Raw genomic sequence first — 47,504 nt, 5'->3', positions numbered from 1 at the left:
GTTCACCCATCGTGTTGTGGGTTCCGTACCCTTCACACGGGTCAGGAACCCACAACACCGTGGGTGAACCCACCGTGTGGGAACGCGCGGGGCGTCCAGCGCCATCCAGCGCCATCCAGCGCGGTCCAGCGCGGTCCAGCGAGGTCGGGCGAGGTCCAGCGCGGTTCAGCGTGGTTCAGCGTGGTCGGGCGCGGTCCAGCGCGGTCCAGCGCGGTCCAGCGCGGTCCAGCGTGGTCCAGCGCGGTCCAGCGGGGGCGGCGACTCGGTCACCCGGGCCACCCACGGATCGGTCACAAGAGCCGGTTTCCTGTCCTTTCTCGGACAGGACGCATATGTGCCAGCCGATAGCGCAGTGAATCCCTTGACTTAGTCAAGGCCGTGAAGAGTACTTGTGGCGGGCCGGTTCAACTGGGAGGGGCTTGCTGTGTTGGCGATGGCTGATCAGTCGGGAGTTGGCAGGTCGGAAGCTGACAGGTCCGGGGCGGGTACCGCAGCGGAGAAAGCGTCCGAGGCGTCCCTGATCATCGGCGTGGCCGCAACCCGGGCCGAGCGCGTCCAGCTGGCCCGTCTGCTCGGTGAGGCCGACGCGCTGCTGCTGGTGTCCAACGCCGAGCAGGCACGGGCGTTCCTGGAGCTCACCGGTGTCTCGGTGGCTCCCAGCGCTGCCGTGTCGGTGCCGACGGCACTGACTGCCCAGCGCCGCATGCAGGCGGTCAAAGAGCCGGAGCCGGTCGACGGACTGGCGTTGGACGGCCACCGCCGCGTTGTCCGGTGGAAGGACCGTGAAATGCCGTTGACCCGGCTGGAGCACGACTTCCTGCGTTGTCTCGTTGCGGAGCCCGGCCGGGTCTGGACGTACCAGCGGCTGCACCACGCGGTCTGGGGCAACGAACACCTCGGTCACGGCTCGCACATCCACTCGGTGGTCAAGCGCCTCCGCCAGAAGCTGGCCAGCCTGGGAGCCACCGTCACCATCCACGCCGTCCGCGGCGTCGGCTTCCACCTCCTCCCGACGCCCTGACAGCTGCTACAGCTGCTACGGCCGCTACAGGTGCTACAGCCGCTGTAGCAGCCGTAGCAGTAGCTGTACGACCACGCCGTACCAACAGCTCACACAAAGCGACCGGCCCCGGACTCTCGTCCGGGGCCGGCCTTTTGCCACCTACTGCTTACTTGTCCTTACTCGAGGGACGTCACTTGATGGACTTCAGTGCGAAGTCCTCGGTGACGGGCTCACCGTTCAGCAGCCTCGTGGTGCGCGTCTGAGGCTTGTAGCCGTCCTTCGCGGCGATCAGGGTGAGCGGGTTGTTGCGGCGGTCCAGCCAGTAGGCGTAGCCGCCGTCCTTGTCGGTGATGAAGGTGTAGGACTGCGCCCACGAGTCCACCTGCACGATCGCACCCGGGAGGGCGGCGGAGGCGCCGGACGAGCTGACGCCCGTGACGGTGCCCTGCAGCTTGCTCCAGGTGTTGGGCGGCGTGACGGTCATCGTCACGGCGACCGGAGCGACCGAGTAGGGGGTGTTCTCGCCGATCGTGACGCCACCGTTGTAGGTGCCGGGCTGGTCGACGTTCGCGGTCAGCGTGACCTTGACGGTCGTCGACTGTCCCGGGGCCAGCGTGGCCTCGGTCTTGTCGATCGACAGCCAGCTCACGTCGGCCGACGACTCGGAGCAGTCCTCGAGACCCGGCAGGGCCTCGCTGTCCACCGTGGCGGTGAAGCCACCGGACGAACCACCGATCTTGTAGAAGCCGCACGCCGCACCACCGCGGTACCGCGGCAGGTTGGCGTTCGGCAGCGCCGACCAGGTCTCCGCCGACGGGTCGTAGGAGAACCCGGCGTTGGTGACCGCACCGGCCTGGACACCGCCGACGATCAGCAGCTTGCCGCCGGCGACGGCGTACGACGCCGCCCAGTGGTCCGCCGGAGCGTCCGCGATGGCCGTCCACGAGTCCGCACCCGGGTCGTAGACGTATGCCGACTTCAGCGAGTTCACGCTGTCGTTACCGCCGGCGCAGTACAGCTTGCCGTCGATGGCGCCGCAGGACGCGAACGCGACTGACTGCGGGTAGTTCGCCAGCGTCTCCCAGGCGTCGGCCGTCGGGTCGTACCGCACCACGGTGTTGCTCATCGGGGTGCAGCCCGAGGTGGTGCAGCCGCCGACGGCGTACAGCTTGCCGTCGAGCACGGCCTGTCCGGCAGCGGCCCGCGGGGCCGGGTTGGCGGCCACGGCGGTCCAGGCGTTGGCGGCCGGGTCGTACGACCAGGTCTCCGGCGCCGGGCCGGACGATCCCCAGCCGGAGCTGGCGATGATCTTGCCGTCGATCACACCGACCGTGATGGCGTTACGAGCGCCCGGCAGCGGGGCGATCGCGGTCCAGGCGAGCGAGGCCGGGTCGTACACGTAGCTGTTCCCGGTCGACGCGGAGCCGTTGCCGCCGGCGATCGAGTAGATCTTGCCGTCGACGTTGACCACTCGGTTGTCCATCACGGTCGCCGGGTAGTCGGCGATGTCGGCCCACGGAGCCGCCATCGGCTTCGCGGCGACCGGCGCGGTGCCGGTCTTGCCCGACAGCATCCGGGCGAACGAGGTGTTCACGGCGATCCGCTGCAGCGGGGCGCCGGGCCCGTGCTCCACCTGGGCCTTGGTGGTGGTGCTGCCGTTCGCGTTCTGCAGGACGAAGCCGTTGTCCTTCTCGCCGAACTTGACGTCCACCGGCGCGCCACCGGTGTTCTTGACGGTGAACGACTTGGTGACCTTGCCGGTCGGCAGCTTCAGGCTGCCGCTGACCGCGCCCGGGGTGACGGTCAGCTGACCGGCCTGCAGGCTGAAGTCGGCGGTGCTGGTCCAGTCGGCCTCGACCCCGACGGTGGCGGTCGCGTCGACGTAGTTGCCGGCCTTGGCGGTGAAGCCCTGGTCGCCGTCGGCCGACGAGTACAGCCAGTAGAAGCCGTCCGCGAGGGCGGTGTCCTCCGGCGTCGCCGCGGTGGTCGCGGACTCGGTGCTGCCGTCACGGGTGACGACCGCGCCGTTCACGAACCCGTTGGCGTTGGCGTCCTTGACGTTGCCGACGACGATGCCGCCGCCGGTCGGCTCACAGGTGACCTCCGAACCGATCAGGACGTTGTCGACCTGCCACCACCACTCGTACGAGGCGTCGTAGTAGTGGAACCGGACCTTGACCGCGGACTTGCCGGCCGCCTCCGGAATGGCGATCTCCTTGACGCCACGGACGTCCGTGGCCTGGTTGAGCACGGTGGTCCAGGTCTCGCCGCCGTCGATCGACAGGTCGACGTCGGCCTTCTCACCGCTCAGGTAGTTCAGGTCCTGGTTGAACCGGATCACCGGGGCGGTGACCGAGCTCAGGTCCACGACCGGGCTGACGAGCGAGGAGTCCTGCTGGCCCGCGCCGCCGTAGCGGTCGCTGTCGATGATCGCGAAGTTGCCGCTGCCACCGGCCAGGTTGGCCCGGTTGCCCGGGTTGTCGAACACCCAGACCTGCCCGTTGCCCTTGTTGTCCTCCACGGTCCAGCCTGCCGGCGCGGACGTGGTGTCGAAGGTCTCGTAGACGCCGTCCGAGCCCCACTTGTAACCGGGCGCGGTGGTGCAGGAGGTGGCGTCGGCCGGGACCGCGATGTTCTTGGTCAGGTTGCCGCTGCCGACCGTGATCGGCTGGCTGACCGTCTGGTAACCCGGGTACTTGGCCTCGACCTTGAGCGTGTACGCCGCCCCGGACGGGACCTTCAGGCTGTACCGGCCGTTGCTCGGGGTGGTGTAGTCGAACACACCGCCCGGGCCCTCCACCGACACCTTCGCGTACAGCGGCCAGCCGTGGCCGGAGCCGTCCGTGACGGTGCCACCGACGCTCACCTGCGGAGTGCTCTCCAGGGCGAAGCTCTTGGTGGTGGTGTCGCCGGTGGTGATGGTGACGGTGGCGGTCTGGGTCTTGTACCCGAAGGACGCGACCGTCAGGTTGTAGTCGCCGGCCTGCAGCACCGACGAGAATGTGCCGTTGCTGCCGGTGGTCAGCGTCTTGTCGGGCTGACCCTCGGCCGTGACGGTCACGCTGGCACCGGCCAGCGGGGCGCCGTCGGCGGCGGAGGTGACGGTGCCGGACAGCGTGCCGGTCTCACCGACCGGCGCCGCGTCCAGCAGCGCGAGCGCGTCCAGGCGACCCTCACCGAACACGTTGTTGTTCGCGTCGGTGCCGCCGCACTGGCTGTTCGGCGTGTCGATCGCGGTCGTGTTCAGCAGCGCCCGCGTCGCCGTGACGTCGTCCTTGAGCGACGGTGAGGCGGACCACAGCAGCGCGATGGCGGCAGCCAGGTGCGGCGTGGCCATCGACGTACCGTTGAACGCGCCGTAGGTGCTGCCCGGCAGGCTGGAGCGGACGTTGACACCCGGGGCCGAGATGTTCGGCTTGATGGTGCCGTTCTGACCCGCACCGCGGCCGGAGAACGACGCGATGTTGTTGTTGATGTCGTAGGCGCCCGCCGAGTAGTTGCTCGTCAGGCTGCCCGGCGAGCCGCTGGTCTGGCAGGCCGAGCCGCTGTTGCCGTTGGCGAACGCACCGAAGATCCCGGACGCGGTCCAGGCCAGGGTGATGTCCTCCATGAACGGGTCGTTCGACGGCAGCGTCGAACCCCACGAGTTGTTGATGATGTTCGGCCGCTTCGACGCGTCCGGGTTCTGCCCGTTCAGGTCGGTCGGCTCGAGCATCCACTCGCCGGATTCGATCAGCGCGGCGTCACTCGGGCAGCAGCCGTTCGCTGCGATCCACTTCGTGCCCGGGGCGACACCGATCTGGTTGCCCGCGCCGTCGTCGCCGACCATGGTGCCCATCGTGTGGGTGCCGTGGCCGTTGTTGTCGGACGGCTGGGTCGGCGAGGTGCCGGCCGCGTCGAACCAGTTGTAGTTGTGGTCGAAGGTGCCGTCACCGTTGTTGCCGCGGTACTGGTTCACCAGCGCCGGGTGGTCGTACTGCACACCGGTGTCGATGTTCGCGATGACGATGCCCTCGCCCTTGTCGCCGTACTGCGACCAGACCTGGTTCGCCTTGATGTTCGCGATACCCCACTCGACCGCCTGGACAGCTTTCTCCTGCTGGCCGGGCGTGACCTTCGGTATCTCGACCTGGGCGGGGGCGTAGAGGCCCTCGACCTCGGTGTGGTTGGCGAGGCTCTGGGCGAGCTTGAGCGAACCGCTCTCGATGCGGATCGCGTTGGTGCCCCAGAAGGTCTTGTACTTCACCTTCTGCGCGTCCAGTTCGGCGCGGACCTTCGCCTGGCTGGCCGCGGCCGTCTTCTTCAGCGCGGCGGCGACCGCCGTACCGCGCTCGTTCCAGTCGGTGATCTTGCCGGCGGCGCTCAGATCGGCCTTGTCGGCGAACCGGACCCAGTAGTCGGTCGCGGACTTGGCGTTCTTGCCGTTGAGTTTGTCCAGCAGTTCCGGCTTGATCTTGGCGGCCGGCGTGGCCTCCGGTTTCGTGGGCGGTGACGCTTGGGCCTGGCCGGCGGCGGCCATCCCTGTGGCCAGTACGGCCACCGTCGCCAGGGCACCCACCAGAGATCTGGCGAGTCCCTTTCGTTGATGTGACATCTCTGCAGCCCCTCACTTGAAAGACCCCGAGTCGACTCCCCCGAGTCATCTGCTGCAGGAGGGCTCACCGTGCGTGCCCCCCAGGTCGCGGCATGTGACACCGCAAGCCTGACGAGGAATCTATGTGTCAGAACAACGTGGTAACAAGCACACTTCGTGAGCAAGATGTGACTAGCTGTCGTACGAATCTGGGCAAGCTGGGCAAACCTTGGCGGTCCGTTGACGATCCCAGGCAGATGTTGACATCGTGACTAGATGGTCACCGCCCGTGAACCCGCCCCAACGGACGCCGATCTGCCAGAGACCTTCCCGCTGCTGATCGCGGTCGCCGCCTCGCCGGAACAGCGCGTCCGGCTCGCCGAACTCGTCGACGACGTCGCACCGCTGCTGCTGGTCTCCACGCTGGACGAACTCCGCCGGCTACTCGTTCCCGCCCACCAGCCGCCACCCGCAGTCCCGGACCGGCCCGAGCCCCCGGAGCCTGAGGCCGTCGACACCGACGCCGCCGCCCGGGCGGCCGGTGCCGATCCCGACGCCGAGGTTCTCACGATCGACCGGGGCCGTTCGGTGGCGCGTTTCCGCGACCGCGAGATCCCGCTGACCGACCTCGAGCAGGAGCTGCTGGGCCGGTTGATGTCGACGCCGCTGCGGGTCTGGTCGTACGACGCTCTGCACCAGACGGTGTGGCGCGATCGCGAGGTCCGTGGCACCGCCGACGTGCACTCGGTGGTCAAGCGCCTGCGCCGCAAGCTCGAAGAGCTCGGCACCACGGTGACGATCGACGCCGTCCGGGGGATCGGGTTCCGGCTGTCCGATCGGCGGCGCCCGCTGATCACCGATCTGCGCGCGGGGTAGCTTTCCGGATGTGACCTTCTCTGCGCTGAGCCACCTCGATTGTCCCCGCTGCGGCGCCACCCACGACGCCGACCAGATCATCGGCCTCTGCCCCTGCGGCTCGCCGCTGCTCGCGCGGTACGACGTACCCGCTGTGGGCCCGGGGGAGCTGGCGTCGCGCGCGCCGGACCTGTGGCGCTACCACGAGCTGCTGCCGGTGCGGTCGCCGGAGAACGTGGTGACGCTGGGGGAGGGGATGACGCCGCTGCTGCCGCTGTCCCGGTACGGCGCCGAGCTCGGGCTGGATCGCCTGCTGATGAAGGACGAGGGGCTCATCCCGACCGGCAGCTTCAAGGCACGCGGTGCGGCCGTCGGCGTATCGCGCGCCTACGAGGTCGGCGTACGGAAGATCGCGATGCCGACCAACGGGAACGCCGGGTCCGCGTGGGCGACGTACGCCGCCCGCGCCGGGATGGAGGCGCTGATCGCGATGCCGCTCGCCGCGCCGGAGATCTGCCGGCGGGAGGTGACCGCGGTCGGCGCGCGGTTGCAGTTGATCGACGGGTTGATCGGGGACGCGGCGGCGTACGTGCGCGAGCAGCCCGGGTACTTCGACGCGTCGACGCTGAAGGAGCCCTATCGGATCGAAGGCAAGAAGACGATGGGGCTGGAGATCGCGGAGCAGCTCGGGTGGAAGCTGCCGGACGTGATCCTGTACCCGACAGGTGGCGGGGTGGGGATCATCGGGATCTGGAAGGCGCTGACCGAGCTGCTCGCCTGGGGCTGGATCACGGGGCCGCTGCCTCGGTTGGTCGCCGTGCAGTCGACCGGATGCGCGCCGATCGTGCGGGCCTGGGAGAAGGGCCTGCCGGAGAGCGAGCCCTGGCCCGACGCCCAGACCGTTGCCTTCGGCATCACCGTGCCCAAGGCCCTCGGGGACTTCCTCGTGCTGGAGGCCTTGGCGGACACCGGCGGGTGCGCGGTGGCCGTGGACGACGCGGACATTCTGGCCGAGCAGCACCTGGTCGCCCGCCTCGAAGGTACCTTCATCTGCCCCGAAGGCGCCGCCAACTTCGCCGCCCTCCGCCGGCTCCGCGAGTCCGGCTGGGTCCGCCCCGACGAGCAGGTCGTCGCGTTGAACACCGGCGCCGGCCTGAAGTACCCGGAAACCGTCCCCCTCTGACCTCTCCTCGCAAGCCGCGGGGCCGCGCGACGCCCCCGCCCGGGCGACTTTGTGCACCAGATCCGTACTTCGACGCCGCAAAAGTACGGATCTGGTGCACAAAGTCAGCGGTGCACCGCACGGCAAGAGCCGCCACCTGCCGCGCGGCAGGCGGCGGCTCGGGCGCCTGGCGTGGGTCAGGCCTGGCCGCGGCGGACGGCCAGGACGTGGGCGGGGTCGCCGTTGGGGTCCAGGCGGACGTAGTTGCTCTGGCCCCAGCGCCACGTCTGACCGGTGATCTCGTCGTACACGGTGAAGGTGTCCTCGGGGCGCATGCCGAGCGCGGGCATGTCGAGGTGGACCATCGACTCGCGGACCGAATGCGGGTCGGTGTTGACGACGACGATGACGGTGTCGCTGTGCCCGTCGGGGGCAGTGGCGCGCTTGGAGTAGCACATGATCGCGTCGTCCTCGACGTTGTGCAGCGTGAGGTTGCGCAGTTGCTGCAGCGCCGGGTGCCGGCGGCGGATGTTGTTGAGCAGCGTCAGGTACGGCGCCAGCGTGCGGCCCTCACGCTCGGCCGCCTCCCAGTCGCGCGGGCGGAACTGGAACTTCTCGGTGTCCAGGTACTCCTCCGAGCCGGGCCGCAGCGCGACGTGCTCGAACAGCTCGTACCCGGCGTACACGCCCCACGACGGCGACGACGTGGACGCGATCGCGGCGCGGATCTTGAACGCGCCCGGTCCGCCGTACTGCAGGTACGCGGTCAGGATGTCCGGCGTGTTGACGAAGAAGTTCGGCCGCAGGAAGTGCGCGGTCTCCTTCGTGAGCTCCTCCAGGTACTCCTCGAGCTCCCACTTCTCGTTGCGCCAGGTGAAGTACGTGTACGACTGGTGGAACCCGACCTTCGCCAGCTCCCGCATCATCGGCCGCCGGGTGAACGCCTCGGACAGGAACACCACGTCCGGGTCGGTCTTGCGGATCTCGCCGAGCAGGTACTCCCAGAAGTTGACCGGCTTGGTGTGCGGGTTGTCGACGCGGAACACCGTGACGCCCTTGGAGATCCACAGCTTCACGATCCGCAGTACCTCGGCGTAGATGCCTTCAGGGTCGTTGTCGAAGTTGATCGGGTAGATGTCCTGGTACTTCTTCGGCGGGTTCTCGGCGTACGCGATCGAGCCGTCGGCGCGGACCGAGAACCACTTCGGGTGCTCCTTCACCCACGGGTGGTCCGGCGAGGCCTGCAGGGCGAGGTCGATCGCGACCTCGAGGCCGAGCTCGCGGGCGCGGCCGACGAAGTACTCGAAGTCCTCGAAGGTGCCGAGCTCGGGGTGGATCGCGTCGTGGCCGCCCTCCTCGGAGCCGATCGCCCAGGGCGAGCCGGGGTCGCCCGGCTTCGGGTCGAGGGTGTTGTTCGGGCCCTTGCGGAACGAGTGACCGATCGGATGGATCGGCGGCAGGTACAGGATGTCGAAGCCCATCTTCGCGACCGCCTCGAGCCGTTGCGCCGCGGTCCGGAAGGTGCCGGACGTCCACGTCCCGGTCTCTTCGTCGTACTTCGCGCCCTCGGAGCGCGGGAAGAACTCGTACCAGCTGCCGTACAGCGCACGGCTGCGGTCGACCCACACCGGGTACGTCTCCGAGGACGTGATCAGCTCCCGCACCGGGTACCGGCCGAGGGCGGCGCGGACCTGCGGGGAGATGCCCGCGGCCAGCCGTGCCTCCGGCGGCAGGGCGGAGTTCGCCAGCGCCCGCGCCGCGTCGCTCAACGTACTGCGGTCCGCACGCACCGCAGGCGGCACGCCGGCCGCCGCGCGGTCGAAGAAGGCTGCGCCCTCGGCGAACATCAGGTCGACGTCGATCCCGGCCGGAATCTTGATCTCGGCGTTGTGCCGCCACGTCCCGTACGGGTCGCTCCAGCCCTCGATCGCGAACGTCCACGCGCCCTGCTCCTGCAGCGTCACGTCGACGGTCCAGCGGTCGGTGCCCTGACCGACCGGGGTCATCAGCATCCGCCTGGTCTGTCCCGACGGGGAGGTCAGTACGACGTTTGCGTTCACCGCGTCATGACCTTCCCGGAAGACCGTGGCCGCGATGGTGAACGTCTCGCCGACCGCGGCCTTGGCCGGATACGCTCCGGCGTCGACGGTCGGGCTGACGTCGGTGATCGGGATGCGCCCAGTCATGGCGTGGATGAACTCCCTGGTCGAATGGCGAGAACTACAGGTCTGACGTTATCGGTTCCCACCACCTGTCCGTGGCACACGGCGCTGCAAAATCTTGCTCGCGTTGCAAGATCGATGCATCCCGGGGGTGTCTGGCGCCCTCAGGGCTTGTACGGTGTCCCGGTGCGAGCGATACGACGATTCTCCGTCCGCCCTGTCCTGCCCGAGCCGCTGACCGGCCTGGGCACCCTGGTGAACAACCTCCGCTGGGCCTGGCACCCGGAGACGCAGGACGTCTTCGAGGCCGTCGACCCGCAGCTGTGGCGGAGCACCGGCGGTGACCCGGTCAAGCTGCTCGGCGAGGTACCGGCGGCCCGGCTCGACGAGCTGGCCAACGACCACGCTTTCCGGCGCCGGCTCGAACTCGCGGTAGCCGACCTGGACAGCTACGTGACCGAAGACCGGTGGTTCCAGACCGCGGGTGGTTCGCCGCTCGACGCGGTCGCCTACTTCTCCCCGGAGTTCGGCATCACCCACGTGCTGCCGCAGTACTCCGGCGGTCTCGGCATCCTCGCCGGTGACCACCTGAAGGCGGCCAGCGACCTCGGCGTACCGCTGATCGGCGTCGGCCTGCTGTACCGCCACGGGTACTTCTCGCAGTCGCTGAACGCCGAGGGCTGGCAGCAGGAGCGGTACCCGCTGGTGGACCCGGACGGCCTGCCGATCAGCCTGCTCCGCGAGGAAGGCGGCGCGCCGGCGACCGTGACGCTGAACCTGCCCGGCAACCGGGAGCTGCGCGCGCAGATCTGGGTCGCCCAGGTCGGCCGCGTGCCGCTGCTGATGCTCGACTCCGACATGGAGGAGAACGAGCCCTCCGAGCGCGAGGTCACCGACCGGCTGTACGGCGGGTCGACCGAGCACCGCCTGCTCCAGGAGCTGCTGCTCGGCGTCGGCGGTGTCCGCGCGGTCCGTACGTACTGCCGGATCACCGGCCACGCGGCGCCCGAGGTCTTCCACACCAATGAGGGCCACGCGGGATTCCTCGGCATCGAGCGGATCCGCGAACTCGCCGCGGAGAAGGACCTCGACTTCGACACCGCGCTCGAGGTCAACCGCGGCGGCACCGTGTTCACCACGCACACCCCGGTGCCCGCCGGTATCGACCGGTTCCCGGTCGAGCTGATCCAGCAGCACTTCTCGCCCGACGTGTTCGGTCCCGAGGTGCCGGTCGACCGGATCCTGTCGCTGGGTGCCGAGGACTTCGAGGGCGGCGACCCGGCGCTGTTCAACATGGCGATCATGGGCCTGCGGCTCGCCCAGCGCGCGAACGGCGTGTCGAAGCTGCACGGTGTCGTCAGCCGCGGCATGTTCGCCGGTCTGTGGCCGAGCTTCGACCCGGTGGACGTGCCGATCACCTCGATCACCAACGGTGTGCACGCGCCGACCTGGGTGGCGCGGGAGATCCACGACCTCACCTACGCCAACTACACGACCGAGGGTGACGAGGTCTTCGAGGGTCTGGACAAGACCACCGACGCGCAGATCTGGGAGACCAAGCGGCTGCTCCGGCAGCGGTTCATCGACGACACCCGCGCCCGGGTGCGCCAGTCCTGGCTGAACCGCGGTGCCAGCGAGGCCGAGCTCGGCTGGGTCGACTCGATCCTCGACCCGGACGTGCTCACGATGGGCTTCGCTCGGCGCGTCCCGTCGTACAAGCGGCTGACGCTGATGCTGCGCGACCCGGAGCGGCTCAAGGCGCTGCTGCTGCACCCGGAGCGTCCGGTGCAGATCGTCATCGCCGGCAAGGCGCACCCGCACGACGAGGGTGGCAAGAAGCTCATCCAGGAGATGGTCCGGTTCGCCGACGACCCCGAGGTGCGGCACCGGATCGTGTTCGTCCCCGACTACGACATCGCGCTCGCGCAGCCGATGTACCCCGGATGCGACGTCTGGCTGAACAACCCGCTGCGTCCGTACGAGGCGTGCGGCACGTCCGGTATGAAGGCGGCGCTGAACGGTGCGCTCAACCTGTCCATCCGCGACGGGTGGTGGGACGAGTGGTACGACGACGAGTTCGGCTGGGCGATCCCGTCCGCCGAAGGCATCGAGGACACCGACCGGCGCGACGACCTCGAGGCGCACGCGCTCTACGACCTGATCGAGAAGCAGGTCGCGCCGCGCTTCTACGACGGTGACGTCCCGACCCGCTGGATCGAGATGCTGCGGCACACGATCAAGGAGCTCGGGCCGAAGGTGCTCGCGACCCGGATGGTGCGCGACTACGTCGAGCAGTTGTACGTGCCCGCCGCGCAGTCGTCGCGCGCGCTCAACTCGACGTACGACGGTGCGCGCGATTTGGCCGCTTGGAAGGCGAAGGTTCGGGCGGCCTGGCCGCAGATCCGCGTCGACCACGTGGAGCTGCAGGGCCTCGGCGACGTACCGCAGCTCGGCACGACCGTCGGTATTCGTGCGTTCGCCGCACTGGGCGACCTGGATCCGTCGGACATCTGTGTCGAGGTCCTGCACGGCCGCGTCGACGCCAACGACGAGATCACCGACCCGGCACGGACGGCGCTGACCCAGGCCGAGACGTACGAGGGCAACCGGCACCGGTACGAGGGCGAACTCAAACTCGACCGCACCGGCCCGTTCGGTTACACGGTCCGCGTCGTTCCGAACCACGCCGGCCTCGCCAGCCCCGCCGAACTCGGCCTCGCCGCCGGTCCGTCGGACCCCGAGGACCCGGAAACCCCGGACCTTCCCGCCGGCTCGGAGTTCTGAGCCCCACCCACAAAAGACACACCCCCGCCTGCCTCACCAGGCGGGGGTGTTTTGTGCTGTGTTGCTGGGTGCAACGGACACCGGACGGCGCGCAACGGCGACGCTGTGGTTGCCTGGTGCAACGATGCGTTGCGGGAATCTCCTGCAAGGACAGGGGTTTCGGGTGCGGACGGCGAGCAGATTCGAACAGGCAGTGATAGTTGCGGTGGAGACGTGGACAGTCGGCGTACGGCATGCATGATGGGGGGAACGCGCAGGGGGGAACTTGCGCGATCTGCTCATTGGGGGGCCGATGTCTGTTCAGCATGCGGTGCAAGTCGCCGTCAATCGGGCGTTGCGGCCGACGGGTTTTCAGGTCGTGCGCGGCCACAGCACGGACCCGGCGATCAGCCCGTTCCTGCCGGCCCGCAGGACCATCAAGCAGGCCGCGAAGGCCGGTAAGTCCGTCGGCGACTTCCTCGACAGCTACAGCGCGGAGCCGGGTGCCACCGCCGCGACCGTGGATGCCTTGCTGGAGATCGGCCACCTCACGCCCGACACCGTCGACAGGGTCTGCGAGATCGGCCCCGGATCCGGGCGCTACACGGCGCGCGTCCAGGCCGCCGTCCAGCCGAGCTGGTACGAGGTGTACGAGACCGCGAGCGACTGGATCCGCTACCTTCGTGGTGAACTGCCGACGCTGACGTTCCGGCCGACCGACGGCCATACGCTCGCGCCGACACCGTCCGCCTCGGTGGATCTCGTTCACACGCACAAACTGCTCGGCTACATTCCGTTCGTGACCGCGCTCGGGTACGTCGACGAGATGGCGCGCGTGGTGCGGCCGGGCGGCGTGGTGGCGTTCGACCTGATCACCGACGACTGCCTGGACGATTCCACCACCAAGGTCTGGCTGACCGAACCGCACCGGATGTCGATCTACTCCGTCGCCCCGCGCGCCTGGCTGACCGACTTCCTCGCGCAACGCAACCTCGAACTCGAAGGCAGCCGCTTCGTCCCCCTCAGCGGCGGCCGCACCGAACTCCTGGTCTACCGCCGCAGGTGACGTCAGGTCGCCGCCGGCCTCCGAGGCGCTAGTACAGGTCGTGCCAGGCGTACGGGCCTCCGGCGGGGGAGGTGACGTAGGAGCGGCCGGTGAAGGTCAGGGCGGGGTCGGTGCGGTAGCGGTCGTTGACCTGTTCGGTGGCGGTCTCGTCACCGTTGTCGGAGGCAATCATCAGGTCGGCGATCTGGTCGGTGAGGTCGAGGTCGGCGCCGTCCAGGGTGTCGGTCATCGCGCCCCAGTTGTCCCACAGCAGCAGTTCGTCGCCGTTCAGGTGGGCGAGCTGGTAATGCACGTAGTTGCGGATGAACCAGCCGCCGTGCAGCTTCAGCGGCAGGTCCGGGTTCGGGTCGGCGCCGAAACTGTCGCCGTCGAGTTCGCCGGCCCGGAACCCGCGCCAGACCTCGGCGGCGGACAGGAACGGGCCGCGCGGCAGGTCGGTGACGTCGAAGTCCCACTGCGGGTCGCCGGGCTCGAGCTCTGGGTCGATCATCCGCCAGCGGTCGCCGTCGAGGTACTCCGCGACCACGTGGTCGTGGTTGAACTCCGCGGCGAAGTAGCGCGCGAACCCGACCCGGCTGCGCGCCGGAATCCCCTTGTGCCGCAGGATCGACACGAACGTCAGTGTGTGGTCCCGGCAGCAGCCCGCAACCCGGTCGACGGGTTCGCGCGGCGCGGTGAGCGGGGTGCCGTTGCGTTTCTGGTCGGTGGCGAGAATCGCCGACACCCAGCGGTTGTCGATCTCCGCGAGGTGCTCATCGGTGAGCTGGATCCCGCCGGCGCGGTAGTGGACGATCAGGTTCCGGACCGCGGCAGCGATCTCGTCGACGTCGTCCGGCAGTGCGTCGTACAGCTCGGCGTACGGGCCGGGGTCGCTGAAGCGGGTCTGCAGCGCGTAGTTCATCAGGTGTTCCTCTCGAGCAGGGGCAGTGCGATGTCGACGGCCGGTTCGTCGCGGGGGAGGAGCTGGCAGTCCGAGCGGTAGACCTCGCGCGGCGGGCCCGCGTCGGGCAGGCCGGCGGCGCGCGCCCAGTCGAACACCAGGTCGTACGCGAGCATGATCCGCGGATAGGCGCACTCGTCCATCGTGATCGTGCAGTACGCCTCGCGGTGCGCGGGCTCGACCCGGATCCCGATCCGCCCGAACGGATCGACGAGCCCGTCGAACGGCACGCAGATCTCGACCGTCGCCTCGGCCTCCGGGGTCACCGCGCCGTGGTAGATCACCCAGGACCCGGCGGTCTCGGTCGCGCCGGCGGTTCGCAGGTACGACGTGATCTCGTCGGTGCAGGTCACGATGTTCCCGACCAGCTGCTGCTGATCGGTGTCCACCCGGATCGCGGCGACCTTGGTCGCCGGTACGGCGCGCGTGTGCACCGGCCGTGGCGCGAGGGCCGGCGTACCGGACCGGGTCAGCCGGTCGCGCAGGTACGCCAGCGTCGCGCGACGCGACGCCATGGTCGCCTCCTCGGCGGACCACCACCGGTCGAGCCGGATCAGCGCCTCCTCGTCGGTCCCGGCCAGAACATCGGCGATCGTCGTCAGCGGCATGTCCAACTGCCGCAGCACGCTGATCCGTCGCGCCCGCTCGAGCTGACTCTCGTCGTACCGCCGGTAGCCGGTGACCGGATCGACCTGCGCCGGCGCCAGCAGCCCCGACACGTCGTACAGCCGCAGCGCCTTTTGCGAAAGCCCTGCCCGCCGCCCGAACTCACTGATCGTCAACACGTGACCATCACACCCCCTGCCCCAGGGGCAGAGTAAAGCGGAAAGAGACGGGAGGCGGTACCCGCGTCGCTCTGACCGGCGGCATCCGCATCCCCGGTCGTGCGGCGATCGTCCCGATCGGAGTGCGCCGGGCCAAGAGGCTCAACCGTTTGGAGCGCCTGCTCAGGCAGTGAGTGACTAAAGCGCGCGCAGCAGCACCAGGCAGCGTGGCGCCAGCGGCACCGTCGCGCCGGCCTCGACCTCGGTCACCATGCTGTTGCTCGTGTCCAGCACGACCTCGTACGCGGGCGCCCACGAGGCATCCGGCACGACGACGTTGCGGATCTCCGGCGTCGCGTTCAACGCGAGCAGGAACGAGCTGTCGGTGAGCGGATTGCCCTCGGCGTCGGTGGCCCGCAGCGCATCGCCGCGCAGGAACATGCCGATCGTCCGCAGGTTGCCGTCGAACCAGTCCGCGTCGGTCATCTCACCGCCGTGCGGCGCGATCCACGACAGATCCTTACGGCCACCGGGTACGACGGGTTGCCCGGAGAAGTAGTGCCACTGCCGCAGCGCCGGGTGCGCCGCCCGCAGCGCCAGGAGCTTCTTCGTCAACTCCAGGTGATCCGACCACACCGCAGGCAGTGACCAGTCGAACCAGGAGATCTCGCTGTCTTGGCAGTAGGCGTTGTTGTTGCCGTGCTGCGTGCGCCCGCACTCGTCGCCGGCGGTGATCATCGGTACGCCGGTGGACAGGATCAGCGTGGCCATCAGGTTCGCCATCTGCCGTTTGCGCAGCGCGATCACGTTCGGGTCGTCGGTCTCGCCCTCGACGCCGCAGTTCCAGGACCGGTTGTCGTCGGTACCGTCCCGGTTGTCCTCGTGGTTGGCCTCGTTGTGCTTGTGGTTGTAGCTGACCAGATCCCGCAGCGTGAACCCGTCGTGCGCGGTGATGAAGTTGATCGACGCATACGGGTAGCGGCCGTCGTCGCCGTACAGATCACTGGACCCGGACAGCCGGTACGCGAGGTCCTTCACGCCGTCGGAGGTGTTCCGCCAGACGTCGCGCACACTGTCGCGGAACTTCCCGTTCCACTCCGACCACGGCGGCCCGAAGTTGCCGACCTGGTACCCGAACGGGCCGATGTCCCACGGCTCGGCGATCAGCTTCACCCGGCCGAGCACCGGGTCGGCGGCCACCTCGGCCAGGAACGGGTGATCCGGGATGTCGACCTCGTGCCGCTCGTTGCGCACCAGCGTCACGGCCAGGTCGAACCGGAACCCGTCGACGCCCATCTCCTCGACCCAGTACCGCAGCGAGTCCATCACGAGCCGCCGGACCTGCGGATGCGAGGTGTCGATCGAGTTGCCGGTGCCGGTCACGTCGTACATCGCGGCGCCGTGCGAGAGCCGGTAGTACGCGCGGTTGTCGATCCCGCGGAAGCTCAGCGTCGGCCCGTCGAAGCCGCCCTCGGCGGTGTGGTTGTAGACCACGTCGAGGATCACTTCGATGCCGGCGGCATGGAACGCGGCGACCATCGCCTTGAACTCCGCGACCTGTTCGCCGCGCGTACCCGACGACGCGTACGGCGCGTGCGGGGCGAAGTAGTTCAGCGGGTTGTAGCCCCAGTAGTTCGGCAGGCCGCGGGCGGCGATCGACGGCTCGGTCAGGAAATGGTGGATCGGCAGCAACTCGACCGACGTCACGCCCAGGTCGGTCAGATAGTTGATGACCGACGGATGCGCGAGCCCGGCGTACGTCCCGCGCTGGTGCTCGGGTACGTCGGGATGCAGCCGGGTGAAGCCCTTCGTGTGCAACTCGTAGATGACCGTCTCGCCCCAGTGCACGGGACGGCTGATCGGCGGCGGGGGATCGGACGGCGCGACCACCACACCGACCGGGACATGGCCGGCCGAGTCGGCGTCGGAGGAGTCGTAGATGACCGGGCTCGCGTAGTCGAGCTCACCGTCTACCGCCCGCGCGTACGGGTCGAGCAGCAGCTTGGAGGGGTTGAAGCGGAGTCCGTGCGACGGGTCGAACGGTCCGTGCACGCGGTACCCGTACCGCTGGCCGGCGCCGACGCCGGGGACGAACCCGGTCCAGAATTCACCGGTGTGGGTCAGATCCAGGTTCCGTTGACTGCCGTCGTCGGCGATCAGTGCGAGCTCGACCCGCTCGGCCGACGGGGCCCACAGCGTGAAAGTGGTGCCATCGGTCTGGACCACTGCGCCCGGACGCGGACCGGTGTCCACGGACGGGCCGGTAGCATCCGGGGCGGCGATCGCTTCTTTCACCGGGACATTCTGCACAGGTTGAGTTCCGTTCACGACAATGAGGTGGTTGTGTTCGTGAGACGGTGCTTGCGAACGTCTGTGCGCAGTGATACGCAAGGACCGTTATTAATTTACCCACCTCAGGGGAACACATGTCGGAACAGTTGGCCGGTCTGACCGTCGGTCTGATCGGCGCGGGCAACATCTCGCGGGTCCATGCCGCGTCCTGGAAGGCCTGCGGCGCGCGCGTCGTGGTCTATTCGCTCGAGGGCGCGGAACAACTGGCAGAGCAGTTCGGGCTGGAGGTCGTGCCGTCGCTGGACGCGGCCCTGGCCGAGGCCGAGTTCGTCGACATCGTCACGCCGACGGAGACGCACAAGGAGATCACGCTGGCCGCGATCAAGGCCGGCAAGAACGTCATTTGCGAGAAGCCGCTGACGCTGACCGCGGCCGACTCGCACGAAGTCATCGACGCGGCCCAGGAGGCCGGCGTTCGACTGTACCCGGCGCACGTGGTGCGGTTCTTCCCGGCGTACAAGGCGGCGTACGACGCGATCCAGGCCGGACGGATCGGCGACGTCGCGGTGGCCCGGTTCTACCGGCAGGCGTCCTCCCCGGCCGGTGCCGGCTGGTACCGCGAGGTGAACCGCTCCGGCGGCGTGATCATGGACCTGATGGTGCACGACCTCGACCAGGCGCGCTGGCTGTGCGGCGAGGTCGCGACCGTGTACGCCGTCCAGAACCCGCCGACCGTCGACGGCATCAGCCCGGTGAATGTGGCGGCGCACGTCACGCTGACGCACGAATCCGGCGCGATCAGCCACTGCCGCGCGACCTGGGGAGCGACCGGGACGACGTTCCAGACCGGCTTCCAGATCGCCGGATCGACCGGTGTCCTGAAGTTCGCCTCCGACAGCAACACCGGCTACAAGGAGGAGCTGACGGACGGCGCGACCGGCGGCGACCTGCTGATTCCGGAGTCGGCGCTGGGGGAGAGCCCCTACCTGACCCAGCTGCGGGAGTTCGCCGTGTGCCTGCGCGGCGGCCCGGAGGCCCGGGTGCACGCGGGCGACGGCGCCACCGCGGTGTACCTGGCAGAAGCCGCCCGCGCCTCGATGGAGTCCGGTCAGCCGATCGACATGAAGACCTTCGTTGCGACGGGAGCTGTGGCATGAGTCTGAAGGTTGCGATCGCGTCGTTCGCGCACGTGCACGCGGCGTCGTACGCGCATCTGCTCGCGTCGATGCCCGACATCGATGTACTGGCCGCCGACCCCGACGGTGCCGGCGCACCGGATCCCGGTCCGCGTGGCGCGGAGTTCGCGGCGCAGTTCGGCGTCCCGTACGTCGACTCGTACGACGAACTGTTCGCCTGGGGACCCGACGCCGTCGTCGTGACGTCGGAGAACGCCTATCACCGCGCACTGGTCGAGCGGGCCGCAGTGGTCGGTGCGCATGTCCTGTGCGAGAAGCCGCTGGCCACCGAGGTCGCCGACGGCGAGGCGATGCTCGCGGCGTGCGAGGCGGCCGGGACGATCCTGATGATCGCGTACCCGGTCCGGTTCGCGCCGGCGTACGCGCAACTGCGGGCGAACGTCGAGGCCGGCCGGTTGGGCGACGTGTTCGCCGTTCTGGGCACCAACAACGGCAAGATCCCGTATGCCTCCCGGCAGTGGTTCGTCGACGCCAAGCTGGCCGGGGGCGGCGCGCTCGTCGACCACACCGTGCACTGCGCGGACCTGATCGACGGCCTCACCGGCGGGGCGAACGCGACCCGCGTGTACGCCGCCGCGAACCGGATCCTGCACCAGGACAAAGGTGTGCAGACCGAGACCGGCGGTCTGGTGACGATCAACTACGACAACGGGCTGCTGGCAACGATCGACTGCTCGTGGAGCGTCCCTGACAACGCCCCGACTTGGGGCGGCGTGTCGCTGAAGGTCACCGGAACCAACGGATCCGTCGAGATCGAGCCGTTCGTGACGCATGTCGGCGGGACGGACGCCGACGGCGAGGTGTTCCTCGGCATCGGCGGCAACCTGGACGCGACCATGCTCGACACGTTCCTGGACGCGGTCCGCACCTCCGGTCCGGCGACGCCGGGGCAGGCCCCGGCCGTCGTACCGCAGCCCGACGGCAACGTCGGCCTGCGCACGCTGAAGATCGTCGACGCCGCGCGCCGCTCGGCAGCGTCCGGCCAGGCGGTGGACGTGTAGCACTCACCAACCTCCCCGGACGGCCGCCACCCACGCTGGGCGACGGCCGTTCGGGCCTGCTCCGTAGGGTTTGGTGAGTGCTGGGCGTCCGCATCCGGTACCGTTCCCTGGGTTGTGACCCGTGGGTAGCCGAAGGAGCGATGTGATGGGCGAGTTCGTCAACCTCACCGTGAGTGAGGGTGTGGGCACGATCCGGTTGGATCGGCCGAAGATGAACGCGCTGAACGTGCAGGTCCAGGAGGAGATCCGGGCCGCCGCGCTCGAGGCGACCGCGTCCGACGAGGTCCGCGCGGTGGTGATCTACGGCGGCGAGCGGGTGTTCGCGGCCGGCGCGGACATCAAGGAGATGGCCGACATGTCGTACGCCGACATGGCCAAGCGCTCCGGTCCGCTGCAGTCGTCGCTGTCCGCGGTCGCCGCGATCCCGAAGCCGACCGTGGCCGCGATCACCGGGTACGCGCTCGGCGGCGGCTGCGAACTCGCGCTCTGCGCCGACTACCGGATCGCCGCCGAGGACGCCAAGCTCGGCCAGCCGGAGATCCTGCTCGGCGTCATCCCGGGCGCCGGCGGGACCCAGCGGCTGTCGCGGCTGATCGGCCCGTCGAAGGCCAAGGACCTGATCTACACCGGCCGATTCGTGGACGCCGAGGAGTCGCTGCGGATCGGTCTGGTCGACAAGGTGGTGCCGGCCGCGTCGGTCTACGACGAGGCGGTGGCCTGGGCGTCGCAGTTCACCCGCGGCGCGGCGATGGCGCTGCGCGCGGCCAAGGAGTCGATCGACTCCGGGCTCGGTGTCGACCTGACCACCGGGCTGGAGATCGAGCGGCAGCAGTTCGCGGCGCTGTTCGCCACCGAGGACCGGGCGATCGGGATGAAGTCCTTCGTCGAGAACGGCCCCGGCAAAGCCGAGTTCAAGGGAATCTGATGTCTGCAACCTCGAAGCCCGCAGCCTCCGCCGAAGACGTCGAGGCGGCCTGGAACGACAACAAGCTCGCCCAGGTGCTGTACCACGACTGGGAGGCGTCGACGTACGACGAGAAGTGGTCGATCTCGTACGACGAACGCTGTGTCGACTACGCCCGCGACCGCTTCACCGCGATCGCCGGCACGCAGGGCCGGCCGTACGGCAAGACGCTCGAGATCGGCGCCGGCACCGGCTTCTTCACGCTGAACCTCAAGCTCGCCGGCGTCCTCGACGAGGCGCATGTGACCGACCTGTCCCCGGGCATGGTCGAGGCGGCGAAGCGGAACGCGAAGACGCTCGGCTTCAAGATCGAGGGGAAGGTCGCCGACGCCGAGCAGCTGCCGTACGACGACAACACGTTCGACCTCGTGATCGGGCACGCCGTCATCCACCACATCCCCGACGTCGAGCTCGCGTTCCGCGAGATGCTGCGCGTGCTGAAGCCGGGCGGGCGGTTCGTGATCTGCGGCGAGCCCACGCGGTACGGCGACTTCGTGGCCCGGCGCCTGTCCCGGTTCACGTGGTGGGCGACCACCAACGTCACCAAGCTGCCCGCGCTGGCGAACTGGCGGCGCCCGCAGGCCGAACTCGACGAGTCCTCGCGGGCCGCGGCGCTCGAAGCGGTCGTCGACCTGCACACGTTCGACCCCGACACGCTGGCACGGACGGCGACCCGGGCGGGTGCCGTCGACGTCAAGACCGTGACGGAGGAATTGCTCGCGGCGTGGGTCGGCTGGCCGATCCGCACATTCGAGGCCGCCGTACCCGAGGAGAAGCTCGGGTTCGGGTGGCGGATGTTCGCGTACAAGTCGTGGTTGCAGCTGTCCAAGGTGGACAAGGTGCTGTCGGCCGTCGTCCCGGACGAGCTGTACTACAACGTCTCGATCACGGGCGTCGCCGCCGAGAAGTAGCGCGAGCAGTAGGGTGTGTCGATGCGGTTGCTGACGGTGGCGAATCTGCGCTGGGTGGTGCGCCATCGGGCGTGGACGCCGTACTACCTGAAGCGCTACTGGCGGTTCGCCTGGTTCCGGCTGCGGCATCCGCAGGTGATCACCGAGGGTTTCGTGTTCCTCGGCAAGCGGCTGGAGATCGTGGCGCGGCCCGGGCACGGCCGCATCGTGCTCGGCAAATGGGTGCACCTCGGTGACGAGACCCGGCTGCGGGCGCACGAAGGCACGCTGCGGATCGGCGACAAGGTCGTGTTCGCCCGCGACGTCACGGTCAACACCTACCTGGACATCGAGATCGGTGCGTCGACGCTGATCGCGGACGGCACCTACATCTGCGACTTCGACCACAAGACCGACGACCTCGACCTGCCGATCAAGGACCAGGGGCTGGTGAAGTCGCCGGTCCGGGTCGGTCCGGACTGCTGGCTGGCCACGAAGGTCACGATCACCCGGGGCACGGACATCGGCCGTGGTGCGGTGATCGGTGCGAACAGCGTTGCCCGGGGCAACATTCCGGCGTACGCGATCGCGGCCGGGGTGCCGGCCAAGGTGGTGGGGGACCGGACGGCGCGGTACGCGGCCGATGCCGAGCGGCGTCAGTACCTGGCCGGGCTGGCCGACGCCAACGACCGGACGGCGGCGCTGCTCCAGTCCGGGGTCGGGCCGGTCGCTCAGCCCGCGGCCCCGCCCGTTGCCCGCGCTCTTAAGCCGCCTGTTGCTCAGCCTGTTGCTCAGCCGTCGGTCGAGGAGGCGTCTGCGGAGGCTGTGGATCAGAAGCCTACTGCGGAGCGGCGCGTGGCGTCCGGGGATGCGGGTGGTGATGAGGTAGAAGCAGATGGTGAAAAAGAGAGCGTGAGGGGTTCTCAAGTTACTCACCAGTCGGGCACTATGGCCCCCACATCCGGTCGGACGCCCACGACCGGGTGAGCTTGCGCATCGGAGAGGAGAAGTAGCGTGGCTGACCGGACCGGGGCCGACGACGGAGCCCGGTCGCTGCTCGACCAGGCCGCGGCCGACGCCTCGATCAGCACGACGCGCGCTCGCGCGGTCGATCCGATCCCCGGCGACGCTACGTTGGAACCAGTGCTTGAAACGAACGAGTCAGACAAGGGCGTGAACGTACCCGCCGCGGCGGCCGGTGCGGAGGACGGCAGGACGACAGTGGCTCCGGTGGCAGGCGCGCGACGCCGGCTGTCGCCGCGCCCGGTCCCGGTCAGCCGGCGCAGGAGACCGCCGGCTGCCGCGGTGACCAACGAACAACGGACCCCGGCTGAGGAGATGGACGACGTGGGTACGCAGGACGAGAAGGCCGGGCCGGACCCGGTCGCCAGAACCTCCGGCACCGGTGCAGCAGCGGACACCGGCGCGGCTGGTGCTGCCGGTGCCGGTGTGGCGAGTGCCGGTGTGTCGGGTGCCGGTGCGAGCGGTGGCGGCTCCGGGACGACGACCGCGACGAAGACCGTTCGGCCGAAGACGGCCGCGGAGATCGTCGCGGAGCAGCGCGCCCGGGAGAAGGCGGCCGAGAACGCGACGTCGGATGCGGCCGGCTCGGAGGATGCCGCACCCGATGCACAGCCCGGCGCGAGCCCCGGCGGGTCGGCGCCGAAGGACGCGACCGCCGCCCCGACCGGCGCGAGTTCGGCATCCGGTACGGGAGCTTCGACCACGGCCGCGGGCAAGCCGACCGGTGCCGCAGGCAACAAGAAGGCGACCGGCCGGAGTGTCTCGGGTTCGGCGGCCGGTAAGGGTAAGCAGGCGCTGAGCTCGGTCGGCTCGGGCGTCCGGAAGCTGCGCAACCTGATCGCGTCACTGATCTGGCTGGTCGCGGTGCTGGCCGCCGCGGTGCTCGCGCTCGGTGCGCTGTTCACCGCGCTCGACCAGACCAACCAGAGCAACGAGATCGTGCGCTGGATCCTCGAACGCGGCAACGAGCTGGTCGGCCCGTTCAAGGACCTGTTCCGGTTGGAGACCGCGAAGAACACCCTGCTGGTGAACTGGGGGATCGCCGCGCTCGTCTACCTGATCGCCGGCAAGATCCTCGAGCGCATCGTCAGGCCGTGACATTCTCCGGCCGGGCGACCTGATCCTTCGGCCGGGCGACGAGGACGAGGTCGAGCGACTCGTCCAAGTCACCCGGGTCACCCGGGTCACCCGGGTCACCCGGCCGGATCACGAAGTCGGCGTACGTCGTACCGCGCACCAGGCCGGCCAGGTTGTCGTCCCAGGCGTCGTGCTCGGTGGCGAGCTGAGCGTCGACACACGAGCCGTACTGCGTCTCCCAGGACGTCAGCCGTTCGCCGTGGTGCAGGCCGAGTGCTTGCGTCACGGTGAAGTGCGGTTCGAGCAGTGCGGTGAACTCGGCGGCGGTCAGTTCGCGCGTGTGGTACCAGTTGCCGCTCGGAAACGTCAGGCGGTTCGGTGTACTGAGGACGAGCGTGCCGTGCGGCGCGAGGATGCGCGCGCACTCTTCGACGAAGCGCGGCTGCTCCCACAGGTGCTCGATCGTCTGCAGGGACGTCACGATCGCGAAAGCGTCGTCGGTGAAGGGCGTCTGGACAAGATTGCCGCGCACGACATCGACCTGTGGATAAGCCCGGCGGACATGCCGCAACGTCGTATCTTCATAGTCGAGACCGAACACGGAGCTCGCCCCGGCCAGCCGGAGCAGCTCCGCGCCGTACCCCTCGCCGCAGCCGGCGTCGAGGACCCGGCCGGTCCCGATCGGCAGGTGGGCCGTGATCCAGCGGTAGGCGGCGTCGTGGCGGGCGAACCAGTAGTTCTCGTGCCAGATCCCCGGCGCGGTCCTCTCACCGGTCAGCGGTAACGTCTCGGTCACCTGGGTCAGACTAAGGTGTAGCGCCCGGCCCTGGGACTGTGATGGGACTCGCACGCGACTCATGTTTCTCGCGGGTAACATCCGTGGCAGGCTTGGCAGCGACCGTTAACCAGAAGGGGTCCCACACGCTATGAAGATCGTCGTCTGCGCGAAGTTCGTGCCGGATGCCACCGCGGACCGCCGCTTCCGCGAGGAGGACAACACGGTGGATCGGGCCGGTGTCGACGGGCTGCTGTCCGAGCTGGACGAGTACGCCGTCGAGACCGCGCTGACCGTGAAGGAGGCCGGCGACGCCGAGGTGACCGTGCTCACGGTCGGCCCCGAGCAGGCCGCCGACGCAGTGAAGAAGGGCCTGCAGATGGGCGCCGACGCGGGCGTGCACGTGGTCGACGAGGCGATCCACGGCTCGGACGCGGTCGCCACGTCGCTGATCCTGGCGAAGGCGCTGGCCAAGCTCGAGGCCGACCTGGTCGTGTTCGGCATGGGCTCGACCGACGGCAGCATGGGTGTCGTGCCGGCGATGGTGTCGGAGCGGCTCGGCCTGCCGGCCGTGACGCTGGGCTCGGAGGTGACCGTCGACGGGCAGACCGTCCGGATCCGCCGCGACGGCGACACCGCGAGCGAGACGATCGAGGGCACGTTGCCGCTGGTGCTGTCGGTGTCCGACCAGGCCAACGAGCCGCGGTACCCGTCGTTCAAGGGCATCATGGCCGCGAAGAAGAAGCCGGTCGAGACCTGGTCGCTGGCCGACCTCGAGCTCACCCCCGACCAGGTCGGCGGCGCGAACGCGTGGACCGAGGTGGTCGAGGTGGCCGCCCGGCCGGCCCGGACCGCAGGCACCATCGTCACCGACGAGGACGGCAGTGGGGCCGCCGAGCTCGTCGAGTTCCTGTCCACGAACAAGTTCCTCTGAGGAGCGGCTGAGTAATGTCGAACGTTCTGGTTCTCGTTGACCACACCGCGGGCACGGTCCGTAAGACGACCGCCGAGCTCCTCACGATCGCCCGCCGCCTCGGCGAGCCGGTCGCCGTCTTCATCGGCGACGGCGTGCAGGACGCGCTGCCGGCCCTCGGGCAGTACGGCGCGACCAAGGTGATCGCGCTGTCCGACCCGGAGCTCTCGCAGTACCTGGTGGCGCCGAAGGCCGAGGCGCTACAGCAGGTCGCGGCCAAGGTCGAGCCGTCCGCGATCCTGATCTCGTCGAACGCCGAGGGCAAGGAGATCGCCGCCCGGCTCGCGATCAAGCTCGAGTCCGGCCTGATCACCGACGCCGTCGACGTCCAGGCCGGCGACGGTGCTGGTCCGGTCACCACGCAGTCGGTGTTCGCCGGCAACTACACCGTGCAGGCCAAGGTCACCCACGGCACGCCGATCATCACCGTCAAGCCGAACGCCGCCACCCCCGAGGCCGCCGAGACCTCGCCGGAGGTCGAGGAGTTCGACGTGACGATTTCCGACGCCGCCAAGACTGCGCGGATCACCGACTCCAAGCCGCGCGCCGCCACCGGCCGCCCCGAGCTCACCGAGGCCGCGATCATCGTCTCCGGCGGCCGCGGCACCGGTGGTGACTTCGGCCCCGTCGAAGCCTTCGCCGATTCCCTCGGCGCCGCCGTCGGCGCCTCCCGCGCCGCAGTCGACTCAGGCTGGTACCCGCACGCCTACCAGGTCGGCCAGACCGGCAAGACCGTGTCCCCCCAGCTGTACGTCGCCGCCGGCATCTCCGGCGCCATCCAGCACCGCGCCGGCATGCAAACCTCGAAGACCATCGTCGCGGTCAACAAGGACCCCGAAGCCCCCATCTTCGAACTGGTCGACTTCGGCGTAGTAGGTGACCTCCACAAGGTCCTCCCCGCCGCCACCGAAGAAGTAACCAAGCGCAAGTCCTGACCCCACCCGCCGGCCCCCGATCCGCTGCCTGCCAGCAGCCGACCGGGGGCCGCCGCATTTCCACCCACACGCCCCGCACGCCCCCAACACACGCGCCCAACAGCAGCCGCCGACCCCACCACATCTGGTGGGTGCAGACAGTGCGCAGGGGCTCTGAACAGGTAATAACCACCGCGAACCCCCCATTTGGTGTTCAACCCCACCACCGATGCCCGCGCTGTCTCCACCACCTCGTCCCCATCGAGCGCCGCTCGCCGGTTACCGAGAGCCCATCGGCCGAGCGGTCCGCCGTACCGTCCCTCGCCGAACCGGTGATCGCCGCCATCTGGCACCTGCCCGCACTCTCCGCCGTCTCCTCGCGCCACATCTGGTGGCTGTGGACAGTGCGCGGGGGGTGTGAACAGGTAATAACCACCGCGAGCCCACCAGTTGGTGTTCAACCCCACCACGGATGCACGCGTTGTCCCCAACGTCCGGCCGTCGAGCGCGTATTGACCCAGCGGTACGCCGTCTCCGGTTGCCGAAGTGGTCGTCGCCGCTGACGCCTTGTTGTGCCGCTGACCCGCTACAACCCGCCATCCGCGCAATACCCAGCTATCCGCGCAATACCCCCAGCCATCCGCGCAATACCCCCAGCCATCCGCGCAATACCCCCAGCCATCCGTCCTGCGACCGGCCAGCGGAACAACCGGCCAGAGGGAACGGCGATCGGCCGAAGGGGCGACTTGGACTGGGGGTGGGTCAGGTGGTGAGTTGGTGGCGGATTTGGGTTAGGTCGTGGGTGATGGCTTCGCGGCGGGTGGTGGTGTTTTGGTGGTATTCGGCCAGGGCGGTGGCGGCCTTGGTGCAGCGGTCGTTGAGGTCGGTGATTTCGTTGGTGACGCGCGTACGGTCCGCCTCGATGGCGCGGCGCGTCGATACGTAGCTGTTGATGCCGAACGCGATCACCACCAGCCCCACCACGATCCAGAACCAGTGCAACAACAACCCGAGCCCGACCGCGACCACAGCGCCACCCGCCAGTACCACGATCGGCAGAGCGCGCTGCCCGGCGGTCACGGTGCCGCCGGAGGCGGTGAGGGCCGTCGTTGCCTTGCCCAACTCGAGCTGATCAGGACCGTCGGCCCGCACGGTGACCTGCTGCCGACCGCTGTCGACGGTCACCTGTGCCGGTCCGGGCAGCTCGGCCGTCTGCGCGACACCCTCCACGGCAGGCAGAACGAACGGGCCAACGACACGCAGCGCCGCCGCTGACAGGTACGCGTCCGCGGACACGCCGAGGTCTTGGGTGAGCAGTTCGTCGACCGTGCCCGCGCTGTCGTGCAGTTGTACGGCAGGTTCGCTGCCACCGGTGACCCGCGCCCGCAGTACGGCGATGCGCGCCAGCGTCTCGCGTTCCGGCTCGCTGCCCTCCGAGATCAGCAGGCGCAGAATGGCGGCCGGGCTGTTCGGGTCCGGCACGGGGTCAGCGGCGGCGCTACGACCGGACTTGCCGGTGTTCTCGTCGGTGGGCTGGTCGGTCTTGCGGGGCTCGGGGTAGTTCAGGCCGGGGTCGGGTTCGCGCGCCTCGGTGTTGCCGACGATGGTCTCGACGGCATCCCGGATCCGGCTGAGCCGCTGAACGGCCTCCCGCTGTTTGTCCAAGGCCTTGAACGCCGGGACCGTCGACGCCGACGAACTACCGCGCAGTTCCAGCCGCGACAGCCACCCGCCGTCCGGCGAGGCGGCGGACTGCAGGCGCTTGACGACGAGCTCCAACCCGTCCGCGCCGAAGCCGCCGCGCGCTGCCGTCGTCCACAGCAGTCGCTGCACGATGGTCAGGCTGCCGTCCGCACCCGGCGTACCGAACGCCACGTCCACCCACTCGGTTCGTACCCGGTGCCGCTCCCCGAGTACCGCCAGCGCCAGCGCGAGGTACGTCGACGTACGCCGCTGGTCGAGCTCCATCGCGGTACTGATCGCCTGCTCGTCGGGGTTCTCGCCGCGCAGGCTGATCAGCGCCTCGGTGGCGGGGCCCAACCAGTACCGGGCGACGGGCTTGGCGGGCTCGGGCAGCTCGGTGCCGGACGCCATCGCGGACAGGACGCGCGTGGCGTAGCGCCGCAGCTCCGCGGCGTCGACGAAGCCGGCGGCCTCGTAGCGGAGGTCGGACAGCTCGACGAACGCGTCGAACGCCCGCGACAGGTTGTCCACCCGGCTCTGCAGGCTGCCCTGGATCTGAGACAGTTGCGACCGCAGGCTGGACGTCTCGCGCCGTGCGTACGACATCTCGCTCGCGAGTTCGTCGAGTTGCTGGTTCTGCCGGCGTTCGGCCCACCAGTCGGACATCTTCCTGCCTTCCGCTCAACGCATGCTGTCCCCCGGAAGCATGGCCTGTCAGCGGGTCATCGATTCAAACCGGTCATCGGCTCCAGACCGGGCGCCGCGAGTCGACGCCGGTGCCGTACTCCGGGTCGCGGCCGGTCACCAGCACCCAGGACGCCGTACGGCGGGCGCGGTACAGGCGGATGTCGTCGTGGAGTTCGTCGAGCGTGTACGCGCGCAGCTCCGGGTAGCGCGCCGCGTACAGCGCCACGCACTGCTCCAAGTCGTCGTCCGGTACCTGACTGGCCTCAGCCCGGAAGTACACCGCCGACGCGCCGCCGATGGGCACGCTGGAGTCGAAGATCGCGATGCTGACGTCGGGGCGCTCGGCCACGTTGCGCGAGTGCAGCGCGTCCGGTGATGACACCCAGTAGAACGTGTCGTGCCCGTCCGGCGTGAAGTACACCGGCGTCACCCACGGCAGTCCGTCGCTGCCCACTGTCCCGAGCACCAGGTACTTGTTCGCCTCGATGACCGCGGCCGCCCGCTCGTCGAGGATCGCCTGTGTCATCGCTGCTCCCGGTCAGGTACGTCGTACGTCAGATGGGTCGCGTGCCGCGTGCTGGTGGTCTCGCGCGGCACCAGCCGGATCGGGTCCAGCGTGGTCCGCTCGAACAGCGGCGTACCGTCACCGAGCACGATCGGTGCGACGTGGACCCGCAGCTCGTCCACCAGACCCGCGTACAGGTATTGGCGGCACAGGTGTCCACCGCCCATGATCATTACGTCTTGTGCTCCGGCCGCGTCCTGCGCGAGCTTGAGCGCCGGCCCGATCCCGTCCGTGACGAACGTGAACCAACCGTCCAGCCGCACCCGGCTCGGCGGGCTCGACGTCAGCACGAAGATCGCGGGGCGCTCGCCGCGGAAGTCGTCCGCGCTCCAGCCGTGCGGTCCGTCGATCAGGTCGAACGTGCGGCGTCCCATCAGTACGGCGCCGATGCCGGCCATGGTGCGGTCGAGCGCCATGCGGTCCGCGTCCTCCTGCTCGCCGACGATCCAGTCGTGCAGCGGCTCGCCGCCGATGCCGAGACCGTGGCTGAGGTCCGCGCCCGGCCCGGTGACGAAGCCGTCCAGCGACATTGTGATGTCCAGCAGTGCTCGTCCCATGATGTCCTCCCAGTTCCGAGGGTTCGTGCCACCACTCTCGGCGCGGACGGTGCGGAAAGTCGTCCGGACCGACCACGGAAACACCACGGAACGAGCACGGAAAACCGCGGAACGAGCGCGGAAAGCTGCGGAACGAGCGCGGAAAGCGCGGAACGAGCGCGGAAAGCCGCGGAACGAGCACTGACTGCGGCAACGACTCCAGGGACCGGCTGCGGCCGAGTTCGGCGTCGGCGCACCGTCGATCGCGCATGATGGGCCAATGGCTGGTCCGAACGACGTGTCGGCGCGGGAGGCCGAGGTGCTCGCGGCGCTCGCGGGTGGCCGTTCGAACGCGCAGATCGCCCGCCGCCTGCAGATCAGCGTCCGGACCGTCGAGAGCCACATTTCGTCGCTCCTGCGCAAGTACGGCGTCTCGGACCGCCATGAGCTCGCCGCACTCGCCGATACGCGCTCCTCGGGCTTCAGCACACCGACCGGTCCGGGTACGACGTTTGTGGGCCGTGAGCGGGACCGTGCTGAGCTGATGCGCGCACTGGCCAGCAATCGCCTTGTCAGCCTGCTGGGGCCTGGCGGCGTCGGCAAAACGCGGCTGGCGCTGCAGGTGGCTGCTGAGGTGGCGGACAGCTATCCGTACGGCGGCGCGGTGGTCGACCTGGTGCCGGTACGTCCTGGCTTCGTCGTAGCGGCCATTGCTGAGGCACTGCAGGTCGTAGAGCGGCCGCCGCACTCGCTGAATGACGCGGTACTCGACAGACTGAGACGCGGGCGCACCCTGCTCGTCTTGGACAACTGTGAGCACCTGCTGGACGACGTGGCCGCCCTGGTCGGCCGCGTCCTCACTGAGGCGACAGAAACCGCAGTACTAGTGACCAGCCGGGAACGTCTCGGCGTGGCCGGGGAGCGTCCGGTGCAGCTCGGTCCGCTGGCGCTGGGGTCCGAGGCAGAGGAGCTGTTTCGGGACAGGGGCGCGCTGGTGGCACCCGAGCTCGTGGACGACCGTGAGCTCGCGCGCCGGGTCTGCGCCGAGCTAGACGGCGTACCGCTGGCTATAGAGCTGGCTGCGGCCCGTGCGGGTTCGCTCGGACCGGACGGATTGTTGGCGGCGCTGGACGACCGCCTGCGGCTCCTGTCCGGGGGACGTGGTCCGAACGAGCGACACAACTCGCTGGCTCAGGTGATCGGCTGGAGCTACGACCTGCTCGCTGAGGACGAACGAAGGCTGTTCCGGCGGCTGGGGGTGTTCGCGGGTGGCTTTGACCTCGCTGCTGTGGCCGGTGTGTCGCCTGGGAGCTCCTGGAGTGAGCTGAGCGACCTCCTGGGGCGTTTGACGGACAAGAGCCTGCTGCGGCGCGGGCTGTACGCCGGGAGCAGTCGCTGGCGGATGCTGGAGACGGTGCGTGCGTTCGCGCTTGAACAACTCAAGGGCGAGTACGCCGAGGCTGCGACGCTGCACGCGGCGTGGGCGCAGGGGGTCGCGGCTGCGCTCGAGCAGCGACTGGAGGCGGGGGACTGGCAGGAGGAGTTCGACCTACTGGCGCCGGATCTGCGTGCTGCGCGCGGCGCCAGTCATGCACTGGCCCGCACGCTGGCGCATCTGACGTTCGCGCGGCGGCGGTTCCTGGAGGCGAGGGAGCACTACCTGGCCGCGGCGGAGCTCGCCGGCGACCCGGGTGAGCGCTACGAGGACCTGCGCGATGCCGCCGACGCCGCCATCGTGGTCGCGGACGGCGAACACGCGTACCACCTGATGATGCGAGCAGCCGCCGACGGCAACCCAATCGCCCTCGCCTACGCCGTCACCATCCTCAACCGCTACGAAGTCACCACCAGCCCCGCCAGTCCGGCCACAGTCCCCACCGACCGCGGTGCCGCCCTCCTCACCACCGTCACCCCACCCACTACCCCGCCCGGAGACGGGTCGGTCGCCGGCGGTGGTCCGGGCGCATACGGCGGTGTGGGCGCCGCCGGTGGGATGGGTGGGGGCGACGAGTTGGGAAGGCTTGGCGAGACGGGTCAGCCGTCCGGGGCGGGGGAGCTTGGACTGGTGGGCCGGGCGGCTGGGGCGGGGGATCGGGTGGAGGCTGGGGTTCGGGTTGCTTGGGGTTGGGTGGAGCGGGGTGAGTTGGCGGCTGAGGTTGCGGTGGACGCGGCTCGGCGGGTTGGGGATCCGCTGTATCTGATGAGTGCGCTCGACGCGTACGGGACGGCGTTGGCGGTTGCCGGGCGGCTGCTGGAGGCGCGGGCGACGGCGGAGGAGCGGCTCGCGATTGCCGAGACGCTGCCTGATCACCAGCCGCGGACGGTCGCTGAGATTGTCGATGCGTTCCACACCTCGTCCACGACCGCGGTCACCGTTGGCGACATCACCGAGGCGGTTCGGCTGGCGCGGCTGACGGAGGACCCGGTCTACAGCCACCCGTACATCACCGCGCCGCGGAAGGTGCGCGCCTACGCGCTCAGCGGCATGCTCGACGAGGCCGTCGCCGCCGCGGACGTGATGTGGAACGGCTGGCGCGCGGCCGGGTGCCCGCAGCGCGTTTGGATGGCATCGGCGGCCGCCGCGGCCGCACTGGCCCACGGACTGCTCGGCACCGGTCAGCACGAGGTCTGGCAGGCTCGCGCACTCGAACTGGCCCGCGTCACAGACCCGGCTGACGACCCGACCCTGGCCTCGGCCGCAGCCTTCGTCGACGCCCGCCTCGCCGTGCACCACCACGACACGTACCTCGCCCGCGGCGACGCCGCCGCAACCCGCCGCCGCGGCGGCGGACAGCAGGGCCGTGGTGTGGGCGCGGTGGCGGTTGACGCGGGGCAGGTGATTGAGCGGGCGTTCGGTGCGTTCACAGAGCCGTGGTGGGTCGCGTACGCGCGTGCCGCGGCGGCTGAGCTCGCCGTGGTGACGGCGTACCCGGGCGCAGCGCAGTACCTCGAGCAAGCAGCCAGCGAGAACGCGTACGCCGAAGCGCTCCGGCAGCGCGCCTACGCGCGCCTCACCGCCGACCGCGACGACTTCGAAAGAGCAGCCGCGAGGTTCGCCCGGATCGGGGCCCGATTCGAGCAGCAGAGCACGCTCCGTCTTGCGCCGTGACTCCCGAGGAGCGGGAACATCACCGGCGGACATACCCTTGAAGCTGTTATGACTCCTCCCGACCGCCGCACGGTGTACCTGGACCACGCGGCGACGACCCCCATGCTGCCGTCCGCGATCGAGGCGATGACCTATCACCTGACCCGGACCGGTAACGCGTCGTCACTGCACGGCTCCGGTCGGTGCGCGCGCCGTACCGTCGAGGAGGCCCGCGAGTCCCTCGCGGCCTCACTCGGAGCCCAGCCGAGCGAAATCGTGTTCACCTCCGGCGGTACCGAGGCGGACAACCTCGCGCTCAAGGGCCTGTGGTGGTCCCGGCTGGCCGCCGACCCGCGCCGCCGCCGGATCCTGCTGAGCGGTATCGAGCACCATGCGGTCCTCGACCCGGCGATCTGGCTCGCCCGGCACGAGGGCGCGGAGATCGAGTGGCTGACCGTCGACGAGCTCGGCCGAGTCAGCCCGGACGACGTCCGCGAGGCGGTCGAGCGCGAGCCGGAGTCGGTGTCGTTCGTCACGCTGATGATGGCGAACAACGAGGTCGGCACGCTGCAGCCGGTGGCCGACGTCGCGGCGATCGCACGCGAGCACGGCATCCCCGTGCACACCGACGCGGTTCAGGCGATCGGCCAGGTGCCGGTCGACTTCGCCGAGCTGGGTGTGGACGCGATGACGGTGTCCGCGCACAAGCTCGGCGGTCCGTACGGCGTCGGTGCGCTCGTCGTCCACAAGGAGACGCAGCTGACGCCGATCCTGCACGGCGGCGGCCAGGAGCGTGACGTCCGCTCCGGGACCCTCGACGTACCGGCGACTGCCGCGTTCGCCGTCGCCGCCGAGCACGCGGTGAAGCACCAGGCGGACGAAGCGTTGCGGCTGACCGAGCTGCGCGACCTGCTGGTCGCCGGTATCACCGGCACGATCGAGGGGGCGCTGCTGTCGGGCGACCCGGTCGACCGTTTGCCCAACAATGCACACTTGTCGTTCAGCGACTGCGAGGGAGACTCGTTGTTGCTGCTGCTCGACGCGCGTGGGATCGAGGTCTCGACCGGATCCGCGTGCAACGCCGGGGTGGCCGAGCCGAGCCACGTCCTGCTGGCGATGGGGTACGACGACCAGCGGGCGCGCGGCTCGCTGCGGTTCACCCTCGGGCACACGAGTACGCGCGCCGACATCGACGCCGTACTGGAGGCCATCGGGCCGGTGGTGGATCGCGCGAAGTCCGCCGGCCTGCAGAACGTAGGAAGGAACACCTGATGCGGGTACTCGCAGCCATGTCCGGCGGAGTGGACTCCGCCGTCGCGGCCGCGCGGATGGCCGAGGCCGGGCACGACGTGACCGGAGTGCACCTGGCGCTCAGCCGCAACCCGCAGTCGTACCGCAGTGGCGCCCGCGGGTGCTGCACGATCGAGGACTCCCGCGACGCCCGCCGGGCCGCGGACGTGATCGGCATCCCGTTCTACGTGTGGGACCTGGCCGAGCGTTTCCACGCCGACGTGGTCGAGGACTTCGTCAACGAGTACGCCGCCGGCCGGACGCCGAACCCGTGCCTGCGCTGCAACGAGAAGGTGAAGTTCAGCGCGGTCCTGGAGCGGGCGCTCGCGCTCGGCTTCGACGCGGTCGCGACCGGGCACTACGCGCGGATCGTGGACACCCCCAACGGTCGTGAGCTGCATCGGGCGGTTGACCCCGGCAAGGACCAGTCGTACGTGCTCGGTGTGCTCACGCAGCAGCAGCTCGCGCACGCGTTCTTCCCGCTCGGTGACACGGTGAAGACCGAGGTGCGCGCCGAGGCCGAGCGGCGCGGGCTGTCGGTGGCGGCCAAGCCGGACAGCCACGACATCTGCTTCATTGCCGACGGCAACACCCCGGCGTTCCTGAACGCCCAGCTCGGCGAGGCGCCCGGCGACATCGTCGATGCGCAGGGCAACAAGCTCGGCGAGCACCAGGGCACGCACGCGTTCACGATCGGGCAGCGCAAGGGCTTGCGGATCGGTACGCCGGCCGCGGACGGCAAGCCGCGTTTCGTCCTCGACATCAGCCCGGTGGACCGGACGGTGACCGTCGGTTCCCGTGCGGAGCTGGCCGTGTCGCAGCTGACCGCGTCGAAGCCGCGGTGGTGCGGGCCGGCTCCCACGTCGGAGCTGCACGTCACGGCGCAGCTGCGTGCGCATGGTGAGGAGGTCGCGGTGACCGCGCGGGTGGAGGACGATCGCGTGCAGGTCGAGTTCGACGAGCCGACCTCGGCGGTCGCGCCCGGCCAGGCCGTCGTGCTGTACGACGGGACGCGCGTGATCGGCTCCGCGACGATCGACTCCGTCCAGCGGGTGACAGCCGCCGTATGACGACCACTGGTCTCGGCTCCGTTCCAGGCGACGACATCCGCGCGTGGATGCGCGCCGTACTCGATGTGGTCGACATCCCGTTCCTGCCCGAGCTGCCTGCCCGGCCGTACGGCGACATGGTGAGCCGGAGCGTCGGCGTACTGACCGAGCTCGCGGCCGACCTCCAGCCTGCGGGCTGGCGACTGACGGGTGGGGGAGACGCCCGGGCCAGTCTGGACCAGCGCCGGGCGCGTGCGCTGCTCCAGGAGGACCTGGACGTGCTGGAGGAGTACGCCGACGGCTACGCGGGGCCGCTGAAGGTACAGGTCACCGGACCGTGGACGCTGGCGGCCACGGTCGAGCGTCCACGCGGGGACAAGGTGCTGGCGGACTACGGTGCGCGGCGTGACCTGGCACAGGCGCTGGCGTACGGCGTAGAGCAGCACCTGGCCGAGGTACGTAAGCGGGTGCCAGGGGCGGACGTCGTGCTGCAGGTGGACGAGCCCGCGCTGCCCGCCGTACTGGCCGGAGCGGTGCCGACAGCGTCCGGCTGGGGCAAGCACCGGTCTGTGGACGGACCTGGGGCTGTGGAGCTGCTCAGTCTGTTCACCGCCGGTGGACCGACCGTGGTGCACTGCTGCGCGGCGCGGCCGCCGATCGAGGTCTTCACCAAGGCCGGCGCCACCGGTGTGGCCGTCGACACCTCGCTGCTGAACAAGGCCGGCTGGGAGCAGCTCGCAGTCGCGGCCGAGGCCGGGAGCACGCTCTACACCGGCGTTCTGCCGACGACCGGCGACCTGCCCAAGGCCGAACAGGCCGCCGAACCGCTCATCCGCCGGTGGCGCGACCTCGGCCTCGACCCCGGCCTGCTCAAGCAGATCGTCGTCACGCCGGCCTGCGGGCTCGCGACCGCTCCGTCACCGGCCGACGCCAGAGCGCGACTGAAGCTGCTGCGCGACATCGCCGACGTGCTCGGCGAAGCCGCCGACGCCTGACCACGGTCAGGACGACTGACCGCGCTGGGCAGGTGGTGCCGCACGCGTCGGCGGCGCCGTACCGGCAAAACGTCGGTGGGCAGTTGTAGGTTCTGCCTATGAGCGAGAACCCTCCGGCGGAAGTGCGCACGCGGCATGCGGACCTGAGCAAGGAGATCGAGGACCACCGCGCTAGGTACTACCTGGCCAGCCCGATCATCTCGGACGCGGAGTTCGACGCGTTGATGCACGAGCTGCAGGGCATCGAGGAGCAGTACCCGGAACTCCGGACGCCGGACTCGCCCACGCAGAAGGTCGGCGCGCCGGTCTCGACGCTGTTCACCCCGGTACAGCACCCGAGCCGGATGGAGAGCCTCGCGAACGCCTTTTCCGCCGAGCAGATGGAGGCCTGGGCGAAGCGGCTGGAGCGTGAAGTCACCGCCCAGCAGATCCAGGACAGCGGTTTCCTCTGCGAGCTCAAGGTCGACGGCCTCGCCCTCGACCTGGTGTACGAGAACGGCAAGCTCGTCAGCGGCGCCACCCGCGGCGACGGCCGGACCGGTGAGGACGTCACGCCGAACGTCCGCACGATCAAGAGCATCCCCGAGCAGTTGCGCGGCGACGACCTGCCGACGTTCCTCGAGGTCCGCGGTGAGGTGTACTTCCGGGTCGAGGACTTCGAGGAGCTGAATGCCCAGCTCGTCGAGGCCGGCAAGGACGTGTTCTCCAACCCGCGCAACAGCGCGGCCGGGTCGCTGCGGCAGAAGGACCCGCGGGTCTCGGCCGGCCGGCCGCTGCGGTTCGTCGTCCACGGCCTCGGCAAGGTCGAGGGGTGGCGGGTCGGCCGCCTCTCCGAGGCGTACCAGCAGCTCAAGGCCTGGGGCCTGCCGGTCAGCGACCGCGCCCGCCGGGTCGACACGCTCGACGAGGTCAACGAGTTCATCGCGTACTACGGCGAGAACCGGCACTCCGTCGACCACGAGATCGACGGCGTCGTGGTGAAGGTCGACGAGGTCGACTTGCAGCGTGCCCTCGGCTCGACCTCGAGCGCGCCGCGGTGGGCGATCGCGTACAAGTATCCGCCGGAAGAGGTCAACACCAAGCTCATCGAGATCGAGGTGAACGTCGGCCGCACCGGCCGAGTCACCCCGTTCGCGCACATGGAGCCGGTCCGGGTGGCCGGATCCACCGTCGAGTACGCGACCCTCCACAACGCGAAAGAGGTCGCCCGCAAGGACGTCCGCCCGGGTGACACCGTCGTACTGCGGAAGGCGGGCGACGTGATTCCCGAGGTGCTCGGACCGGTCGTCGACCTGCGGCCGGAGGGATTGCCGCCGTGGGAGATGCCGACGCGTTGCCCGTGGTGCGACACGGTGCTGGCGCCGGCCAAGGAGTCCGACGTCGACATCCGCTGCCCGAACTCGCAGTACTGCCAGGGGCAGCTGCGTGAGCGGCTGTTCTACCTGGCCGGGCGGTCCGCGTTCGACATCGAGGGGCTCGGATTCAAGGCGGCCGACGCGCTGATCCGCGGCGGGCTGATCGCCGACGAGGGCGACCTGTTCGCGCTCACCGAGGAGAAGCTTGCCGAAAGCCCGTTCTTCACCACGAAGGCCGGGGCACTGTCGGCGAACGCGCGCAAACTGCTCGCCAACCTCGAAGAGGCCAAGCGCCGGCCGCTGTCCCGCGTGCTGGTCGCGCTGTCGATCCGGCACGTCGGACCGACCGCGGCCCAGGCCCTCACCGAGGTGTTCGACAACATCGAGGACATTTGCGCGGCCGGTGAGGAGCAGTTGGCCGAGATCGAGGGTGTCGGTCCGACCATCGCGCAGGCGATGATCGAGTGGTTCCAGGTGCCGTGGCACCAGGCGATCGTGGACAAGTGGCTGGCCTCGGGCGTGCTGATGCGCGAGGAGCGGACCGGTCCGGAGCTGCCGCAGACGCTGTCCGGGCTGTCGGTCGTGGTGACCGGGACGGTCGAGGGGTTCAGCCGCGACGAGGCCACCGAGGCCATCGTCGGCCGCGGCGGGAAGGCCGCGAGTTCGGTGTCGAAGAAGACCTCGTTCGTGGTGGTCGGGGACTCCCCGGGGTCGAAGTACGACAAGGCCGTGCAACTCGGCGTACCGATTCTGGACGCCGCCGGGTTCCGGGTGCTGCTCGACGAGGGCGCAGAGGCCGCGGCCGCGGTCGCCACGACGCCCACGGCTGACGAGTCGTAACGCAGTCGAGTCGGCACGCTCTCGACGGTCACGACGACGTCCGCGATGCACGGGTCGTAACGATTTCGACAGACCGCGAACTGAATGGATCCGGTGCGAACGCTGAGCCGTCCGACTGTTAACTTTGCACGTCGACACTGGGTCAGAAGGAGCAGATATGACGACGCCGCCGCAGGGACCGTGGGGTCCTGGGCAGCCGGGGGGCCAGCCAGGCGGGCACGGGGGACAGGGAAACCAGCCGCCGCAGCAAGGCGGTTGGGGCCAGCAGCCTCCGGCCCAGGGCGGAGGCTGGGGCCAGGGCCCGCAGCAGCCGCAGCAGGGCCAGCCGCCGCGCCAGGACCAGCCCACGCAGCAGGGCGGCTGGGGACAACAGCCCGGCCAGGGTCAGCCTGGTCAAGGCCAGCCCGGTCAGGGTCAGCCCGGTCAGTTCGGGCAGCCGCCGGCCGGTGGCTGGGGGCAGCAGTCCCAGCAGGGCGGCTCGTACCAGCAGCAGCCGTGGGGCCAGCAGCGTCCGCAGCAGGGCGGCTGGCACCAGCAGCAGGGCGGACCCGGCCAGCAGTGGCAGCCGGGCGGTCCGGGGTCCAAGGGCCCGGGCGGCATCAGCAAGGAGAAGCTTCCGCTGCTGATCGGCGGCGGCGTGGTCGGTGTGGTGATCATCGGTCTGCTGGTCTTCCTCGGCGTCCGCGCCTTCGGTGGTGACGACGAGCCGACGACCCAACCGACGACCACGAGCGAACCGACCGAATCCGGCACCGCGGAGCCGACCGGTTCCCCGACCTCGTCCGGCGGCCCCGGCCAGAACGGCGAGCTTGGCAACGCGACCGGTCAGGCCAAGTCGGTGACCGAGAAGCTGCAGGCCAACGGCTTCGGCTGCAGCGACCTGTTCAACAGCGGGCAGGGCGCACACCGTGGCTGCTTCAAGGCCGAAGGCCGCGGGAAGAGCGCCGAGGCGCTGTTCCAGTTCGCCTCCGACGGCAACATCATCGCGGTCCGCCTCGAGGCGCAGGACAGCGAGAACTTCAACAACGCGCAGGTCGCCTTCGACCAGCTGCTGCAGTCCGTCGGCAACGAGGCGTTCGGCGCCGACCAGGTCAAGAAGGTCCAGGACGCGGTGAAGACCGGTCAGCGTTCCGACACAGTCGGCACCAGCTGGGGTGAGCTCCGGCTGAGCAACGGCGGCCAGGACGTCCGGCTGACCGGCCACAAGTCCGGCGAGGAGTCGCTGGAGCTGCCGGACCAGAAGTTCGACACCACGCAGACGCAGCTGTCGGCGGCACTGAAGGCGAAGGGCTACGTCTGTACGTCGTCGTGCAAGAAGGACATCGGCAAGTACGGGTACCAGCGGGTGTTCATCATCGACGTCAAGGACCAGGGCATCAACGAGCTCGAGGTCAGTGTCTCGGGTGACTCCGAGGACGCCAAGAAGGCGCTGCCGGTCGTGATCAACGACGCGTTCGGGGCCGTCAAGGGCGCGAACGTCGAGGCCGTCAAGGCCTGGATCAAGGCGCACAACGACGGCAAGCCGCATGTCGCGTACGTCGGCGGCTGGCGGGTGGAGACCGACGGCAACGGTTCGGGCGACTACGGCTCGCAGCGGATTCGCGTCACCGACGAGTCGTTCTACGCTTGATGCTGTAACCACGAGCGGTTCGGAGGACGGCGTGAAGTTCCCCCGGGAGAAGCGGGAGTCGCGGACGGTGGCCCAGCCACCGCCCGAGGCGGCTCAGCGGGTCGACGGCGGCGGGCCCTGGGGCCCGACGCAATTCGACCTCCCGGACCGCAGCGGCAGCAACAGCCAGGCGATCCTGATCGTCACACTGATCGGGATCGCCGTCCTCCTGGTGACGGCCGGCCTCTGGGCCCTCGCCTACTTCCAGTTCACCTGAGCCGACCCCGCTGCCGACGGGCGGTGGGGTCAGGCGGTGGGGGTCAGGCGGGGGTCACGCGGTGGCGCGGATGGTGACGGCGAGCGAGGCCAGGTAGGACAGCCGGGCGACCTCGGAGTTCAGGAACTCGGGTCCGCCGCGCCGGCCGATCAGCAGGATGCGCCGGTCGGACTCCAGCGGCGCGGCGACCAGCACCGACTCAGCGAGCCCCTTGTGGTCCGGCGCCTCGAGCGTCGTCGCCTTCTCCAGCGGCAGCCAGCCGCCGGCCACGTCACCGAACTCCGGCGTGGCGCTGGTCTCGAGCGCGACCTTCACTTCCGAGCCGGTCCCGTCCAGCAGCGCGGCCCAGTCCGCGTGCAGGACGGCGGGCGACTGCTCGACCAGGATGTCGATGGCGTCCACGGGCGCGGACGTCATCTGTTCGACGGCTTCCAGATCCATGTGCAGTCCGCCGCCCGCGCCGTACCGCGAGAACCAGATGACCTCGACGTCCGGTACGCCGTTGCACGCCGAGACGAGGCGATCGGGCAGCACGCCCGGGGGCAGGTCGACCACGATGTCGTCGACCGCGGTGCCGTTCTCCCGCCGGTGCTCGACGATCTCGATCGCATGGATGTCGGCGTTCACCTCACCGAGCGCGGTCGCCACGGTGCCGAGCGAACCGGGCCGATCGGGGATGATCAAGCGCAGCAGGAACACCGAACGATCATCTCCCAGCCGATCACCATGCGCGTAACGCCTTGTCGCCGCCCATGTTACAGAGCGGTAGGGAAGGACACGCCCGGCCGTCTCGCCGCAGCTCGTCGACGTCCACGCCGGACCTCTTGCCCGTGATGTTGCGCAGGTCGTTGTCCACAGCCCTGGGGACGGCGAAACGCGGCTGTCACGGCGGCCCACTAGGATGACGGAGTCGTGGCGGAAAACGCCGCGAAGTCCCGCGAACCATTGGATCAGTTCATGCCATCGATTACCCGCGAAGAGGTCGCGCACCTGGCGCGACTGGCGCGGATCGAGCTCACCGACGACGAGCTCGACCACCTCGCGCCGCAGCTCGACCAGATCATCACCTTGGTCGGGCAGGTCAGCCAGGTGGCGGCGGACGACATTCCGCCGACCTCGCATGCCCTGCCGCTGACCAACGTGATGCGCCCGGACGAGAACGTCCCGTGCCTCACGCCCGAGCAGGCGCTCTCCGGCGCGCCGGCCGCGGAGGACCAGCGCTTCCGGGTGCCGCGGATCCTGGAGGAGGACTGATGAGCGACCTGACCAGGAAGACCGCGGCCGAGCTCGCTGAGCTGATGACGTCCGGTCAGGCGAGCTCGGTGGAGATCACCCAGGCCCACCTCGACCGGATCGCCGCCGTCGACGACGCCGTGCACGCGTTCCTGCACGTCGACACCGAGGGCGCGCTCGCGCAAGCGCGCGCTGTGGACGAGAAGCGTGCGGCAGGCGAGCAGGTCGGCCCGCTGGCCGGCGTGCCGCTGGCGTTGAAGGACGTGCTCACCCAGGAGGGTGTGCCGACCACGGCAGGCTCGAAGATCCTCGAGGGCTGGAAGCCGCCGTACGACTCGACGGTCGTGAAGCGGCTGAAGCAGGCCGGCATCGTGATCCTCGGCAAGACCAACATGGACGAGTTCGCGATGGGCTCCTCCACCGAGAACTCGGCGTACGGCACCACCCACAACCCGTGGGACCTCGACCGCATCCCGGGCGGTTCCGGCGGCGGTTCGTCCGCGGCCATCGCGGCGTACGAGGCGCCGCTCGCGATCGGCACCGACACCGGCGGCTCGATCCGGCAGCCGGGTGCGTTCACCGGGACGGTCGGCGTCAAGCCGACGTACGGCGGCACCTCGCGGTACGGCCTGATCGCGCTCGCGTCCAGCTTGGACACGCCCGGTCCGTGTGCCCGGACGACGCTCGACGCGGCGCTGCTGCACGAAGCCATCGCCGGCTGGGACCCGATGGACTCCACGTCGATCAACCAGGACGTCCCGCCGGTCGTCGAGGCCGCGCGCAACGGTGACGTCGCCGGGATGCGCATCGGCGTCGTCAAGGAGCTCGGCGGCGAGGGGTACCAGCCCGGCGTCGAGGCCCGCTTCCACGAGGCGGTCGAGCTGCTCACCAAGCTCGGCGCCGATGTCGTCGAGGTCTCCTGCCCGCACTTCGAGTACGCACTGCCGGCGTACTACCTGATCCTGCCGAGCGAGGCCTCGTCCAACCTGGCCAAGTTCGACGCGATGCGGTACGGCCTGCGCGTCGGCGACGACGGGGTGAACAGCGCGGAGAAGGTGATGAGCCTGACCCGCGAGGCCGGTTTCGGCGCCGAGGTGAAGCGCCGCATCATGCTCGGCACGCACGCGCTGTCCAGCGGGTACTACGACGCCTACTACGGCCAGGCGCAGAAGGTGCGGACGCTGATCGCCCGCGACTTCGAGCGGGCCTACGAGCAGGTCGACGTACTGGTGTCGCCGGCCACGCCAACCACCGCGTTCGCGATCGGCGACCGGATCGACGACCCGATCGCCATGTACAAGAACGATCTGTGCACGATCCCGTCCAACCTGGCCGGCAACGCGGCCGCGTCGTTCCCGTGCGGCCTCGCCGACGAGGACGGCCTGCCGGTCGGCTTCCACGTGATGGCGCCGGTGCTGCGCGACGACCTGCTCTACAAGGTCGGCGCCGCGCTGGAGTCCGCGCTGGCCGAGCAGTGGGGCGGCGTCCTGATGACCAAGGCTCCGGAGCTGGAGGTGACCCGATGACCGCCGACGTCCTGGAGATCTCCGACGCGCTGGCGCAGTACGACCCGGTGCTGGGCCTCGAGGTCCATGTCGAGCTGAACACCAAGTCGAAGATGTTCTGCGGCTGCCCGACCGAGTTCGGCGCCCCGCCGAACACGCAGACCTGCCCGGTCTGCCTCGGTCTGCCCGGCGCGCTGCCGGTGGTGAACGCGAAGGCGGTCGAGTCCGCGATCAAGATCGGCCTCGCGCTGAACTGCGAGATCGCCGAGTGGTGCCGGTTCGCCCGGAAGAACTATTTCTACCCGGACATGCCGAAGAACTTCCAGACCTCGCAGTACGACGAGCCGATCGCGTACAACGGCTGGACCGAGGTCGTCGTCGACGGCGAGACGTACCGGATCGAGATCGAGCGCGCGCACATGGAGGAGGACACCGGCAAGTCCACGCACGTGGGCGGTGCGACCGGCCGGATCCACGGCGCCTCGCACTCGCTGGTCGACTACAACCGGGCCGGTATTCCGCTGATCGAGATCGTCACCCGGACGATCGAGGTGCCGGGGGAGAAGGCCGCGGCAGTAGCACGGGCGTACGTTTCGATGCTGCGAGATCTGCTGCTCGCACTGGGTGTTTCCGATGTGCGGATGGACCAGGGGTCGCTGCGCTGCGACGCGAACGTGTCGTTGAAGCCGTCCGGTTCGTCGACGCTCGGCACGCGGACCGAGACCAAGAACGTGAACTCGTTCCGCTCGGTCGAGCGCGCGGTGACCTACGAGATCACCCGGCAGGCGGCGGTGCTCGCGTCCGGTGGCAAGGTCGTGCAGGAGACGCGGCACTGGCACGAGGACACCGGTATCACCACCTCCGGCCGGGAGAAGTCCGACGCCGAGGACTACCGCTACTTCCCGGAGCCCGACCTGGTCCCGGTCGCGCCGTCACGTGAGTGGGTCGAGGAGCTGCGCGGCACGCTGCCCGAGGCGCCGTCGCTGCGGCGCGCCCGACTGCAGAAGGAGTGGGGCTTCACCGACCTCGAGATGCGTGATGTCGTGAACGGCAACGCACTCGAGCCGATCGTCGCGACGGTCGAGCTCGGGGTTACGCCGGCGGCCGCGAAGAAGTGGTGGCTGGGTGAGCTGGCCCGTGCCGCGAACGAGGCCGGCGCCGAGCTCGACAGCCTGCCGGTCGGGCCTCCCGAGGTCGCCGAGGTGCAGAAGCTCGTCGACGACGGCACGCTGAACGACAAGCTGGCCCGCCAGGTCTTCGAGGGCCTGCTCGCCGGCGAGGGTACGCCCGCCGAGATCATCGAGAAGCGCGGGCTCGCCCTCGTCTCCGACGACTCGGCGCTGCTCGAGGCGATCGACCGCGCGATCGCGGCCAACCCTGACGTGGTCGAGAAGGTCAACTCCGGCAAGCCGGCCGCGGCCGGCGCCCTGATCGGCGCCGTCATGAAGGACATGCGCGGCCAAGCCGACGCCGCCAAGGTCCGCCAGCTCCTGAACGAGAAGCTGGGCATCTGACCCCCTGACCAGAACGCCGGGCCCACCAACCACCTGGGCCCGGCGTTCTGCTACGACAGGGCCTTGTCAGGCAGCTCGTCTTTCGGTGCGGGTGGCGTCGGCGATGACGGTGCGTTCCAGGCGGCCGTCGTCCACGGCGGCTGCGCCGGACAAGAGGGTTTGAGCGACGCGCAGTTCCTCGGCGGGGCAGCGGATTTCGTAGTGCGTCGGTAGTACTTCGGTGCTCACGACGTCAGGCCGGTTTCGCGCCAGACCCCGAAAGAGTCCCCACAGCGTTCCGACGATCACGCCGTACACGAAGCCCCACACCACGACGGCGAAGGCGTTCAGCGTCGTCTCCGCGACCAGGGTCACGAAGATCCCGGCGAGCATGCCGAGCACCGCACCGTGGAGCGCCCCGGACGCGGTCAATCGCGCGACCGGGACGAGTCTGCGTCTGGTGACCTGCCGGAGACCGGCGCCGACGATGTCCAGGCTGCTCGCGTTCATCCCGTAGCTGCGCAGATAATCGACGGTTCGCCGAGCATCGTCGAACGTGCTCACCGATGCGATCACACCGCTGGGAACGCCAGACACCTGGCCGGTCGGCATAGCGATCTCCTCCTTCAGGTCGTCGTCTGCTTCAACAAGTACCAGACGACCTCAAGGCCGAAACGGTTGGCGAACCGGTCGACGAATCGCGGGCGCTCAGGACGTGGTGATGGTCACGCGCAGGATCCGGTCGTCGCCGTCGCGGGTGCCGCCGCGGCCGTCGGTGTTGGACGTGGTGAGCCACAGCGATCCGTCCGGCGCAGCCTCGACCGTGCGCAAACGCCCGTACTCGTTGGTGAAAAACGCCTGCGGCTCGCCGACCCGCTTGCCGCCCGCGACCGGGATCGCCCACAACCGTTCACCGCGCAACGACGCCATGAACACGTGTCCCTTGGCGAAGGCGATCCCGGACGGCGATGCGTCGGACGTCTTCCACTGCGCGATCGGATCCGTCATCCCGTCGAGCCGGCTGATGCCTTCGGCGGCCGGCCAGCCGTAGTTCGAGCCGGGGGTGATTGCGTTGAGTTCGTCCCAGGTGTTCTGCCCGAACTCCGCCGAGTACAGCTGCTGTCCGTCGAACGCGAGACCTTGTACGTTGCGATGTCCCTTGGTGATCCACAGCCGCCCGCCCGGATTGCCCGGCGCGGCCTTGCCCTCGGTGGTGATCCGCAGGATCTTCCCGCCGAGCGAGTCGTCGTTCTGCGAGTTCGGCCGGTCGCCGCCGTCGCCGGTCCCGGCGTACAGGAATCCGTCCGGCCCGAACCGCAACCGGCCGCCGTTGTGGATCGCGGCGGCCGGGATCCCTTCGAGGATCACCTGCTGGTCGGACAGCTTGCCGTCCTGGTACGTGATCCGCGCGATCCGGTTGTCGTCACCGGAGGAGTAATACGCGTAGATGTACGGCTCGCCCGGGTAGCCGGGGTCGACCGCCAGCCCGAGCAGCCCACCTTCGGACGACGGATCGACCCCGTCGACCTTGCCCACCTCGGTGGCCTGTCCGTCGGCGACGCGCTTGACCGTCGCCGAGTCCCGTTCCGCCACGAGCGCGCTCTTGTCGGGGAGGAACGCCAGTCCCCACGGAACCTCGATGCCGGTCGCCACGGTCCCCGCGACCGTGAGCTTCACCGCGGCCGCGGGCAGGGCAGACGCCGTACCCGAGCTGGTGGCCGTCGGCTCCGACCCCGACCCCGCCGAGGAGTCGTCCGAACACCCCACCACCAACGCCAACGCCGCCAGCACCACCGCAGCCCGACCGCGCACACCCGCCTCCTCCGCTAGTTCTGTCTCCAAAACTAGCGGGCACACCCAGTCCGTAACCGACGTCGACGGTCTCGAGATGGTGACGGAACTGTATGGGTGCGTTGTACGGGTTGTACCTGCCGTGCTCGACTCCGGCCGCCTAGTGTCCGTCGGGTGCAGACCCGACTGCAGGCGGCACGTCGGCGATGACGTTCAAGCTGTCGTTGCACGCCACCTACCCGGACATCGCCGGCTGGCTCCGCGCGTGGCGCGACGTCGTACGCTTCGACGTTGCCGCCGAGTACTTCCGGCCCGTCTACTGTGCCAGCTCCTGGCACGAGAACGTCGACGCGACCCCCGACCGCCTGTCCCTTCACCTCGAGCCTCCCGATCTGTCAGCCCGCACCGCCACCGAGTTCACCCTCGACAACCCGATGGCGCTGTTGATCCTCGTCGGCCACCGAACCGAAACAGGCCTCCACGAAACCCTGCTCGAAGCAACAACCACCGACCGACGATCCCTCTGGCACTGGCGCCACCTGATAGCCCGCACCATCCCCACCCTGAAAACGGGCGGCTGGCAACAGAACCGCACCACCGGCGAACGCCATCGCATCGAAACCCACCTCTACACTCAGGCTGCCTCCCACCTTCAGGAAGCCGGCGTATCAATCCTCGGCCTGACCGACGCCCTCACCCACGAACTGGACTGACCACGGATCCCACGCTGGCCGGCACCATCCTCCGCGAGACCTGCACGCCGCCGGCTCTTGTGACTGATGTGTGGGTGGTGACTGGGACTGGACCTGGGTACGCGCTTCGGCCGGCGGGTCGAGGTTGGGGAGGGCCGGCCGCGGAACCACGCACGCCGGCGGAAATCCGGCTCTTTGTGACCGATCCGTGGGCGGGTCCGGGTCCGGGTGATCGAGTCGGTGCCCGCGCTGAACGCCCGCGCTGAACGCCCGCGCTGGACGGCCGCGCTGAACGGCCGCGAGCGCTCCCGCACGGTGGGTTCACCCATCGTGTGGTGGGTTCCTGACCGGTGTGAAGGGTGCGGAACCGCCCCTCGCCAGGTGTCTTGTCCGCGTCCGATCCGCCCTGAGCAGCGAAATGGC

36 protein-coding genes are annotated in these 47,504 nt (G+C 69.5%); 24 read left to right on the top strand and 12 right to left on the bottom strand.

The window, feature by feature from the left end; genetic code table 11:
* The first annotated feature begins 529 nt into the window (after positions 1–529).
* Positions 530–1,021, top strand: a complete 492-nt coding sequence (locus AB0B82_RS24105; protein WP_360172592.1) for a winged helix-turn-helix domain-containing protein — start codon at positions 530–532, stop codon at positions 1,019–1,021.
* Positions 1,022–1,193: 172 nt separating this feature from the next.
* On the opposite strand, the gene AB0B82_RS24100 is transcribed toward AB0B82_RS24105, so the two are convergent.
* Positions 1,194–5,597, bottom strand: coding sequence for a S8 family serine peptidase (locus AB0B82_RS24100; protein WP_360172590.1), 4,404 nt, complete (start codon positions 5,595–5,597; stop codon positions 1,194–1,196).
* Positions 5,598–5,852: 255 nt separating this feature from the next.
* Here AB0B82_RS24100 and AB0B82_RS24095 point away from each other — a divergent pair, with 255 nt between their 5' ends.
* Positions 5,853–6,452, top strand: a complete 600-nt coding sequence (locus AB0B82_RS24095; protein ID WP_360172588.1) for a winged helix-turn-helix domain-containing protein — start codon at positions 5,853–5,855, stop codon at positions 6,450–6,452.
* 10 nt (positions 6,453–6,462) lie between these two features.
* Positions 6,463–7,614, top strand: a complete 1,152-nt coding sequence (locus AB0B82_RS24090) for a threonine synthase (protein ID WP_360172585.1) — start codon at positions 6,463–6,465, stop codon at positions 7,612–7,614.
* A gap of 176 nt (positions 7,615–7,790) precedes the next feature.
* Here the strand turns inward: AB0B82_RS24090 and AB0B82_RS24085 are convergent, their stop codons facing one another.
* Entirely contained in the window at positions 7,791–9,779 is a 1,989-nt protein-coding gene (locus AB0B82_RS24085; RefSeq protein ID WP_360172582.1) for an alpha-1,4-glucan--maltose-1-phosphate maltosyltransferase, read from the bottom strand.
* A 162-nt stretch (positions 9,780–9,941) separates the two neighbouring features.
* Here AB0B82_RS24085 and glgP point away from each other — a divergent pair, with 162 nt between their 5' ends.
* The gene (gene glgP, locus AB0B82_RS24080) at positions 9,942–12,539 is read left to right on the top strand and encodes an alpha-glucan family phosphorylase (protein ID WP_360172579.1); all 2,598 of its coding nucleotides are present in this window, start codon (positions 9,942–9,944) and stop codon (positions 12,537–12,539) included.
* Positions 12,540–12,831: 292 nt separating this feature from the next.
* Positions 12,832–13,584: a class I SAM-dependent methyltransferase gene (locus AB0B82_RS24075; protein ID WP_360172576.1), complete on the top strand. Its 753-nt coding sequence runs from the start codon at positions 12,832–12,834 to the stop codon at positions 13,582–13,584.
* A gap of 28 nt (positions 13,585–13,612) precedes the next feature.
* On the opposite strand, the gene AB0B82_RS24070 is transcribed toward AB0B82_RS24075, so the two are convergent.
* The 3 genes from AB0B82_RS24070 to glgX form a co-directional block, all read right to left on the bottom strand.
* Positions 13,613–14,485, bottom strand: a complete 873-nt coding sequence (locus tag AB0B82_RS24070) for a transglutaminase domain-containing protein (RefSeq protein WP_360172573.1) — start codon at positions 14,483–14,485, stop codon at positions 13,613–13,615.
* Complete coding sequence (locus AB0B82_RS24065; RefSeq protein ID WP_360172570.1) at positions 14,485–15,306, bottom strand: MerR family transcriptional regulator; 822 nt, start codon at positions 15,304–15,306, stop codon at positions 14,485–14,487. The genes AB0B82_RS24070 and AB0B82_RS24065 overlap by 1 nt, the downstream gene beginning before the upstream one ends.
* A gap of 180 nt (positions 15,307–15,486) precedes the next feature.
* Positions 15,487–17,583 carry a glycogen debranching protein GlgX gene (gene glgX / locus AB0B82_RS24060; RefSeq protein ID WP_360172567.1) on the bottom strand — a complete coding sequence of 699 codons (2,097 nt, stop codon included), beginning with the start codon at positions 17,581–17,583 and terminating at the stop codon, positions 15,487–15,489.
* Between the two features lie 131 nt (positions 17,584–17,714).
* Here glgX and AB0B82_RS24055 point away from each other — a divergent pair, with 131 nt between their 5' ends.
* The 6 genes from AB0B82_RS24055 (at position 17,715) to AB0B82_RS24030 (ending at position 23,752) form a co-directional block, all read left to right on the top strand.
* Positions 17,715–18,737: a Gfo/Idh/MocA family oxidoreductase gene (locus AB0B82_RS24055; protein ID WP_360172564.1), complete on the top strand. Its 1,023-nt coding sequence runs from the start codon at positions 17,715–17,717 to the stop codon at positions 18,735–18,737.
* The gene (locus tag AB0B82_RS24050; RefSeq protein ID WP_360172561.1) at positions 18,734–19,777 is read left to right on the top strand and encodes a Gfo/Idh/MocA family oxidoreductase; all 1,044 of its coding nucleotides are present in this window, start codon (positions 18,734–18,736) and stop codon (positions 19,775–19,777) included. Before AB0B82_RS24055 ends, AB0B82_RS24050 begins: the two co-directional genes overlap by 4 nt.
* A 145-nt stretch (positions 19,778–19,922) precedes the next feature.
* Positions 19,923–20,702: an enoyl-CoA hydratase-related protein gene (locus AB0B82_RS24045; RefSeq protein ID WP_360172558.1), complete on the top strand. Its 780-nt coding sequence runs from the start codon at positions 19,923–19,925 to the stop codon at positions 20,700–20,702.
* On the top strand, positions 20,702–21,652 hold the full coding sequence (locus tag AB0B82_RS24040; protein ID WP_360172555.1) for a methyltransferase domain-containing protein: 951 nt from the start codon (positions 20,702–20,704) through the stop codon (positions 21,650–21,652). Before AB0B82_RS24045 ends, AB0B82_RS24040 begins: the two co-directional genes overlap by 1 nt.
* Positions 21,653–21,673: 21 nt before the next feature.
* Positions 21,674–22,618: an acyltransferase gene (locus tag AB0B82_RS24035; RefSeq protein ID WP_360172552.1), complete on the top strand. Its 945-nt coding sequence runs from the start codon at positions 21,674–21,676 to the stop codon at positions 22,616–22,618.
* Positions 22,619–22,645: 27 nt separating this feature from the next.
* Positions 22,646–23,752, top strand: a complete 1,107-nt coding sequence (locus tag AB0B82_RS24030) for a hypothetical protein (protein ID WP_360172549.1) — start codon at positions 22,646–22,648, stop codon at positions 23,750–23,752.
* Here AB0B82_RS24030 and AB0B82_RS24025 read toward each other — a convergent pair.
* On the bottom strand, positions 23,742–24,527 hold the full coding sequence (locus AB0B82_RS24025) for a class I SAM-dependent methyltransferase (protein WP_360172546.1): 786 nt from the start codon (positions 24,525–24,527) through the stop codon (positions 23,742–23,744). The two genes, AB0B82_RS24030 and AB0B82_RS24025, sit on opposite strands and share 11 nt — an antisense overlap.
* Positions 24,528–24,657: 130 nt before the next feature.
* Here AB0B82_RS24025 and AB0B82_RS24020 point away from each other — a divergent pair, with 130 nt between their 5' ends.
* Together AB0B82_RS24020 and AB0B82_RS24015 are read left to right on the top strand one after the other, a co-directional pair.
* Positions 24,658–25,440 (top strand): electron transfer flavoprotein subunit beta/FixA family protein, encoded by a 783-nt coding sequence (locus tag AB0B82_RS24020; protein WP_360172543.1) that lies wholly within the window; start codon positions 24,658–24,660, stop codon positions 25,438–25,440.
* Positions 25,441–25,454: 14 nt separating this feature from the next.
* Entirely contained in the window at positions 25,455–26,414 is a 960-nt protein-coding gene (locus tag AB0B82_RS24015; RefSeq protein ID WP_360172540.1) for an electron transfer flavoprotein subunit alpha/FixB family protein, read from the top strand.
* 741 nt (positions 26,415–27,155) lie between these two features.
* On the opposite strand, the gene AB0B82_RS24010 is transcribed toward AB0B82_RS24015, so the two are convergent.
* From AB0B82_RS24010 to AB0B82_RS24000, 3 genes are all read right to left on the bottom strand, one after another.
* Entirely contained in the window at positions 27,156–28,742 is a 1,587-nt protein-coding gene (locus AB0B82_RS24010) for a hypothetical protein (RefSeq protein WP_360172537.1), read from the bottom strand.
* Between the two features lie 73 nt (positions 28,743–28,815).
* The gene (locus AB0B82_RS24005) at positions 28,816–29,289 is read right to left on the bottom strand and encodes a pyridoxamine 5'-phosphate oxidase family protein (RefSeq protein ID WP_360172534.1); all 474 of its coding nucleotides are present in this window, start codon (positions 29,287–29,289) and stop codon (positions 28,816–28,818) included.
* On the bottom strand, positions 29,286–29,885 hold the full coding sequence (locus tag AB0B82_RS24000; RefSeq protein ID WP_360172531.1) for a dihydrofolate reductase family protein: 600 nt from the start codon (positions 29,883–29,885) through the stop codon (positions 29,286–29,288). The genes AB0B82_RS24005 and AB0B82_RS24000 overlap by 4 nt, the downstream gene beginning before the upstream one ends.
* Positions 29,886–30,144: 259 nt before the next feature.
* On the opposite strand from AB0B82_RS24000, the gene AB0B82_RS23995 reads away from it, so the two are divergent.
* The 7 genes from AB0B82_RS23995 (at position 30,145) to AB0B82_RS23965 (ending at position 40,367) form a co-directional block, all read left to right on the top strand.
* A complete protein-coding gene (locus AB0B82_RS23995; RefSeq protein ID WP_360172528.1) occupies positions 30,145–32,973 on the top strand; it encodes a LuxR C-terminal-related transcriptional regulator in 2,829 nt (942 codons plus the stop codon).
* 48 nt (positions 32,974–33,021) lie between these two features.
* Positions 33,022–34,224, top strand: coding sequence for a cysteine desulfurase family protein (locus AB0B82_RS23990; RefSeq protein WP_360172525.1), 1,203 nt, complete (start codon positions 33,022–33,024; stop codon positions 34,222–34,224).
* The gene (gene mnmA, locus AB0B82_RS23985) at positions 34,224–35,312 is read left to right on the top strand and encodes a tRNA 2-thiouridine(34) synthase MnmA (protein WP_360172522.1); all 1,089 of its coding nucleotides are present in this window, start codon (positions 34,224–34,226) and stop codon (positions 35,310–35,312) included. The genes AB0B82_RS23990 and mnmA overlap by 1 nt, the downstream gene beginning before the upstream one ends.
* Entirely contained in the window at positions 35,309–36,286 is a 978-nt protein-coding gene (locus AB0B82_RS23980; RefSeq protein ID WP_360172519.1) for a methionine synthase vitamin-B12 independent, read from the top strand. Before mnmA ends, AB0B82_RS23980 begins: the two co-directional genes overlap by 4 nt.
* A 98-nt stretch (positions 36,287–36,384) precedes the next feature.
* Positions 36,385–38,481, top strand: a complete 2,097-nt coding sequence (gene ligA / locus AB0B82_RS23975; RefSeq protein ID WP_360172516.1) for an NAD-dependent DNA ligase LigA — start codon at positions 36,385–36,387, stop codon at positions 38,479–38,481.
* A gap of 157 nt (positions 38,482–38,638) precedes the next feature.
* Entirely contained in the window at positions 38,639–40,111 is a 1,473-nt protein-coding gene (locus AB0B82_RS23970) for a hypothetical protein (RefSeq protein ID WP_360172513.1), read from the top strand.
* 31 nt (positions 40,112–40,142) lie between these two features.
* Positions 40,143–40,367, top strand: coding sequence for a hypothetical protein (locus tag AB0B82_RS23965; protein ID WP_360172510.1), 225 nt, complete (start codon positions 40,143–40,145; stop codon positions 40,365–40,367).
* Positions 40,368–40,421: 54 nt separating this feature from the next.
* Here AB0B82_RS23965 and AB0B82_RS23960 read toward each other — a convergent pair whose 3' ends face one another.
* Positions 40,422–41,066 (bottom strand): ACT domain-containing protein, encoded by a 645-nt coding sequence (locus AB0B82_RS23960; protein WP_360172507.1) that lies wholly within the window; start codon positions 41,064–41,066, stop codon positions 40,422–40,424.
* Between the two features lie 258 nt (positions 41,067–41,324).
* Between AB0B82_RS23960 and gatC the strand changes: the two genes are divergently transcribed.
* The 3 genes from gatC to gatB are packed head-to-tail and all read left to right on the top strand — an operon-like array spanning position 41,325 to position 44,619.
* Positions 41,325–41,621: an Asp-tRNA(Asn)/Glu-tRNA(Gln) amidotransferase subunit GatC gene (gene gatC / locus AB0B82_RS23955; protein ID WP_355483297.1), complete on the top strand. Its 297-nt coding sequence runs from the start codon at positions 41,325–41,327 to the stop codon at positions 41,619–41,621.
* Positions 41,621–43,126, top strand: a complete 1,506-nt coding sequence (gene gatA / locus AB0B82_RS23950; protein ID WP_360172504.1) for an Asp-tRNA(Asn)/Glu-tRNA(Gln) amidotransferase subunit GatA — start codon at positions 41,621–41,623, stop codon at positions 43,124–43,126. The genes gatC and gatA overlap by 1 nt, the downstream gene beginning before the upstream one ends.
* Positions 43,123–44,619, top strand: a complete 1,497-nt coding sequence (gatB, locus tag AB0B82_RS23945; RefSeq protein ID WP_360172501.1) for an Asp-tRNA(Asn)/Glu-tRNA(Gln) amidotransferase subunit GatB — start codon at positions 43,123–43,125, stop codon at positions 44,617–44,619. Before gatA ends, gatB begins: the two co-directional genes overlap by 4 nt.
* Positions 44,620–44,685: 66 nt before the next feature.
* On the opposite strand, the gene AB0B82_RS23940 is transcribed toward gatB, so the two are convergent.
* Positions 44,686–45,162 carry a hypothetical protein gene (locus tag AB0B82_RS23940; RefSeq protein ID WP_360172498.1) on the bottom strand — a complete coding sequence of 159 codons (477 nt, stop codon included), beginning with the start codon at positions 45,160–45,162 and terminating at the stop codon, positions 44,686–44,688.
* 144 nt (positions 45,163–45,306) lie between these two features.
* Positions 45,307–46,410: a PQQ-dependent sugar dehydrogenase gene (locus AB0B82_RS23935; RefSeq protein ID WP_360172495.1), complete on the bottom strand. Its 1,104-nt coding sequence runs from the start codon at positions 46,408–46,410 to the stop codon at positions 45,307–45,309.
* A gap of 185 nt (positions 46,411–46,595) precedes the next feature.
* Here AB0B82_RS23935 and AB0B82_RS23930 point away from each other — a divergent pair, with 185 nt between their 5' ends.
* Positions 46,596–47,102 (top strand): hypothetical protein, encoded by a 507-nt coding sequence (locus AB0B82_RS23930; protein ID WP_360172492.1) that lies wholly within the window; start codon positions 46,596–46,598, stop codon positions 47,100–47,102.
* Positions 47,103–47,504: the final 402 nt, after the last annotated feature.

This window comes from Kribbella sp. NPDC048915, from assembly GCF_040649595.1.
Lineage (GTDB): Bacteria > Actinomycetota > Actinomycetes > Propionibacteriales > Kribbellaceae > Kribbella.
The sequence above is the reverse complement of the archived record's forward strand: the minus strand, read 5'-3'. Positions and strand labels throughout refer to the sequence as shown.

Bases quoted from the DNA above. Each gene is read 5' to 3' on its own strand.
- AB0B82_RS24100 (WP_360172590.1), bottom strand. From the start codon at position 5,597: ATGTCACATCAACGAAAGGGACTCGCCAGATCTCTGGTGGGTGCCCTG.
- AB0B82_RS24095 (WP_360172588.1), top strand. From the start codon at position 5,853: ATGGTCACCGCCCGTGAACCCGCCCCAACGGACGCCGATCTGCCAGAG.
- AB0B82_RS24085 (WP_360172582.1), bottom strand. From the start codon at position 9,779: ATGACTGGGCGCATCCCGATCACCGACGTCAGCCCGACCGTCGACGCC.
- AB0B82_RS24075 (WP_360172576.1), top strand. From the start codon at position 12,832: ATGTCTGTTCAGCATGCGGTGCAAGTCGCCGTCAATCGGGCGTTGCGG.
- AB0B82_RS24070 (WP_360172573.1), bottom strand. From the start codon at position 14,485: ATGAACTACGCGCTGCAGACCCGCTTCAGCGACCCCGGCCCGTACGCC.
- AB0B82_RS24055 (WP_360172564.1), top strand. From the start codon at position 17,715: ATGTCGGAACAGTTGGCCGGTCTGACCGTCGGTCTGATCGGCGCGGGC.
- AB0B82_RS24050 (WP_360172561.1), top strand. From the start codon at position 18,734: ATGAGTCTGAAGGTTGCGATCGCGTCGTTCGCGCACGTGCACGCGGCG.
- AB0B82_RS24045 (WP_360172558.1), top strand. From the start codon at position 19,923: ATGGGCGAGTTCGTCAACCTCACCGTGAGTGAGGGTGTGGGCACGATC.
- AB0B82_RS24040 (WP_360172555.1), top strand. From the start codon at position 20,702: ATGTCTGCAACCTCGAAGCCCGCAGCCTCCGCCGAAGACGTCGAGGCG.
- AB0B82_RS24035 (WP_360172552.1), top strand. From the start codon at position 21,674: ATGCGGTTGCTGACGGTGGCGAATCTGCGCTGGGTGGTGCGCCATCGG.
- AB0B82_RS24020 (WP_360172543.1), top strand. From the start codon at position 24,658: ATGAAGATCGTCGTCTGCGCGAAGTTCGTGCCGGATGCCACCGCGGAC.
- AB0B82_RS24015 (WP_360172540.1), top strand. From the start codon at position 25,455: ATGTCGAACGTTCTGGTTCTCGTTGACCACACCGCGGGCACGGTCCGT.
- AB0B82_RS24010 (WP_360172537.1), bottom strand. From the start codon at position 28,742: ATGTCCGACTGGTGGGCCGAACGCCGGCAGAACCAGCAACTCGACGAA.
- AB0B82_RS24005 (WP_360172534.1), bottom strand. From the start codon at position 29,289: ATGACACAGGCGATCCTCGACGAGCGGGCGGCCGCGGTCATCGAGGCG.
- AB0B82_RS24000 (WP_360172531.1), bottom strand. From the start codon at position 29,885: ATGGGACGAGCACTGCTGGACATCACAATGTCGCTGGACGGCTTCGTC.
- AB0B82_RS23995 (WP_360172528.1), top strand. From the start codon at position 30,145: ATGGCTGGTCCGAACGACGTGTCGGCGCGGGAGGCCGAGGTGCTCGCG.
- AB0B82_RS23990 (WP_360172525.1), top strand. From the start codon at position 33,022: ATGACTCCTCCCGACCGCCGCACGGTGTACCTGGACCACGCGGCGACG.
- mnmA (WP_360172522.1), top strand. From the start codon at position 34,224: ATGCGGGTACTCGCAGCCATGTCCGGCGGAGTGGACTCCGCCGTCGCG.
- AB0B82_RS23980 (WP_360172519.1), top strand. From the start codon at position 35,309: ATGACGACCACTGGTCTCGGCTCCGTTCCAGGCGACGACATCCGCGCG.
- ligA (WP_360172516.1), top strand. From the start codon at position 36,385: ATGAGCGAGAACCCTCCGGCGGAAGTGCGCACGCGGCATGCGGACCTG.
- AB0B82_RS23970 (WP_360172513.1), top strand. From the start codon at position 38,639: ATGACGACGCCGCCGCAGGGACCGTGGGGTCCTGGGCAGCCGGGGGGC.
- gatC (WP_355483297.1), top strand. From the start codon at position 41,325: ATGCCATCGATTACCCGCGAAGAGGTCGCGCACCTGGCGCGACTGGCG.
- gatA (WP_360172504.1), top strand. From the start codon at position 41,621: ATGAGCGACCTGACCAGGAAGACCGCGGCCGAGCTCGCTGAGCTGATG.
- gatB (WP_360172501.1), top strand. From the start codon at position 43,123: ATGACCGCCGACGTCCTGGAGATCTCCGACGCGCTGGCGCAGTACGAC.
- AB0B82_RS23930 (WP_360172492.1), top strand. From the start codon at position 46,596: ATGACGTTCAAGCTGTCGTTGCACGCCACCTACCCGGACATCGCCGGC.